Annotated in this window: 42 protein-coding genes and 1 riboswitch (1 of these 43 running past the window's edge); of the genes, 25 read left to right on the top strand and 17 right to left on the bottom strand. The window is 44.6% G+C overall.

All coding sequences use genetic code 11. From position 1 onward, the window contains the following. Positions 1-38 precede the first annotated feature (38 nt). From nrdG to DWW23_RS16230, 7 genes are all read left to right on the top strand, one after another. A complete protein-coding gene (gene nrdG / locus DWW23_RS16200; protein WP_122354322.1) occupies positions 39-542 on the top strand; it encodes an anaerobic ribonucleoside-triphosphate reductase activating protein in 504 nt (167 codons plus the stop codon). A gap of 698 nt (positions 543-1240) precedes the next feature. After that, positions 1241-1531: riboswitch (cobalamin riboswitch) on the top strand. Between the two features lie 76 nt (positions 1532-1607). After that, a complete protein-coding gene (locus tag DWW23_RS16205; RefSeq protein ID WP_158583203.1) occupies positions 1608-3836 on the top strand; it encodes a TonB-dependent receptor in 2229 nt (742 codons plus the stop codon). Between the two features lie 36 nt (positions 3837-3872). Further along, positions 3873-4526: an HmuY family protein gene (locus DWW23_RS16210; RefSeq protein ID WP_158583204.1), complete on the top strand. Its 654-nt coding sequence runs from the start codon at positions 3873-3875 to the stop codon at positions 4524-4526. A 91-nt stretch (positions 4527-4617) separates the two neighbouring features. Then, positions 4618-8880: a cobaltochelatase subunit CobN gene (locus DWW23_RS16215; RefSeq protein ID WP_122354325.1), complete on the top strand. Its 4263-nt coding sequence runs from the start codon at positions 4618-4620 to the stop codon at positions 8878-8880. 3 nt (positions 8881-8883) lie between these two features. Further along, entirely contained in the window at positions 8884-9567 is a 684-nt protein-coding gene (locus DWW23_RS16220) for a hypothetical protein (protein ID WP_187576565.1), read from the top strand. Then, on the top strand, positions 9564-10163 hold the full coding sequence (locus DWW23_RS16225; RefSeq protein WP_122354326.1) for a MotA/TolQ/ExbB proton channel family protein: 600 nt from the start codon (positions 9564-9566) through the stop codon (positions 10161-10163). Before DWW23_RS16220 ends, DWW23_RS16225 begins: the two co-directional genes overlap by 4 nt. Next, positions 10147-10476 carry a DUF2149 domain-containing protein gene (locus DWW23_RS16230; protein WP_122354327.1) on the top strand — a complete coding sequence of 110 codons (330 nt, stop codon included), beginning with the start codon at positions 10147-10149 and terminating at the stop codon, positions 10474-10476. Before DWW23_RS16225 ends, DWW23_RS16230 begins: the two co-directional genes overlap by 17 nt. A gap of 6 nt (positions 10477-10482) precedes the next feature. Here DWW23_RS16230 and DWW23_RS16235 read toward each other — a convergent pair whose 3' ends face one another. Continuing rightward, positions 10483-11397, bottom strand: a complete 915-nt coding sequence (locus DWW23_RS16235; protein ID WP_183668312.1) for an AraC family transcriptional regulator — start codon at positions 11395-11397, stop codon at positions 10483-10485. A 62-nt stretch (positions 11398-11459) separates the two neighbouring features. Between DWW23_RS16235 and dinD the strand changes: the two genes are divergently transcribed. The 4 genes from dinD to DWW23_RS16255 all read left to right on the top strand — a co-directional run bounded on the left by dinD (position 11460) and on the right by DWW23_RS16255 (position 18089). Next, positions 11460-12158 carry a DNA damage-inducible protein D gene (gene dinD, locus DWW23_RS16240; protein ID WP_370449286.1) on the top strand — a complete coding sequence of 233 codons (699 nt, stop codon included), beginning with the start codon at positions 11460-11462 and terminating at the stop codon, positions 12156-12158. 215 nt (positions 12159-12373) lie between these two features. Continuing rightward, on the top strand, positions 12374-13489 hold the full coding sequence (locus DWW23_RS16245) for an efflux RND transporter periplasmic adaptor subunit (protein WP_122354329.1): 1116 nt from the start codon (positions 12374-12376) through the stop codon (positions 13487-13489). Positions 13490-13504: 15 nt separating this feature from the next. Then, complete coding sequence (locus DWW23_RS16250) at positions 13505-16732, top strand: efflux RND transporter permease subunit (RefSeq protein WP_122354330.1); 3228 nt, start codon at positions 13505-13507, stop codon at positions 16730-16732. Then, positions 16722-18089, top strand: a complete 1368-nt coding sequence (locus DWW23_RS16255) for a TolC family protein (protein ID WP_122354331.1) — start codon at positions 16722-16724, stop codon at positions 18087-18089. Before DWW23_RS16250 ends, DWW23_RS16255 begins: the two co-directional genes overlap by 11 nt. 81 nt (positions 18090-18170) lie before the next feature. Here the strand turns inward: DWW23_RS16255 and rocF are convergent, their stop codons facing one another. The 5 genes from rocF to DWW23_RS16280 form a co-directional block, all read right to left on the bottom strand. Then, the gene (rocF, locus tag DWW23_RS16260; protein WP_122354332.1) at positions 18171-19067 is read right to left on the bottom strand and encodes an arginase; all 897 of its coding nucleotides are present in this window, start codon (positions 19065-19067) and stop codon (positions 18171-18173) included. Between the two features lie 258 nt (positions 19068-19325). After that, a complete protein-coding gene (rocD, locus tag DWW23_RS16265) occupies positions 19326-20534 on the bottom strand; it encodes an ornithine--oxo-acid transaminase (protein WP_122354333.1) in 1209 nt (402 codons plus the stop codon). A 224-nt stretch (positions 20535-20758) separates the two neighbouring features. Continuing rightward, entirely contained in the window at positions 20759-23581 is a 2823-nt protein-coding gene (locus DWW23_RS16270; protein ID WP_122354334.1) for a hypothetical protein, read from the bottom strand. 22 nt (positions 23582-23603) lie between these two features. Beyond that, entirely contained in the window at positions 23604-26561 is a 2958-nt protein-coding gene (locus DWW23_RS16275; protein ID WP_147382622.1) for a hypothetical protein, read from the bottom strand. 352 nt (positions 26562-26913) lie between these two features. Beyond that, complete coding sequence (locus DWW23_RS16280; protein WP_122354336.1) at positions 26914-28149, bottom strand: MFS transporter; 1236 nt, start codon at positions 28147-28149, stop codon at positions 26914-26916. A gap of 224 nt (positions 28150-28373) precedes the next feature. Here DWW23_RS16280 and DWW23_RS16285 point away from each other — a divergent pair, with 224 nt between their 5' ends. Beyond that, complete coding sequence (locus DWW23_RS16285) at positions 28374-32333, top strand: two-component regulator propeller domain-containing protein (RefSeq protein ID WP_122354337.1); 3960 nt, start codon at positions 28374-28376, stop codon at positions 32331-32333. A 70-nt stretch (positions 32334-32403) separates the two neighbouring features. Here DWW23_RS16285 and DWW23_RS16290 read toward each other — a convergent pair whose 3' ends face one another. The 7 genes from DWW23_RS16290 to DWW23_RS16320 form a co-directional block, all read right to left on the bottom strand. After that, on the bottom strand, positions 32404-33564 hold the full coding sequence (locus tag DWW23_RS16290) for a 1-acyl-sn-glycerol-3-phosphate acyltransferase (protein ID WP_122354338.1): 1161 nt from the start codon (positions 33562-33564) through the stop codon (positions 32404-32406). An 11-nt stretch (positions 33565-33575) separates the two neighbouring features. Continuing rightward, positions 33576-34583, bottom strand: coding sequence for a D-alanine--D-alanine ligase (locus DWW23_RS16295; protein ID WP_122354339.1), 1008 nt, complete (start codon positions 34581-34583; stop codon positions 33576-33578). Positions 34584-34585: 2 nt separating this feature from the next. Continuing rightward, positions 34586-35659 carry an RluA family pseudouridine synthase gene (locus DWW23_RS16300; RefSeq protein ID WP_122354340.1) on the bottom strand — a complete coding sequence of 358 codons (1074 nt, stop codon included), beginning with the start codon at positions 35657-35659 and terminating at the stop codon, positions 34586-34588. A gap of 2 nt (positions 35660-35661) precedes the next feature. Further along, positions 35662-36282, bottom strand: a complete 621-nt coding sequence (locus tag DWW23_RS16305) for a PASTA domain-containing protein (RefSeq protein WP_122354341.1) — start codon at positions 36280-36282, stop codon at positions 35662-35664. 117 nt (positions 36283-36399) lie between these two features. After that, positions 36400-36552, bottom strand: coding sequence for a 50S ribosomal protein L34 (rpmH, locus tag DWW23_RS16310; RefSeq protein WP_005633099.1), 153 nt, complete (start codon positions 36550-36552; stop codon positions 36400-36402). A gap of 149 nt (positions 36553-36701) precedes the next feature. Then, the gene (locus tag DWW23_RS16315; RefSeq protein ID WP_122354342.1) at positions 36702-37664 is read right to left on the bottom strand and encodes a tetratricopeptide repeat protein; all 963 of its coding nucleotides are present in this window, start codon (positions 37662-37664) and stop codon (positions 36702-36704) included. 80 nt (positions 37665-37744) lie between these two features. Next, positions 37745-39166: a sulfatase gene (locus tag DWW23_RS16320; RefSeq protein WP_370449284.1), complete on the bottom strand. Its 1422-nt coding sequence runs from the start codon at positions 39164-39166 to the stop codon at positions 37745-37747. 1016 nt (positions 39167-40182) lie between these two features. Between DWW23_RS16320 and DWW23_RS16325 the strand changes: the two genes are divergently transcribed. The 9 genes from DWW23_RS16325 to DWW23_RS16365 all read left to right on the top strand — a co-directional run bounded on the left by DWW23_RS16325 (position 40183) and on the right by DWW23_RS16365 (position 49650). Next, on the top strand, positions 40183-40455 hold the full coding sequence (locus tag DWW23_RS16325; protein ID WP_122354344.1) for an OadG family protein: 273 nt from the start codon (positions 40183-40185) through the stop codon (positions 40453-40455). Positions 40456-40477: 22 nt separating this feature from the next. Beyond that, the gene (locus DWW23_RS16330; protein ID WP_122354345.1) at positions 40478-42376 is read left to right on the top strand and encodes a biotin/lipoyl-containing protein; all 1899 of its coding nucleotides are present in this window, start codon (positions 40478-40480) and stop codon (positions 42374-42376) included. Further along, positions 42376-43611 carry a sodium ion-translocating decarboxylase subunit beta gene (locus tag DWW23_RS16335; protein ID WP_122354346.1) on the top strand — a complete coding sequence of 412 codons (1236 nt, stop codon included), beginning with the start codon at positions 42376-42378 and terminating at the stop codon, positions 43609-43611. The genes DWW23_RS16330 and DWW23_RS16335 overlap by 1 nt, the downstream gene beginning before the upstream one ends. Positions 43612-43953: 342 nt before the next feature. Further along, positions 43954-45852 (top strand): DUF349 domain-containing protein, encoded by a 1899-nt coding sequence (locus tag DWW23_RS16340; RefSeq protein WP_122354347.1) that lies wholly within the window; start codon positions 43954-43956, stop codon positions 45850-45852. Positions 45853-45903: 51 nt separating this feature from the next. Next, positions 45904-47112, top strand: a complete 1209-nt coding sequence (locus DWW23_RS16345) for a hypothetical protein (protein ID WP_122354348.1) — start codon at positions 45904-45906, stop codon at positions 47110-47112. 171 nt (positions 47113-47283) lie between these two features. Continuing rightward, complete coding sequence (locus tag DWW23_RS16350; protein ID WP_122354349.1) at positions 47284-47559, top strand: hypothetical protein; 276 nt, start codon at positions 47284-47286, stop codon at positions 47557-47559. A 189-nt stretch (positions 47560-47748) separates the two neighbouring features. Beyond that, complete coding sequence (locus DWW23_RS16355; protein ID WP_255419613.1) at positions 47749-48786, top strand: DUF4221 family protein; 1038 nt, start codon at positions 47749-47751, stop codon at positions 48784-48786. Between the two features lie 7 nt (positions 48787-48793). Next, positions 48794-49363 carry a hypothetical protein gene (locus DWW23_RS16360; RefSeq protein WP_147382623.1) on the top strand — a complete coding sequence of 190 codons (570 nt, stop codon included), beginning with the start codon at positions 48794-48796 and terminating at the stop codon, positions 49361-49363. Positions 49364-49374: 11 nt separating this feature from the next. After that, positions 49375-49650 carry a DUF1573 domain-containing protein gene (locus tag DWW23_RS16365; RefSeq protein ID WP_158583205.1) on the top strand — a complete coding sequence of 92 codons (276 nt, stop codon included), beginning with the start codon at positions 49375-49377 and terminating at the stop codon, positions 49648-49650. Positions 49651-49660: 10 nt separating this feature from the next. On the opposite strand, the gene DWW23_RS16370 is transcribed toward DWW23_RS16365, so the two are convergent. The 4 genes from DWW23_RS16370 to DWW23_RS16385 all read right to left on the bottom strand — a co-directional run bounded on the left by DWW23_RS16370 (position 49661) and on the right by DWW23_RS16385 (position 52647). Next, positions 49661-50149, bottom strand: coding sequence for a cupin domain-containing protein (locus tag DWW23_RS16370; RefSeq protein WP_122354353.1), 489 nt, complete (start codon positions 50147-50149; stop codon positions 49661-49663). Positions 50150-50161: 12 nt separating this feature from the next. Next, on the bottom strand, positions 50162-50854 hold the full coding sequence (locus DWW23_RS16375; RefSeq protein WP_122354354.1) for an outer membrane beta-barrel protein: 693 nt from the start codon (positions 50852-50854) through the stop codon (positions 50162-50164). Positions 50855-50932: 78 nt separating this feature from the next. Next, complete coding sequence (locus DWW23_RS16380; RefSeq protein WP_122354355.1) at positions 50933-51628, bottom strand: LytTR family DNA-binding domain-containing protein; 696 nt, start codon at positions 51626-51628, stop codon at positions 50933-50935. Beyond that, positions 51625-52647 (bottom strand): sensor histidine kinase, encoded by a 1023-nt coding sequence (locus DWW23_RS16385; RefSeq protein ID WP_122354356.1) that lies wholly within the window; start codon positions 52645-52647, stop codon positions 51625-51627. Before DWW23_RS16385 ends, DWW23_RS16380 begins: the two co-directional genes overlap by 4 nt. A gap of 401 nt (positions 52648-53048) precedes the next feature. On the opposite strand from DWW23_RS16385, the gene DWW23_RS16390 reads away from it, so the two are divergent. From DWW23_RS16390 to deoC, 4 genes are all read left to right on the top strand, one after another. Then, entirely contained in the window at positions 53049-53849 is an 801-nt protein-coding gene (locus tag DWW23_RS16390) for an IclR family transcriptional regulator (protein WP_122354357.1), read from the top strand. A 26-nt stretch (positions 53850-53875) separates the two neighbouring features. After that, positions 53876-56239 (top strand): hypothetical protein, encoded by a 2364-nt coding sequence (locus DWW23_RS16395; protein ID WP_122354358.1) that lies wholly within the window; start codon positions 53876-53878, stop codon positions 56237-56239. 276 nt (positions 56240-56515) lie between these two features. Further along, entirely contained in the window at positions 56516-57286 is a 771-nt protein-coding gene (locus DWW23_RS16400) for an SDR family oxidoreductase (protein WP_122354359.1), read from the top strand. Between the two features lie 4 nt (positions 57287-57290). Then, positions 57291-57671: the 5' portion of a deoxyribose-phosphate aldolase gene (gene deoC, locus DWW23_RS16405; protein ID WP_122354360.1), read on the top strand. Its footprint extends 321 nt past the window's final position; only the first 381 of its 702 coding nucleotides appear in the window; it begins with the start codon at positions 57291-57293; the stop codon falls past the right edge of the window.

Consider the following 57671-nt stretch of genomic DNA (forward strand, 5'->3'; position numbering starts at 1 on the left):
GACCGAAACAATATTTTCTTGTAAATAATAAAAATACGATGTTATCGATTATTGACATAATAGAGGATACAACTGTAGACGGTCCGGGATTCCGGACTGCTATCTACGCTGCCGGATGCCCGAACCAATGCCCGGGCTGCCACAATCCGGAATCATGGGATATAAAGAAAGGCAAGCCAACCCCGACGGAAGAGATTTTGGAAAAAGTCCTGGCAGACGACTTCGCCGACGTTACTTTCAGCGGTGGCGATCCGATGTTTCAACCGGAAGGCTTTACCAAGCTGGCACGTGCCATCAAAGAAAAGAGCCGGAAAAATATCTGGTGCTATACGGGTTATCAATTTGAGAGATTATTACAAAACCCCAAACAGGCCGAACTGCTTCAATATATCGACGTATTGGTAGACGGAAAATTCAAACAATCTCTGCACGACGAAAGTCTTTTGTTCCGTGGCAGCAGCAACCAGAGATTGATCGATGTAAAGAAATCGCTGAAAGAGAAAAAAGTAGTTTTCTATAATTACAATCCATTTATCATTTAGCGATAGGTTATTCTATTTACAGAAAACAGATTATAACAAAATGATTCAAAATCCATCTTTCTAATATTAATATGTTTTATATTTAATAAAATGAATAACAGCAGTGCTTTCCTAAATAACACTTCCAAGAGATTTTAAGTTACAATAATTAACATATATCTCCGCAAATCATTTCCTAAAACTTATTTTAAAGAAATTGCCACTTCGTTTAAAACGAATTTTTTTTGTTTTAAATGAAGTGACGATCCATTTAAGACGAAAAAAGCGTTAAAATAAGTTATACAAAAGAGGAGTCGATACCTTTTCAGGCTTGATTTAGATGTTTTTTAGCAGTTTATCACTTCCAGAACACCTAAAAAGCAGGCAAGAGATGAAATAGCACAAACAACAGGAATATCTATTTCAAGAAACAAACAGACACAATAATCCAGTAAATATTATCTACGCGATATCATATTCCGCAATACCCCATTCTCTTTGACAAACTAAAACCTTCTGAGAATCCTATAAAACTCATCCATCCCATCACCTTTCCGGCACAATCGTTCCATACATCTACTAAAATAACATTTTGACATTCTTGGATCAAATCATCCTGCATGCAAACAATATTCTAGAACGGTTATCCTGTACTTCAAAACAATACCAAAAAGATTTTTTAATAAATAAATAGCATTTATATTCAAAAATACTTTACTACTTTTGCATCGGATTAAGGTGAATCACGAAGCATTCTGCTGGTGATGAGAGGGAATCCGGTGCAAATCCGGAACAATGCCCGTTGCTGTAATCCCGTTCCGGCACTTGCCGGAAATGCTTGCAACTCCATGCCACTGACGATTCAGTTGACAGTGGAAAGTTGACAATTGACAGTTTTTCTGTCCGCATTTTATCTGTCAACTATCACATGTCAACTATCAACTATACCGTCGGGAAGGCCTTGCAAAGCCGGGAAAGTCAGAAAACCTGCCTGATCAATTATATTTATGCTCTCGGGATAAAGGGCAGAAGATTAACAAGGCAGAATTTCTATACAAAATTCTTCCATTTTATATGCTTACTTATATGAGACTGAAAGGTATTGCTATGTCTTTACTTTCGGTGTGCGTGTTTACACCTGCAACCAGCTTTGCAGAGAGTCAGACTGTCAATACACCGGAAAAAGAACAGGTACAAACCGGAATTTGTGTATTAACCGGTAGAATTATCGATTCCGAAACAGGAGAAGGTATACCTATGGCTACGATTAATGTTCCGGGAACATTAATCGGTACTGCCTGCGACGCAGGCGGCCGTTTCCGCATAGAATTGATCGAAGGTAAAAGTTACAACCTGCTGGTCCGTTCGACCGGCTACATGGAACAAACCATCAAGTTCAATGCCAACGGAGCGCAAAAAGAAATGGATATCCAGATGAATGCCGGGATATTCGATCTGAATGAGGTGGTTGTAACCGGAACACGGACAGAGAAACTCATCAAAAACTCCCCGGTACTGACTAAACTAATCCCGGCATCTCAACTACAGCGAAATGACTTTGAAAATATTATGGATGCACTGGAGTTTTCCATTCCGGGATTGCAATTCAACAGCGATCCGCGAGGGGACAATATCCGTATCCAGGGATTGGAAAACAAATATATCCTGATTTTGGTCGATGGTGAACGCCTATCTACCACCCCAGGTGGTCCGATCGACTTTGAACGCTTGAGTACTTCCAATATCAAACAGATAGAAGTTGTCAAAGGAGCTGCTTCGGCCTTGTATGGATCAAGTGCAATCGGCATGATTATCAACATCATAACAAAGACTCCCGAACGTCCGGCCGAAGGATGGGCCAAAGTACGCTATTCACGCTACAATGAACTATTGATGGATGCCGCTTTCGGAACAAAATATAAAAATTTCACTTCGCAAACATTATTCAACCGTAACTCGACAGACGGTTACGACCTGACACCCGAGACACCGTCAAACTATACCCAGAACCCATCCGCCAATATGACCATATCCGAGAAACTGGGTTGGGAACATAACGACACCAAACTGAATGCAGCAGCCGATTTCTTCCTTAACGAAGAGAAGAATCCGAAGCTAAGCAACGAAGTGACACATTATAAGAGTTTCAACAAAACATTTCGCGCCGGACTCGAACAAAAACTGGGAGAAAAGAACATGTTGAAAGCCATCTATTATGGCGACTTTTACATCCGGCGAACGGTCTTTGAAAAACTGGATTCGGTTGGAAAGAACGCTAGTTCGAATGTACAAACCCTACGTCTGACTGACATTTATAACCCGCTCGATAATCTGCAAGGAATAGCCGGAGTTGAATTCAACTGGAACAAGGATTATAATATCATGCAATACGGAGAAAAGATGAAAACCCGAAAAGTAAACGATATCAACGGATTCGTACAGCTGGACTGGAAAATCATTCCCCAACTCGATATTATCGGTGGTTTCCGTTATACACATCACTCTGTATTCGGAAATGCTTACACCCCCAAAGTCAACGTCATGTATTCACCCGGTAATCTTCGTCTACGCGCCGGATATAGCAAAGGTTTTAAAGCGCCCGATGCAACTGAACTATTTTCCGACTTTCAGATGGGTTCCGTTTCCCACAATATCGGTAATCCGGACCTGAAAGCCGAACATTCAAATTATTACTCTTTCTCTGCAGAATATACTTTCAACAAACTGAATATCAGTGGGGAAATCTATCAGAACGATATCAAAGACAAAATACAGTCGTATAACGTTATCGTAGAATTACCCAACGGAGGTGAAGAAGCCCAGTTACGATACAGAAATGTGGATAACGCCCGCATCCGTGGTGCGGAAATCTCTGTCACTTATAAACCGTTCCGATGGGTGAATCTGCAAGGTACTTACGACTTTACGGATGCACAGGATAAGGCAACGGGCTTGCAGCTGACCGGGAACACTAAGCACTCACTGAGTTGTAACGCGATGTTCCTGTTCGATGTATTCAAACGGGAAGCCTCGGTATCCGTTGCCGGACGATGGACATCAAAGAAAATCAACTTCCGCGAAAAGACCGTGACCGATCCTGAAACAGGAGAAACGATCCAGCAAATGGTAGACAGTCCGCAAGACGCATACAGTCTGTGGAAACTGACCGTACAGTATAGTATCTGGAAACATAAATATATGAATTTGCTGTTAACAGCCGGTGTACAGAATATCTTCAACTACACCGATCCGGTCAACTATACGACATACGATCCTGGACGTCGCGCATTCGGTTCCGTCATCTTTAAATTCTGATAGCGATTTATGAACATTATAATTATTAATCATTTTATGAAAACTAACAAATTAAATTTTGCAGTATTTGGTCTGAAACAGATCATGGTACTCGTTGCATTGTGTTTACTTTCTACTGGTTTTGTGGCTTGTGGCGATGATGATAAAGATGAACCGGAAATCCCGGCAGAAGCTAAATCATTCTCTTTTATTAACAATAGCACAGCAGCTAACGACTGGGTTTACTTTTCTTTTGCGAAAGGTGACAGTGTAGTGATTGACAAAGCAAATGCAGCTAAAGACCAAACTTGGGACATCGCTTTCCAGCGCTACTACATACGCACAAACAGTGGAACTTCCGGTCAAGGCCAAGGTGGTGCTTTAGACTCTAAAGAAACTGTATTCGATAAAGTAACAGTTGTTCCTACAAGTGGATTTATTGTTGATTCAGAAGCAGATATAATGACAGCAGTAATGGGTAAATTTGAAAAAGGTTCTGTCAATACAGCTTTTCAGGTTTTAAACCAGCCTGTTTGGGCATGGTTCAACGCTCCTGTACCTGGTGATATGCAATGGCACTATAACAAAAATGTGTTTATTATTAAGACTGCCGATGGCAAGAATTATGCTAAAATAATCATGCAAAAATACAAAAGCGATGACAATAAATCCGGACATATCACTTTTGACTACGTATATCCGTTTAAATAACAATTAGTTAATCAATGCGAAGGAAGGGAGATACATCAGACACACATTCACTCTTTCCAGTCTCCCTTCCCTTTGCTTATTTTTTTATAATATGTCTGTTATTCAATTCCTCCGTCAACACAAATCCGCGGGATGGAAAGCCGGGCTGGCACTTTTGCTGGTACTCGGCTTGTATGCTTTTTATAGCCTGCTGTTATCCCCCACTAAAATTGCATTGGTAAACTTTCCGTCTTACCAGGTTTCCAACATTGCAATGGCAAGCGACAGCCGCTTGATAAAAGTGAAAGAGGTCAAGGCTGAAGATGCGTCGTCGCTCAAAGGCTACGATGCGATCCTGCTGTTCGGTCCGGGTTTGCGACTGACGGAAGAACAGACGGAAAATATCGATGCTGCCGGGAAAAAAGGAACCGCTGTATATACCTTTGTCTTTTCATCCGGCTCCATCAGCAATCACAATGTCGACAGCCTGCAACAGGAACAACTCGATATTTATTATAATAACCGGAGCCGTATGAACTACCGGAATATGTTGCATTATATCCGTAGCACCTTCGACAGCCGGAAACTATTCCAAACAAAAGCCGACGAACCGATACTGATCCCATCCGACATTTTCTTCCACCTGGAAGACGGCGTATTCTACCGGACTGCCGACGAACTGACCAACCACCTGCGTGAAAAGAAAATATACAAGGAAGATGCCCCTCGCATTGCCTTTGTTTCAGGTATGACCTCCCCCTTGGAAGGCAACCGAAGCTATATCGACAGTCTGATCACCCGCCTGACAGATGCCGGTTTCAATGTGTACCCGATCGCATCAGCCGCCAAACGGCAGCAATTGATGGAAAGTGTTCATCCGGATGCCGTCATTTATCTGCCGATGGGACGATTGGGAGGTGATAAAACCGTTCAATGGCTGACAGAAAACAATATTCCGCTTTTCTGTCCGCTCTCTATCATGTTAAGCCGCGATGAATGGCTGAGCGATGATAAGAACAAAGGGGTAACCGGCGGTTACCTGACAGCCCGTATCGTACTCCCGGAAATAGACGGAGGTATCGATCCGCTGGTAATCTCCACGCAGAACCAGCACGAGAACGGCTATTTTATGTTCGATGCAGAAAGTGAGCGCCTGGACAATTTCACCCAAAACGTAAAGAACTATCTGCAACTGCGCAAGAAACCGAACAAAGATAAACGGGTGGCTATCTGCTACTTCAAAGCGGCTGGCCAGGCATCGCTCGTCGCTGCCGGACTGGAAGTGGCCCCTTCCCTTTATGAACTGCTGAAACGACTGAAACAGGAAGGATATACGGTAAACGGACTGCCCGATACTTTTGAAGGTTTCAGCCAACTATTGAAGAAACAGGGGGCTGTACTCGGAGCCTATGCCAAAGGGGCACAGGATGATTTCATGAAAAATGGTAATCCGCTATGGGTAAGCAAAAGCACTTATGAAAAATGGGCCGCCCATACGCTCGTCCCGGAAAAATACAAGGAAGTAGTCGACAAATACGGGGAAGCCCCGGGAGACTATCTGAGTGCAACGCATGACGGAGAAGAATCACTGGCCATTGCCCGCCTGCAATTCGGAAATGTAGTCCTGTTCCCTCAACCGCATGCCGCTGAAGGTAACGATGAGTTCCATATCGTACACGGAGCCAGCGTTGCCCCGCCACATGCCTATCTCGCCCCTTATCTATGGGTTCAGAATGAATTCAAGACCGATGCCCTCATCCATTTCGGCACGCACGGCAGCCTGGAATTCACCCCGGGTAAACAAGCCGGATTATCCAACAGGGATTGGCCGGATTGCCTGATAGGCAGCCTCCCCCATTTCTATTATTACAGTATTGCCAATGTGGGCGAAGCGATCATCGCCAAACGCCGCACGCATGCCGCCATGTTATCCCACTTAACACCTCCTTTCATGGAAAGCCGCACACGGGATCGTTTCTCCGGCTTGTTCAAAGATATCGATGATTGGTACCAGGCCCCTGAAAACAAACAACCGGAAATAGGATTACGGATAAAAGCTGCCGTTCTGAAACTCGGACTGCAAAGGGACCTGCAACTTGATAGCATAGCAGGTAAACCTTATACAGCGGAAGAGATCGAGCGAATTGAAAACTTCGCAGAAGAGATCTCCAACGAAAAAATGACCGGACGCCTTTATACGCTCGGACAGCCATACGGCAAGGAAGATATCGAATCGACAGTCATCGCCATGTCGGCCGATCCGCTCGCATACAGCCTTGCACGTTTAGACGCATTGAATAATAAAATCACCCGGAAACAATTGGAGAACAATACTTATATCTCCCGTCATTATCTGGCTCCGGTCAAGGCCAGATTAAAACAACTGCTTGCCTCCCGCGAACAAAACCCGGACCGGCTGATGTTGGAGTTTGCGGGTCTGAGCCGTGCCGACCTGATGAAAGCACGCGCCACGGATATGGCAGTCAATCCCCGTCAGCTATCCATGAGCGAAATGATGGCAATGGCGGCAGGAGAAGATAACGGTAGTTCTGGAAAAGATAATTCCGATGATAACGGAGGGATGAAAATGCCTGCCGGAATGCCGAAAGTAGGTAAAATGCCGGATTGGGTAAAGAAACGGATCGAAGCACGCAAGAAAGCAAAAAAAGAGGGAAAACAGGCAGTCTTGCCGGAAGTACCCCAAGAGGAAAAAGACTTTTCTTTTGCCGTATTGGAAATTGAACGTACATTGAAAAATGTAATCAACTACAAACAATTGCTCGAAGCGTCTCCCGAATCGGAACTACAGAGCATACTGCATGCACTGGACGGCGGATATATTGCTCCCAGTCCCGGCGGCGATGTAATTCTTTCCCCCAATACGCTGCCAACCGGACGGAATATGTTTTCCATCAATGCCGAAGCGACGCCGAGCACACGTGCCTGGGATAATGGCAAGCTATTGGCAGAAACGACACTGAAAACTTATTTCAAGAAACATGAGGACTGGCCGCGTAAGGTCAGCTATACTTTCTGGGCCGGTGAATTTATAGAAACCGAGGGCGCGACTTTCGCCCAAGCCCTTTACATGCTCGGAGTCGAGCCGGTACGTGACGGCATGGGCCGTGTCACCGACATCCGGTTGATCCCATCCGAAGAGTTAAAGCGCCCGCGTATCGACATCGTTGTACAGACATCCGGACAACTCCGCGACCTCGCCGCCTCCCGCCTGGCCATGTTGAGCAAAGCGGTTGGTATGGCCGCCGGATCGGAAGGCGACTCATACGGAAATTATGTGGCGGAAGGTGCCGTCGAATCGGAAAAACTGCTGGTAGAAAAAGGAATATCACCCAGAGAAGCACGAGAACTCTCCACCATGCGTATCTTCGGGGCCGTGAACGGCGGCTACGGTACCGGCATCACCGGTCTGGTAGAAAAAGGGGATGCCTGGGAAGAAGAATCACAGATTGCAGACACATATCTGAATAATATGGGAGCTATCTACGGTGACCCGGATAAATGGGGAGCAGTAGTAAAAGACCTGTTCGAAGTCGCCCTGCAACATACCGATATCGTAATGCAGCCCCGCCAAAGTAATACATGGGGAGCACTTAGCCTCGATCACATGTATGAATTTATGGGTGGTTTAAACCTATCCGTCCGAAATGTCACCGGAAAAGATCCGGAAGCTTACCTGTCCGACTATCGTAACCGCCATAACGTGCGCATGCAAAACCTGCGGGAAGCGATCGGAGTAGAAAGCCGTACCACCCTGCTCAATCCGGAATATATCAAGGAAAAGATGAAGGGGGGAGAAACGACTGCCGAGAATTTTTCAAAAACATTCCGTAATACGTACGGGTGGAATGTAATGAAACCTTCTACCATCGACCATGAACTTTGGGACGACCTGTATAAAATGTACATACTCGACGAACAACAATTGGGCATTCATAAGTTCTTTAAGAACGCAAGCCCGGCCGCTCTGCAGGAGATGACTGCCGTCATGCTGGAAACAGCCCGTAAAGGCTACTGGAAGGCTACGGACGAACAGTTACAGCAGATAGCCGAGTTGCATACGAGCCTGGTGAAAGAGTTCAAACCGGCCTGCACCGGATTCGTTTGCGACAATGACAAGTTAAAAGAATTTATCGCATCCCGGATTCCTGACCAACAGGCACGCGAGTACCGGCAGAATATCACAGAAATAAAAGAAGCACTGGTGGAAACGGGACAGCAGGTGGTATTGAAAAAGGATCAGTTGAATCAGGTTCCGCAAAAAGAAAGCCAGACGTTGGATGGAATATTGATCGGTGTTTCTGTCGTTACACTGTTCTTCCTGCTGGTATTTGTCCTGAAACGGAGAAAAAAATAAAGAATGGAGTATGTAGTAGGCATATTACTCGGATTCATCGCTCTCAATTTTCTGTTGAAGATCGGGTTTTATGAATCTTTCTACGGTATACTGGCGGCTGGTGTGGCATGCAGTCTCTTTATCCTGGCAATCTGGCCCTGGGCTACGGAACAGTCGAAAACGCAGATTGCGGATTTCCTTGCTTCGCCGGCACGTATGCAGGATGCTGCCGTCATGATCACAATTGAATCGACGGTCATGATCGCTTTTTGCTTCGATTGTTTTGCTGGTTTCCGGCGGCATGATACTTTCTTCAAACGCAACCTGACACGGATACTGAAATACTATCCGGGATTACTGATCACGTTGGTACTGGCCTATACACTTACGCAAACGATCTTTGCTTTCCCTGGGATAAGTTTCCACAGAATGGCATGGAGCTTTGCGGCAATCAGCGGCATCGGAGTGGTTGGTGCCGGATGGTTCCTCAAAAAGTACCTGGTGGATCGCAGTCTCCGCCTGGAACTGTTGTTCGTCACGAACCTGTTCATTATTCTGACGGGGATCATTGCCACGGAGAACGGGAAAACGAGTTATGAGAGTGTCTCCAACGTCAACATATATGCTACCCTCGTCACACTGGGTATATTTGTTGCAGGGGCACTGATCGGATTTATATGGAAAATGATTAAAAAAACACGGATATGACATCTATTTCAAATGCTTTATTCTGGATATCCAACGGACTACTGATACCGGTAGTCGTACTGTTATTACTTTTCTTCCTGCGAGCCATCCTGATGGCGGGCGGTTTCTTCGGGGAGTTCTGGCAAAAGACGCGCCTGCAGCAACAGATAAACGATATGCTCGAGGAAATGACACCTGCCAATGCAGATGAACTTTACAAGAAACTGCCTGAAAATAAAAACATTCTTTTATTACGCTGCATGCAGAAGCTATACAGCCACAAAGAGAATACTGCTTATTGCGAACGATTGCTGGCTAATTATGAAGTGGAAGCAGAAAAGGAATTGGGACGCTCGCGCAATTTTATTAAACTGGGACCGATGCTGGGTCTGATGGGGACATTGATCCCGATGGGGCCGGCACTGGTAGGTCTTTCAACGGGTGATATTGCTTCAATGGCGTATAATATGCAGGTAGCATTCGCTACGACGGTAGTGGGTATGGTAATCGCCGCAATAGGGGTCGTCACTTTGCAAGTCAAGCAACGTTGGTATGCACGCGACATCAATGATCTGGAATATATCTATAAAAACCTGCACCATGGGACAGCGAAATAAGTTGCTTCATTCAGACGGGGATTCCGATCCGATGGGAGTGGTTGCCAATCTGTTTGATGTGGCAATGGTTTTCGCTGTCGCATTGATGGTGGCACTTGTAACTCGCTTCAATATGACCGAGCTTTTCTCTAAGGAAGACTTTTCTCTGGTAAAAAATCCCGGGAAGGAAAATATGGAGATCATCACAAAAAAAGGAGAAACAATCCAGCGGTATACACCTTCCGAAAACCAGGAATCGGAAGGGAAGAAAGGACGTAAAGTCGGGATTGCCTACGAGTTGGAAAACGGGGAGATCATCTACGTCCCGGAGTAAGAATAGTTATTTCTCCTCGGTATACTGCCGTTTAAAAGCAACCGGTGAAACTCCTCTGTGCTTTTTAAAGAATTTCCCAAAGGATGATTGATCGGAAAAATTCAGCATGTCGGCGATCTGTTGAATGGATAAATCCGGATTCCGCAAAAGAATCTCGGCTTCGCGCATCAACGCTTCACTAATCCATTGGTTGACAGTTCTTCCACTGAAACTTTTCATTATACGCGACAGGTACTCGGGGGTAATGCACAATTCGCCCGCATAGAAAGAAACGGAATGTTCTGTCCGGCAATGTTTGTTCAGTAACTGGATAAACAGGAAAAGCAATACATCTTTTGCCGGTGGATTCGGATTCACTTTATGACGGTTTGCCTGATAGACAATGTTGTTCATCTCCAATAAAAAGCCGCGTAGTTCGTTCAGGATAATATCGCGTTGCCACGCATGTTCCGTACGGTCAATATTCCGCTCGATACGGCAGAGGCAATTCTCCAGCAAAAGCCCTTCCTCTTCGTCCAGATGTTGGATAGGACGAGTATGCAGGGAAGCGATATAAGCAGCAGGCATACGTCGGCTGTTCAACATAATCTCGGAAAACAGATTGCGTTCGATGATCAGATGGTAGCCCCTGAAATCGGAAGAAAAACGAAAATTCTTTACCGAGTGCATATCCATTATATTCAACAACAGATTATCAGATAAATGATAGGTAAAATCATCTATAGTAATCTCTATGTCTCCTTGCCGAACCAGAAAGATGGAAAAGGCATCCAGGCGAATAGAAACATCTTCTTTGAATCCTGGATTCCTGTGATTGTTACCATCCATTCTCACAATAACCAATTTATCCTGATAGGACTTCAGATTCATTTTAAAACGAAGCAAGTCCGCAATACTTAGCCGCAAAAAGGATTCTTCCATATCTATTTTCATAAGGCAGCAAAGATAGAAAATATATCCGAAAGCGACTCCGGGTTGGTTTTATACAACCATTTTGCAGGCGTGCGCAAAATGGTCCGACCGAAACTATAAAAGATCATTTTGCTGACGTCAGCAAAATGATCGAGCTTGCCAAAGGTGCTGAAAGAGAGGTAGATAACATCCTCCTAACACGTTATGCATGCTACTTAATTGCACAAAATGGTGATCCCCGTAAGCCAGAAATAGCTTTTGCACAAAACTACTTCGCCGTACAAACAAGACGAGCAGAGCTTGTAGAACAACGTTTTTTAGATTACGAACGCGTAACTGCACGCACTAAACTAGCCGAAACAGAAAAGCTACTTTCCGGCGTTTTATATGAGCGAGGCATAGACAGCAAAGGCTTTGCCACCATACGTTCTAAAGGTGATAAAGCACTATTTCGTATCGATACCAAACTACTCAAACGCAAATTAGGAGTACCCGACAGCCGCCCTTTGGCTGATTTTCTACCGACAATCAGTATAAAAGCCAAGGATTTTGCCGCAGAAATGACCTCTGTCAATGTGCAGCAAAACGATTTATACGGACAAACCTCCATCGAAAACGAGCATGTGGATAACAACCTGGCCGTAAGAGACATGTTGGTCAGCAGAGGCATATTTCCCGAACAATTTCCTGCTGGAGAAGATATAAAAAAGGTAGAGAAACGACTGAAAAAAGATGCTAAAAAGCTGAACGATCCCAAGAAGAAAAAGTAGTAGGCCACTTACTTGTCCCTGTTCAATTTTGGAACAAATATATTCATTTTTCAACCACAGCTATTATCTCAAAAAGTCGGATATTTGCACCGGTTATTAGTTAAGGCAGTATATATCAATGAGTAGCAAACTTACATCACTCTGACATTACCGTGTTAATGTTTTGATTTTGGAACAATCCTACTGCCGGGGTTATAATTGAATAATAGCAGAATATGAAGAAAAATTTTATGGCCCGATGCCTCAATGGCGTCGGGGTAGGGCTTCTTTGCCTTATCGCAAGCTCATGTAAAGAGCAACCGGCAACAATGGTTAACAGTGAGTACAAAGTGCTGAAAGTGTCGACAACCGACAAAACCCTGAGCAGTCTTTATTCCGCCACGATACGCGGACGACAGGATATCGACATCTATCCTCAGGTCTCAGGATTTATCACACAGTTATGTGTGGAAGAAGGACAAGCTGTCAGAAAAGGACAGTTGTTGTTCATCATTGACCAGGTTCCTTATCAGGCAGCTCTGCAAACAGCAATTGCCAATGTGGAAACTGCACAAGCTACGCTGAACACAGCAAAGCTGACGTTCGACAGTAAAAAAGAACTGCATGCACAAAATGTAGTATCGGCTTTCGACCTGCAAACTGCTGAAAACTCATGGTTAAGTGCCAAAGCACAGTTATCGCAGATGAAAGCACAGGAACTGAGTGCCCGCAACAACCTTTCATACACAGAGGTAAAAAGTCCGTCCAACGGAGTTATCGGAACACTACCCTACCGTGTCGGAGCGTTGGTCAGCGCCAATTCGCCTAAACCGCTGACGACTGTCTCTGATAATTCGAATATGTATGTTTACTTTTCCCTGACGGAAAATCAACTGTTGACTCTCACCCGCCAATACGGTTCCAAACAGAAAGCTTTGGAGATGATGCCGGAAGTCGAATTGCAACTGAATGATAAATCCGTTTATCCGGCAAAAGGGAAAGTCAAAACGATCAGTGGAGTTATCGATCGCAACACAGGTACTGTAAGCCTGCGTGCCGTATTCCCGAACGAAGAAGAGATCCTTTACAGCGGCAGTTCCGGAAACATTATCCTGTCGACAGAGAAATCGGGCAGTATCGTGATCCCGCAAACAGCCACATTCGAAATACAGGATAAAGTATACGTTTATAAAGTCATAGATGGCAAAGCTACATCGGCTCAGGTCAATATCACCCGTGTAAACGGAGGCCAGGAATATATCGTGAACGAAGGTCTGAAAGCCGGTGACGTGATAGTTGCCGAAGGTGTAGGTTTGCTGCGCGAAGGAACTCCGATCCAGGTTAAACAATAATAGGAAGAACGGAATATGAAATTAAGAACCTTTATAGAACGCCCGGTACTATCAGCCGTTATCTCTATCGTGATAGTATTTATGGGTATCATCGGGTTGACCAGTCTGCCCGTCGAACAATATCCCGATATTGCCCCGCCTACCGTTATGGTGAGTACAACTTACTTCGGTGCCAGTGCGGAAACCCTTCAAAAGAGTGTGATCGCCCCGCTGGAAGAGGCCATCAACGGTGTAGAAGACATGACCTACATGACATCTACGGCTACCAATGCAGGAACCGTATCCATTATGGTCTACTTCAAACAAGGTACCGATCCGGATATGGCAACCGTAAACGTACAGAACCGTGTGTCCAAAGCCACCGGTCAGTTACCCGCAGAAGTAACTCAAGTGGGAGTCACTACTACCAAGCGTCAGACCAGTATGTTGCAGATCTTCTCGATTTACAGTCCTGACGATTCATACGACGAAGGCTTTCTTGCCAACTACCTGAGCATTAACCTGAAGCCGGAAATCCTCCGTATCTCAGGTGTCGGCGAACTGATGGTAATGGGAGGAGATTACAGTATGCGTGTCTGGATGAAACCGGATGTGATGGCTCAATATAACCTGATTCCTTCGGATGTGACTGCCGTACTGGCCGAACAGAATATAGAATCGGCAACCGGTGCATTCGGTGAGAACTCTACGGAGACCTACCAATATACGATGAAGTACAAAGGCCGCCTGATACAGCCGGAAGAATTCGGGGATATCGTGATCCGTTCGACCGAAGACGGTGAAGTACTGAAACTGAAAGATATAGCAGAAATAGAGCTGGGACGTGAAAACTACTCTTACATCGGTGAACTGACCGGTCATGTCGGCGTTTCCTGTATGGTATTCCAGACAGCCGGTTCCAACGCGACCGAGGTAAACCAGCAAATCGACGCTTTCCTTGACGAAGCACGTAAAGACCTGCCGAAAGGAGTTGAGATCACACAGATGATGAGCTCGAACGACTTCCTGTTCGCCTCCATCCATGAGGTGGTAAAGACATTGATCGAAGCGATCTTACTGGTTATCCTGGTGGTATACATTTTCCTGCAGGATATCCGTTCGACCCTGATCCCGCTGGTAGGTATTATCGTGTCGCTGATCGGTACATTCGCATTCATGTCGATTGCCGGATTCAGTATCAACCTGATTACTTTGTTTGCACTCGTTCTCGTGATCGGTACGGTGGTCGATGATGCCATCGTCGTCGTCGAGGCGGTACAGGCCCGGTTCGACGTCGGGTATAAATCTTCGTACATGGCAAGTATGGATGCCATGAACGGGATCAGTGCCGCCATTATCTCTTCTTCACTGGTGTTTATGGCCGTGTTTATTCCGGTATCGTTCATGAGCGGAACTTCAGGTACATTCTATACACAGTTCGGTCTGACAATGGCAGTTGCCGTAGGTATCTCAGCGATCAATGCATTGACTCTGAGTCCGGCATTATGCGCACTGATACTGAAACCGTATATCAATGAAGACGGTACGCAAAAGAATAACTTTGCCTCCCGCTTCCGTAAAGCGTTCAATACTGCTTTCGATGCTCTAATTGCCAAATACAAGAAGGGTGTACTCTTCTTTATCAAACGCAAATGGCTGATGTGGTCGATGCTGGCTTGCTCGGTTGTCCTGTTGTTCTTCCTGATGAAAACGACGAAGACCAGTCTGGTGCCGGATGAAGACCAGGGTGTATTGTTCGTCAACGTAACAACGGCCGCCGGTAACTCACTGGCTACGACCAACGATGTGATGACCAATATCGAGAATCGTATCAAAGACCTGCCGCAGATCAAGGATTATAATAAAGTATCCGGTTACGGACTGATCTCCGGACAAGGAAACTCATTCGGTATGTTCATCATCAAACTGAAACCGTGGGATGAACGTACAGATAAGGAAGACCACGTACAATCGGTTATCAACCAGGTGTACGGACGGACTGCCGATATCAAGGATGCAAACATCTTCGCCATGTCGCCAGGTATGATCCCCGGTTACGGTATGGGGAATGCGCTGGAAATGTATATGCAGGATAAAAAGGGAGGCGATCTGACTGATTTCTTCAATACGACACAACAATACCTGGGGGCCTTGCGCGAACGTCCGGAAATTGCAGCCGCCTATTCAACCTTCTCTATCAACTACCCGCAGTGGGAAGTGACGGTAGATGCAGCTAAATGTAAGCGTGCCGGTATCACACCGGATGCCGTACTAAGCACCTTGTCAGGTTATTACGGAGGACAATATGTATCTAACTTCAACCGTTTCTCGAAAGTATATAAGGTGATGATACAGGCTTCCCCCGATTATCGTCTGGATGAATCTTCACTGGATAATACTTTTGTACGTATGGCAAACGGCGAAATGGCTCCGTTAAGCCAGTTCGTGAACCTGACAAAGGTATACGGTGCCGAATCGCTGAGCCGTTTCAATATGTACAACTCGATCGGGGTTAATGCAATGCCAGCACCAGGATATAGTTCCGGTGATGCCATCAATGCCGTAAAAGAAGTAGCGGCAACCAGTCTGCCGAAAGGGTATGGTTACGACTTTGCCGGTATCACCCGCGAAGAGAACCAGGAAAGCAATACGACAGCCGTGATCTTCGTCATCTGTATCCTGATGATCTACCTGATCCTGAGTGCGCTTTACGAAAGCTTCCTGATCCCGTTTGCCGTGATCCTTTCCGTTCCGTTCGGTCTGATGGGTAGCTTCCTGTTCGCCAAGATCATGGGGCTGGAGAATAACATTTATCTGCAAACCGGTTTGATCATGTTGATCGGTCTGTTGGCCAAAACAGCCATCCTGCTAACTGAATATGCTGCCGAACGGCGTGCCGCCGGTATGAGCCTGACATCTGCCGCACTGTCTGCTGCCAAAGTACGTCTGCGTCCGATCCTGATGACGGCGTTGACCATGATCTTCGGTCTGCTTCCGTTGGTAGTAGCGACAGGTGTCGGTGCAAACGGTAACAGCTCATTGGGTACAGGTGCCGTAGGCGGTATGTTGATCGGAACACTGGCACTGCTGTTCGTCGTGCCTTCCCTGTTCATCGTATTCCAGTATCTGCAGGAAAAAGTACGCCCGATACAGTTCGAGCCGACTCACGACTGGCAGATCCAGGAAGAAGTGGTAGAAGTAACCGCCGAGCGGAAAGACTATCTCGAAAGTAAAAAGAAAGGAAATCAAGCAGATGAAAAATAATATCATTCTATTATCCGTCGCCACCCTCTCGTTACTGAGTGGGTGCGGCATCTATACATCCTACAAACCGGAGACCTCCGTTCCCGACAACCTGTTCAGGGACGAGGCGATAGCTACGGATACGACCAGCATCGGCAGTCTCGACTGGCGGGAACTCTTCACAGACCCTCAATTGCAGACGTTGATCGAAAAAGGACTGGAGAATAACACCGACATGCGCACCGCCCATTTGCGGGTACAGGAAGCCGAAGCAGCCCTGATGACTTCGCGTCTGGCTTACCTTCCGGCACTGAACCTGAATCCGCAGGGTACGATCAGTAGCTTCGACGGTTCGAAAGCCGCCAAAAGCTATCAGTTGGCGGTAGCTGCCAGTTGGGAAATCGATATATTCGGGAAACTCACCAATGCAAAAAGAAGTGCACAGGCAGCTCTCGAACAGACTAAATCATACAAACAGGCCGTCCGGACACAGCTAATAGCCACTGTAGCCAATTCCTATTACACTTTATTATTGCTCGACAAACAACTTGTCATCAGTGAACGGACGGCCTCTCTTTGGAAAGAGAACGTACAGGCGATGCGTGCATTGAAAAAAGCAGGTCTGGCAGATGAAGCCGCCGTTTCCCAGTCGGAAGCGAACAGCCTGAGTGTGGAAGCCTCCCTCCTGACCCTACGCCAGCAGATCAACGAGATGGAAAACAGCCTCTCCAACCTGCTCGGAGAAGTGCCTCACCGGATGGAACGGGGAGAACTGGATCGACAGGAATTTCCCCAGACACTATCTGTCGGCGTTCCGCTCTCCCTGTTAAGCAACCGTCCGGATGTACGGCAGGCAGAATATTCGTTGGCACAGGCATTCTATGCAACGAATGGAGCACGCAGTGCTTTCTATCCGAACATCACCCTCAGCGGTGTTGCCGGATGGACCAACAACGGAACGGGGATCATCACTAACCCGGGCGGCTGGCTGTTGCAGGCGATAGGCTCGCTGACACAACCGTTATTCAACAAAGGTGCCAACATCGCCCAATTAAAAATAGCCAAGGCACAACAGGAAGAGGCCTCTCTGGCTTTCCAGCAGAGCCTATTGAATGCCGGAAGCGAAGTAAACAACGCCTTAACACAATGGCAGACGGCACGCGGACGCATCCAACTGGCTGGCCAGCAGATTACGGCTTTACAAAAGGCCGTAAAAAGTACCCGGTTACTGATGCAACACGGAAACACCACTTACCTGGAGGTACTGACTGCCCAGCAAGGCCTGTTGCAGGCGGAACTCTCGCAGGTAGCCGACCGTTTCGATGAGATACAAGGTGTTATTAACCTCTATCACGCATTAGGCGGAGGACAAGAATAAGTATTACAGATAGACACAGAAAAGAAAGGGGGATGTCGTGATGATATCCCCCTTCTTGTTTCCTGGATCTCGGATGCCACTCTAAATCCTTGCTGTTATATAATCGATAATATCCAGGCAGAGATTGGTTGTCAGGTCATTCGTATCTAACTCGGGGTTGAGTTCCACCAGGTCCATCGACTTCACCAGATTCGTTGAAAGGATATGATCGACAAAGTCTTTAAACTCATCCGGCAAAAGTCCTTCACTCACCCGTGTTCCTGTTCCCGGAGCAAACCGCGGATCGATACTGTCCACATCGATACTGAAATGAACATTACGTATTTTTCTTTCCTTCAGCTTCCGCTTAATATCTTCGGCCACAAAACCGATTCCCTTCAGATGGATCGTATCCATAGTGTAAACACTCAGACGCTCCCGTTCGATCAGTGCCTGTTCACCTTCGTCCAGGCTGCGGGTTCCTACCAGAAAGACATTTTGTGGATTCACCTTATTTCCAGGGGCATAGATATTGACAAGTTCTTCACTTCCCATCCCCATCAGGGCACTCAACGGCATTCCGTGGATATTCCCGCTGGGAGATGTTTCATTTGTGTTGATATCGCCATGCGCATCCAGCCAGATGATCCCGAAATCGTCGAAAGATTTCCCTACACCGGAAGCACTTCCCAGCCCAAGTGAATGATCGCCACCGATAACAAGCGGGAACGCCCCGCCACGCAAGGTATCATACACCAGCTCCGCCAGATTATTATTCACCTCGACGATAGCGTCCAGATACTTCATGCTCCTGCCCCGGGCAAATTTATCCGTTTCCGAAACGGGAGGGACATACAGATTCCCAAGGTCGAAGGCACGATGCCCGTTCTTCCGTATCACCTTCATCAATCCCCGTTCGCGCAGATGATTCGGGGCACGCTCTACGCCTTCCCGGTCGCAACCCAGATTCAAAGGAACTCCTATTACGTTTATTTTCATGCTATACTATTTTAATTATGAACCTATAAGAGACAGTCTCTCTTGTTACTGTCCCGGCATGTCACCGCATAGACAAAGGTCAGTCACTTACAACGCAATATATAGCAGTCCTATGTGCCATGTATTGCCCTTACTGTGGCAAGGCCTTGCCATGCTATTGGCAAAACTTTGCCACAGTGATGGCAAAAGTCTGTCACTGGCATGGCAGACAGGCCGGACTATATGTGCCATATGCTTCACTACCGGAACCTACGATCCCTAGAACAGTTCAAAAGTTTCCTTTATTATACCGATTGCTTCCATCATCTGTTCATGGGTAATGACCAGCGGTGGTGTGAAACGAATGATATGATCATGTGTCGGTTTGGCTATCAAACCGTTTTCTTTCAGTGCCAAACAGATATCCCAGGCCACCTTTCCTCCGCAAGGTTCGGTAACAACGGCATTCAGCAATCCTTTTCCGCGTACCTGCCTGATCATCGGATTATCTATCTTCTGCATTTCGCTGCGGAACAATTCACCCATCTCATAAGCATTCTCCGAGAGATGTTCATCGCGTACCACTTCAAGGGCAGCTATTCCGACAGCGGCAGCCAACGGGTTTCCTCCATACGTGGAACCATGTTCGCCCGGAGCGATCGTCAACATAATCTCGTCGCTCGCCAATACGGCGGAAACAGGAGTGACACCACCGGAGAGGGCTTTCCCCAGGATCAGTATATCGGGATGAATATTCTCATAATCGCAGGCAAGCAGTTTACCGGTACGTCCGATACCAGTCTGTATCTCGTCGGCAATGAACAGCACATGATGGGCATGGCATAAGTCATAACAAGTGCGGAGATACCCTTCGTCGGGAACAACCACGCCTGCTTCCCCCTGGATAGGTTCCAACAGGAAGCCGACCACGTCGGGGTCTTTCAGGGCTTCTTCCAATGCTCCTACATTATTATATTGTACTTTGATGAAACCGGGTGTATAAGGCCCGAAGTCGGCATACGAACCGGGATCGGTGCTCATGGAAATGATCGTGATGGTACGTCCGTGGAAGTTCTCGCTGCATACGATAATCTTCGCCTTTTCCGGTGCAATGCCTTTGATACGATACCCCCAGCGACGCGCCAGTTTCAAGGCTGTTTCTACCGCTTCGGCACCGGTATTCATAGGCAGTAATTTATCATAGCCGAAGAACTTACAGGCAAACTCCATATACTCGCCCAATACGTCCGAATGGAAAGCGCGCGATACCAGTGTCAGCTTCTGCGCCTGATCCGTCAGTGCTTTAATGATTTTAGGATGGCAATGCCCCTGGCTCAGGGCGGAATAACCGGACAGGAAATCAAAATAACGTTTGCCTTCCACGTCCCACACAAATACGCCTGCTCCTTTTTCGAGAACGACAGGCAGGGGATGATAGTTGTGTGCACCAAACTTCCCCTCACGGGTGATGTAATCTTCCGGTCTCATACTATTTCAAATTTAATTGTTTTGTCAGACTGTAAGTGTTTCATACAGCCATTGTCCCAAAGGTAGTGATTTGAGTGACAGTATGTCACGGAAAGGGATATGTTAAGAAACACACTACGGATGATATAGTTGCCCCGCAGGTACCTGGAGAGATACTGAATATTGTAGGGCTACAAAGGATTTGCCACGATTGAAGTGACAGTTTTGTAGCCCTACGAAGTTTTTTACCTGAAACTGTAATACAAATTATTATAAGGCAGTGGCACGATGGGGCTTTGGAAACTCCATGCCCTGGTATTATCGAAGTCGAAAGGACTTTCGGTATTCGTGTAAGTCGACTTACGGGCCAGGTCGTCGGCGAAACAGTATCCGATCCGCGATCCGTGGGAACCTTTATTGTCTACCAGGAAGAAAAGCCCCTGGTTTGCTACAGCAGCACCGCTTTTGAAAGGATCCTGGTTCATAGTCCCGATAGAAATGATACGACGCGGTTTGACATCGTCCAAACCGTCGAGAGCCGTGTCTGCCACACCATAACCGGAGGCTGCACCGGCAGAGAAACAGTTGTGAAGTCGGAGATGGTCGCCCTGGAAGGCAATGATACCATAGCCGTTTTTCCCGGCGTTGATGTCTCCGAAGTTACAGCATTGAGATATTTCGATGCAGTTATCCATGCGGTCGGTCAGGATACCGACGGTCGTGACGGCTGTTGAACAGACGACGATGGCTGCCGTAGCCGCCCCGCCTGTAAAGATTGCGCCTGCCACCGCCAGGACGCAGTTAACGGCAGCAATCGCGATTTCACGATTCTGTTCCATTTTGGCAACCTGTTCGCTGATATCCGCCAGGCGGCTGTGCACGGCATCGCCGTAAAGGTCGTCACCTTCGCCTTCCAAACTCCGGGAGAAGGCTTTCGAGTTTTCGTAAACCAGTCCGGGGAGTACCTCCGAACCTGCCAAAGGTCCTCTGGTAGTAGGCAGGGCAGCGGCGACTTTGGCGTGCATGCCGGCTATCATTTCTTCGTTACGCACATCGAGTTTCCGGTTATACAGATCGTCCCACATACTGATGTCCTGCATCAGGGGTGGGGTGGCGATGGCGCTGATCAGATCCAGGGTATTAGAAGCGATCTTCACGACCTTTTTGCCGCCTTTGAAGAGGGCTTTCAGACTGGATACATTCTTAGGCGGAGTTCGTAGAGCCTTCATCAGCTTGAAAGTTCCCTTTCCGGTGGAAACAACGATGGAAGCAAAGTCGCGTTTGGTGAACGACTTGGTTTCGCCGGAATGGGCAATGATCCCTGCCACGTACACGGCACCTCTCACGGAGGCATAATTGGTACAGAAGTTGATCATGCCGGTCGTACCACCCAGTGTCAGGATACCTGCCGCCATCCCGTGGGAAGCGGTTACGGGACCGAGATTCGAACTATTGGTCACAATGTAATAGGCGGCACGGGCCAGTAATCCACCGGCAAATTTATTGGCATCAACCGCGCCGTTGTTGTAACTGTTGTTGATAACGACCGTAGGCGTATATCCAGCCAGGCCACCGGCAAAATCGCCTGTTGCCTCGACAGAGCCTTCGTTATAGCAATCGGTCATCATCGCTTGGGCTTCTCCGGCGATACCGCCGGAGTTGTCGGTTCCGAGAATGGCTCCGTAATTGTGGGCGGAGGTGATGATAAGGTCGTTGTAACTGCCGTCGCTTTTACTGATTACGGTGCTACCTACGATACCGCCTGTTCCTTCATAACCGCTTATGCGGCCTTCGTTCTGCACGACAGCAAGGGTGGAAGTGCCCAACCCTCCGGCAATGCCTCCGGTTCCGAGAGCCGACCGATGGGTGGCGCTGACGTTACCTTTATTCAGGCAGTTGGTGATGTTGGCGGTTTCGATACCGCCGATCAGTCCGCCTGTACAACGACTACCGGCTGCAACGACCGGCGACTGGTTCACGCAACTGTCCATAATGGCGGTGGCATTGATGGTTCCTCCACCTACCAGTCCACCAACAAACGAGCCGTCGGAACGGTTGCCTACCGGCAGATTTTCGTTCACACAGCGGTGCATGACCAATACAGCTTGCGCATCGACTCCACCGACTAGGCCACCGACGAAACTGATACCGTATATTTCGCTGGCGGAAGAAGATGTTTTCCGTACGCGGCAATTATCCAGATAGGTCGGAGTTTCCACTTCTCCCGAGGTTCCCAGCACGGCACCGACCAGGCTGCCTGTCGAGTTTGCACCGATCGAGACAGGGTCTACCATCGTGACATTGCGGAAAGTAGCGCCGCAGGCATAGCCGAACAACCCCGAAGCATGTACCTCGCTCCCGACCTTCTGTTCTTTCGAGTCGAGGGTACGAATGGCACAATAGGAAATAGTATGTCCTCCCCCGTCATAACAGCCTTTGAACGGAAAAGCCTGTTGGTGGGCGATGGGACGGAAACCTTTATTGTAGGAGCCGACCATATTGATATCGGCTGTTTGCAGGAAGTATTTGCCTTCGAACGAGTTATTGCCGTCTTCGATTAGCTTACGCATGACATCGAAGCCTGTCGACGAAGCGATGCGGTAAGGATCATCAGCCGTTCCGGTACCGAAATAACCTGCCAGCTTATCGAAAGTGGAAGGCGAAACGGCATTGGAGCGAATGGAAACATCGAGAGCACAGCCTACATTAGCTTCGCTGAAGATATCCTCACTCGTCTTATGAATAATGGAAGCCAGAATATAGCGGCCAACACGGAGCTGAGAATCGAGATAGAAGACTGACTTGCCATTCTCGACCGAATGAATGGCCTTAACAGCCAATGGAGTATCCCTGTTGTAGATAAGGCGAAAACTTATCTCACCCGTGGGGATTTTACTGCTGAGGTCGGCAACCAGTTCAATACGCCGCTCCTGCCCGTAGTCGTCCCCTCCGGGTACAGGTGTTTGATTTTCGTCATCCTTACAGCCTGTCAGCATCAAGAAAGATGTTGCCAGAAGGAACAGGAGAAAGCGGCTGAAACAAAATGTATGATTTTTCTGTATTCTCATAATATCTATGTATAAAATGTATTTATTGGGATAATGGATTAGGATAACCGGAAGCTATCTTATTATTCTTCAACGTAGGAGCGCCTTGCCCGTCAGTACCGAACGTCCAGATGTCGGTAGAATAGCCGGAATAAGTGCCTTTCTGACGCATCTGAGTGGCGTTTTTCGATACAGATCCGCTCTTTTTCATATCGCCGTTGGAGGCGGTGTCGAGGTAATAGCAGTTCTGGCAATCCACGTTTTTGTCGTCTTCGCCGCCGATAATACCCCAGCCTGTGGTGCCTACGTTATAGCAGTTCTTGATCAGGAGATCCTTCTTGCTTTTGTTTTCTTTCTGTCCGACGATACCGGCCAGAAGCGTCTTGCCCGATACCCAGGGCACTTCTCCCATATTGAAGCTGTTTTCCACAGTCGTTCCATCAAAGGCACGGCCGAGGATACCGCCCACTGCACTGTTTGCATCGACCTTACCGACATTGAAGCATTGATCGATATAGACGTTTTCTTCTTGTTGACCGAAGATGCCTCCTGCAGCGGAAACATTCCTGCCGGATATATCGGCATAGTTGGCACAACGAGAAATCCGGATCTCATATCCCAGTTCTTCACGTAATCCGCCGATACCACCGAAACCGTCTACATTGCTGGTTGCCGTAGAGGTTAGGTTGACAAAGTTCTTACAATCCTCAATCAGGACACTCTTGTTTTTATTGTTTTCCAACCGTCCGACAATACCGCCGACAGCTCCGCCGGCTGCAGTAATACTGCCGGTCAACTGGGTAATCCCGCTGAGTTTGATCTGCCCGACGTTATCCGTATTGGTTTCTGCACGCATAAAACCGATCGCTCCGCCTACGCAAGTACCGCTTGTACTTGAAGAAGTAATCACAATCTTACACGTATTAGTGCCGTTGATCACTCCGGTTACTCCAGTTGCATTTCGCAACCTCATATAACCACTTATACCACCGACATACGAACGAGCATATATATTTGCATGAACGGCAGGTTGTTTGTTTATGATGTATGACTTGGAACCGACTTCCATTTCAAGGCTTCCGATTACACCGCCTACATAATATTCACCTGTGATTTTCATAGAACCTCCTTCATGGCTGACACGGCTGTTCTCACCAAAGTTAAGCTGACTGTTGCTGTATCCGACCAGACCTCCGAGATAATAATTCGTACTTGTCACCGATCCGTCATTGATCATATGTATTTCGCATTGGCTATCCATTTTATCCACATCACCGATAATACCTCCCACCGCTCTCACGCCTACGATAGTAGCTTCATTAGTCCAGGTACCTTTACATGCAAGAGCCGTTCCCCAACCCACAATTCCGCCACAGTGGTAGCCTGTCGCATTAATGGATCCACGGTTGGTGAAAATAGCATCTGTATTCATATTTTCCAGACGACCGGCTACCCCACCACTATAGTCATGAGCTTTGATATGAGCGTAAGAGGTATAAGAGGCCGAAGCACGGGCTTCCAGAGATTTACTGTGTCCGACCAGTCCGCCGACATAGTCGTATCCGGTTAGGGTAGCGGTTGTCCCCGACTCACGCATGAATATATTCTCTCCTTCCAGAGTAAGGGAGCCGCCACCGGCAAAACCACCCACATAATTATGACCTATAATACTGATTGAGAACGGAGTTACCAACGGTTGAGTCAGAAAGACTTCCCAAGGAAAGGCATACGAATTGTAACTCATCGTTGCGCCGACCCGGCAACCGGCAAAGGTGCCCCCAGCCATTCCGGTGATCCCTCCTGTATAGTCATAACCTTCAATAGAACCACCTACGTAGCAATTGGTAAACGAACCTCCGGCTCCGGTAATGCCTCCTACATTCTTGCCCTTAGGAGCTGTAACCAGTCCGGTAAGGATACAGTTCTTAATCTCGGAAGAGGTGGTAAACCCAATCAATCCGCCTATATTGGATGCTGATTTATCGGATTTTACTTTTACAGCAAGACTGGAAACACAGTTTGTAACCGTGACATCGCCCGAACCTACCAGTCCACCAATATTGGAAACTCCATCTATAAAGCCGGTCAAACTTATATTTTCAAGCTGTGCTCCTTCTTCCGAATAGCAGGCAACCGCTCCTATATAGTCTTTTCCATTCAAAGCAACAGAGGTAAACTCGATATCATGCACATGGGCTCGCGATCCTAATTTATAGAAGAGCCCTGCATAATCTTCCGTAGAACTGCTGGATAGCAAGTCGATTGCATTCCCATTACCGTCTATCATGCCGTTAAAGGAGGTGGAACTTCCGTTGATATTATGTCTTCCGGCAGGTTGCCACCCCTTATCGGTGGTTATTTCAGGCATTTGGAAATTGATATTCGCTGTAAGTTCGAAACATTTGTCTGCTAAATCATTGCCGACACTCAACTCGCTACATATAATATCATAAAAGTCTTTTCCGCAGGCAATAGCAATAGGGTCTGCCGTACTCCCCACCCCTATACGATCGGCTTCCAGATTAAAACTCGAGCGGAAAACGATATTGTCCGGGTCTTCGACCGACAAGCGGGCACCTAGGTAAACGGTATCCTGTATGCCTGCCTCCGCAGTCACCTCTGTCGATTTCACTGCCAGATCCTTCTTCGGGAAAGTTATATAGTTCAAGTGGTACATTTGGTGGGGAAGTTCGCTCAGTATCGGGTCTTCCGCTTCGATGATCAAGGAGTCAGCCGTAGCGGAGAGGAAGGTGTTGACAGGATAAGTAATCCGGTCGTCTACTCCTTTTATATGAATACGGCAGTTAATTTTAGAGAACAGTATTTCGAGCCGTCCCAGGCGCGGAAGTTTCACAGTAAGCTGGCGTATTCCAAATTCCTGTCCGGGTATGCTATTCTCCGGGGGAATAATTATCTCTTCTTTGTCGTCGCTGCAAGCCAGGAAGATTGCCTGAAAAAGGAATAACACCAAAGCTGCAAAAATTGGTTTGAAAGTGTTCATAAGCATTCACATTATTAAGTTTAACTGATATATTCATAATCGCATCTTAACAGACAAGCAGTTTTACTCCGGCTGCTATACCCGGTCGTCGAGACTGACTTCTTCAAGTACTGAACGAAATAATTAAATTCTGATAAGTAAAGGTATGTAAAGAGATGTGACAATACTTAAAACAGCGATAGACAATTGAATAGACAATTACTTAAAACAAAGGGGAAAAGCGGATAAACAAAGGATGCAAAAAGAGCCTGCCGGAGGAAGAATAGCTTATTAAAATAAAAAAGGGACACCGTCGTGTCCCCTTTTTTTCATGTTTGGCGTGATATATATAGTCTTGAGAATTAAATGCGTATTATTTATCTGATGTTTTAAGGCTTACCGGCTTGAACAGGAACATGAACAAAAGCAACAGTACCAGTGTACAAGCCGATGAAATAGCGAACAATACCGGCCAGTCACATTTATCGCCATCACGGAACATACCGATCAACCATCCATTCCATAATGTTCCGATCAGAAAACCGATTCCCCATACCAGGAAGAAAAGCAAACCTTGTGCCTGTGCCTTCATATCCTTTGGCGCTACATTATCCGTATAGACCTGTCCGCCTACATAGAATAGACCGAATATCAGACCGTGAACGATAATACCGATATAATAGAACCACTGCTGCCCTGTTTCCGCCCCGAAGAAAAAAGCTCCGTAACGGACCAGCATGGCTGCCATACCGAAGATCAGCGTATTCTTGATACCCGATTTGATCAGGATCGTCGTGGTAACGATCAGAAAGAGCATTTCGGCCAACTGTCCGAAGTTCATCGTCACCGTGATATTCCGCACCTGTTCGTCCGCCAGAATCATGGAACCATATACATGATAAAGTGTAAAGGGAATGATCGACAGAAAGGTCAGGATCATAAACACCCGGTAGTTCTTATCTTTCATCAATGAGAAAGCGGAGAATCCCGTAATATCCATTACCGATATCTTTGAACTCTTTGCCACCGACGGAGGAGTATGCGGAAGCGTCAGGTTGGCAAAAGCGGCAATAAAACAAACACCAGCACCACAGTACATCGGTAAGTTCGTGTCATCGAACGCTTCCATTCCTAATAAATGAATAGCTACCAGGCTGAATATTCCTGAAGCAACCCACCCTACCGAACCGAACATACGGATACGCGGGAACTGTTCAGAAGGAGCGTGGCTCATCGCGATCGTACTTGTCAGACTCTGTGTCGGCATGTGACAAAGCATCGCCATTACGACAAAGAACATAAGAGGAGGAAAATCTTGCTGCTGAGCAGCCAGCAGCAAGAAAACTCCCGTTAATATATTCAAAACTGCCAATATCTTTTCTGCGGCAAAATACCGGTCGGCAATCGCTCCGATAAACGAAGAGGCCATTGCTCCGATAGCCATTGCACTTAATACTAAGGAAACCTGATACACCTCCAACTTAAGTGTGTGTGAGAGATAAGCTGCCAGCGGCACCCACCAGACTGCGCTTAACATATACTGTAAAAACATCATCAGACAGAGCTGAATCTTCGTTCCTATTCCTGTATTAGAATGTTGTGTATTCATGATAGTAATCAAAAAGGTTTCTTATAGCATTTTCAAATCGTTGATCAAAAGTACTCCCTTATGCAAAATATATCTGTTCGTTCCGGTTGCATTAATTCCCGTATTTATCTCATTCTGTGGCATTCTCACCGGGTCTGATACAATTTTAAAAATCCATGACACGATAAATGAAAACTGGTAATACAATTTTATATATCTTGCAGTGTCAAACAACAAACTTATTTATGAGACATCCGAAGTTGATCTTATCTATACTTTTCCTATTCTGTTCTCTCTGCCTTTTTGCCGAAGAAAGTAACTATCTATTCCGTCATTACCAGGTGGAAAACGGATTAAGCGACAACATGGTGACTTGTTGCGTGCAGGATAAAAGCGGCTATATATGGATCGGTACGCGCGACGGACTGAACCGGTTCGACGGATATACATTTAAAGTATTCCGCAACGACCCTGACGATGCGGAATCGCTCGGCAATAACTGGATCACGCATCTCGGTTGCGACTATGACGGCAACTTATGGGTAGGTACACTTTCCGGATTATATCAATATAATGAAACAAAAGAATCATTCCTGCATGTTCCTTTCACTAAAAACAAAGGGATTGAACTCTTTCAGTTCGACAAAAACAACCAGTTATGGTTGCTGATGGACGGAACATTGATACAGTATAATGTTTCTGACGGGCAATTCCGGATTTTCGCCGGTAATAACGGACAAATTTATACCTCTTTCTGTATCATGGCAGATAATTCCATCTGGCTGGGTGATTCGGAAGGTTTTATTTCACAACTGAACCCGGAGGACGGAAATCTCGAATCGCATGACCTGTTCACCCATTCGCCGGAAACCACTTCCCGGAAATTATCCATGCTATACGCCTCGCCTTCTTCTCCGACCATCTATGTCGCGTTTGAACACGACGATGTAAAAATATTCAATGTACTTTCAAAAACCTACGAAGATCTGAATATCCAGGAGAAAAACCAGTTAACGATCCTGATCAACTGCTTCCTCGAAAAAGACAAGAAAGAACTTTGGATCGGGACCGATTCAGGACTGTTCATCTATGACCTGGAGGCCGGGACCTGCAAACGCATCCGGCAAGACCCGCTGGACCCGTATGCACTATCCAGTCATTTCGTCTCCGCCCTGTTTGAAGACCGCGAAGAAGGTGTCTGGATCTGTTTCCACCAGAACGGAGTGAACTACTACTCCCCTTTCCGTCCCTTCAATGTATATTATCCCTGGAACGAAACTCATTCGTTGAAAGGGGAAGTGATACGCGATATCTGTACGGATATTTACGGAAATATATGGGTAGGTACGGAAGATGCCGGGATCAATTGCCTGGAAAAGAAAACGGGCACATTCACCAATTACCAGCCAATACCCGGTGTAAAAAGTCTTTCCCATACCAATATCCGCGGATTGGCGGCTTCGGGAGATAATCTGTGGATCGGACATGTGATACACGGCATCGACCTGATGGATATACGAACACGAAAAGTCATCAAGCACTATGACTTGTTGAAAGATGCACAAACAGTAAAGAATAGTACAGTGCGGTGTATCAAGGTTTTACGGGAAGGAGAAGTTTTGGTAGGGACAGAAGACGGCATCTTCCGCTACGACTATCTGAACGACCGCTTTGTTTATGCCCCCCAGTTTCCTCCATTCGCTGTCAACTGCCTGTATGAAGACCGTTCCGGAAAAATATGGCTCGGTATGTTCAACCGCAGCTATTATTTCAATACAACAAGTAACACAGGCATGTATCTCCAATATGACAAGCTTAATACCCAACGCCATAATTCAGTCAACGATGCCTGCGAAGATAAAGCCGGGAACATGTGGTTCGCAACGGTGGAAGGTATTATCAAATATGATTTTCAGACCGGAGAATCGCTTCATTACACGGTTAAGAACGGCATGCCCAGCAACGTGGCTTTCCGTATTTTACCGGATGACAATAACTGTCTATGGATCAGCACGGCAAACGGTTTGGTTTGCCTCAACACACAGACAGAAGAGATCATGACCTATACCGAGGCACACGGCTTAGTCACCCGCCAGTTCAACTACAATTCGGCTTTTAAGGATGAAGACGGTACACTCTATTTCGGTTCCATAAAAGGTTTTATCCATTTCAAGCCGACCGATATACGTCCGGCTGCCGAAAAGATGGACGTCCGTATCAGTTCGCTGGAAATACAGAACGGGATGGGCGGACGAAAAATCATTAACAGTTCTTCGGTTTCCGAAGTCCGGGATATCACACTAAATCACGACCAATCATCTTTCAACATCAACTTTTCCGCCCTCAACTTCATCGCCCCCGGTTCCATCCAATATGCTTACCGGATGGTGAATCTCGACAGAGACTGGATCGCACTGGGTGAACGTAACATCGTCTACTTCACCGACCTGCATCCCGGTGAATATACTTTTGAAGTAAGAGCTGCCAACCTATCCAATAGCTGGGGACACGAAATCACCCGCCTGCATATCAATGTACTCCCTCCCTGGTGGGTTTCCAATACGGCTTATGTTATTTATGCCATTCTGATCATGATGATCATCGTGTATCTGATCTTTTACTGGAGAAGAAAAGAAAGAAGGAAGATGGCGTACAAAATGCAAATATTCGAAAACAACAAGGAGAAAGAGCTTTATCAGGCAAAGATCGACTTCTTCATTAATATCGCACATGAAATACGCACCCCGCTAACCCTGATCAAAAACCCATTGGAGCGTTTATTGAAATCGGACAAGATCGGAGAAAAAGAGAATAACTCACTGCTGCTGATGGATAAGAATGTCTCCCGCCTGTTATCCCTGGTAAACCAGTTATTAGATTTCAGGAAAACAGAAATAGAAGGATACCGTCTTAATTTTGTCCGCACGGAAGTCGTTTCTCTCTTATCCGAAACGGCCAAACGTTTTCAGGATATGGCGACCGAAAACAACCTGTTGCTGAACCTGGATCTATCCGTACAGGAATTATATGTTTTTGTCGACCGAGAGGCACTCACCAAGATCATGAGTAACCTGTTTTCGAATGCCGTCAAATATGCAGCTAAAAGTATCGTGGTACGCCTGCACCTGTCTACCGACTACGAAACATTCATGATCGATTTTATCAATGACGGAGTACCGGTACCAACGGAAATGAGGGATAAAATATTCGAGCCTTTCTACCGTATCAAAGGGAATGAGGATAAACCGGGAACCGGACTCGGGCTTCCGCTGGCACGTTCATTGGCGGAAATGCATCATGGAACGCTGGCACTGATCGACTTTTCAAACAACCAGACAATGTTCCGTATAACCTTACCTGTCAAGCAAACCGGAGCAGTGAAAACAACGGAAGAAGAACCTCAGCAACAAACCTCCGTACCCAAAATATCCTATATCAGGGAAGAAGGCCGTCCAACTGTCCTGATCGTCGAAGATAACAAAGAAATGAGTGCCTTTATTGCTGACGAAGTAAATGAAAACTATAATGTCCTGCTGGCAGCCAACGGCTCGGAAGCACTGGATTTACTCAAAGAGCAAAGCGTACAACTGATTATAAGCGACGTTATGATGCCCGTCATGGATGGCTTCACCTTATTACAACATGTAAAGAGCGACATCGAATTCAGCCATATCCCTGTCATCCTGCTAACGGCAAAGAATACCATGCAATCACGCCTGGAAGGACTGGAACTCGGAGCCGATGCCTATATAGACAAACCATTCTCTACCAGCTTGCTGATGGTTCAAATATCGAACCTGATATCGAACCGGGATAATATCCGGAAGTTCTACTTCAACTCTCCGATCGCCAATATGAAATCGATGGCCTACACAAAGGCCGATGAGAATTTCCTTGAAAAACTGAACGAGATCATCAACGAAAATATCGGAAATTCCGATCTGGACGTGAACATGATCGCCGACCTGATGCACCTGAGCCGTCCGACACTATACCGTAAGATACGTGCCATCTCTGACCTCACCCCGAACGACCTGATCAAGATCAGCCGTCTGAAGAAAGCCGCAGAACTTCTGCTGCAAGGAAATATGAAGATTTATGAGATTTCGGAAGCGGTAGGTTTCAGTTCTCAATCTTATTTCTGGTCAGCCTTTATCAAACAATTCGGCATGAGTCCGTCTAAATATGCCAAAGAGAACAGATAAATAGCCTGCACAAAAAAGGGTAGTCTCTCATACTGTTGAGACTACCCTTTTCGTTTAAGAAACTAATATCTTACTCCTGATTTGCCAGGTGGTTCTTCAAAGGATTGGTATACATTTCCAACATCTTGGTACGCAGGAAAGCCTCGTCTTTGTTAGGTAAGACAATCTTATCCAACTGCCCCTGCAAATATTCTTCAAAATGTTTCTTATCTCTCGGACCGTAATTGCCGCTGAAACGTTTCGTTCCTGTCAACATATCATAAGCAACATAATTACACGGATAGAAACGGTAATGTTTATAGATTTCCTTATCGATAATAGAAGCGATGGCAGCCACCAACTCGTTCTTTTCCATATCCTTGTCCAATGCAGCTAACTGGTCGTTGATCGGCTGGGTCAGCGTGAAATGAACACGCCCCTTGTTATTCAGGATACCTGTTTCCATACTTAGCAGGTCATCGCGCTGACTCTTCACAAATTCAGGATCATCGCGTTTCATCTGGAACTCTTTCGCTTTCAGGAAATCGCACGGATCATATTCGTATGAGATAGCAACCGGGAAGATATTCAGTTCCATCAAATTGGATACGATATCCTTATCACCGCTCATATTCAACATCTTCAGCACACTACCCTGTGTACGGTCATTCGAATCTTTAGCACGTCCTTCACGCTGTGCGATCCAGATAGATTCTTTTGTTTCATTGATCGTATGACGAATATAAGCAGACAATGTACGGCTCACATCCAACATCTGACGCACAGAAACCCCACGTTTTACGATGAAACTGTTGTTCAGACGAACCAATGTCTCGATCCACGGACGGATCATCAGGTTATCACCTATCGCAACCTGTGTCATACCGTAACCCACATCATACAACATGACATTCAGGAAGGAAGCATCCAATACAATGTCGCGGTGGTTGGAAATAAATGTACAAGGTTGTTTGTCTTTCGGAAGGCGGCTACGTCCGGAGATCGTCAGCGAGAAAGTCGTCTTGTTTGCCACCATCATCACTGCCTCGTAAGCCAGTTTCGATTTAAAATCTTCTTTTGTCTTAAACGAGCGCATCGTTTCAGAAAATTCATTCCAGTTCAAATCCGGCTTGATATACCGAAAAGCCCGCTCGAAATCCTCGTTGGCAACCAGTGCTTCTATCGCATCCTTTACCTCATCGTTGTTCAGCGGACGAATGTCGTCAAAATTATAGGAAACTTCTGTATCCATATCTTCTAATTTTATTTACCTGCCTTTTGTAGTTCGTTCTCAATAATGTCAGTCATGACATCTTTGATATCCAATCCGGCAGCCCGAACCTGCTGCGGGATAAAGCTGGTAGCTGTCATACCTGGTGTTGTATTTACCTCGAGCATTTTCGGTTCACCGTCTGCTTCAATAATAAAATCAACCCGGATAAGTCCTTTGGCGCCCAGTATATCATATATTTTCGATGCTTCGCGTTGTACCTTCTCCGTCAGTTCGGGAGAGATACGGGCCGGAGTAATCTCATCAGACTCTCCGTTGTACTTCGCATCGAAATCAAAAAACTCATTCTTCGTAACTACTTCGGTAAGCGGAAAGATCACCTCTTTCCGGGCGATACCCGAACCGCCACCTACCTTATAACAACCGCAAGTCACTTCTGTTCCGGAAATAAAGCTTTCCAGCAGGACCTCGTCACCTTCGGCAAAAGCCTTGGCAATAGCCGGTTGCAACTGCGAAGCTTCTTTCACTTTGGTCACACCGAAACTGCTTCCCCCGTCGTTGGGCTTCACAAAAATCGGCAATCCCAAACGGCTGACAGCTTCTTCTTCCGTCACCGTCTGCCCTTTAAACAAACGGATAGAATCAGATATGCTGATACCGAAACTGCGCAAATAATTATTACAAACAAATTTATTAAAAGTAAGAGCGCTCACCAACTGACCACATGAAGAATAAGGCATACCTATCATATCGAAATAGCCTTGTAATCGTCCGTCTTCACCCGGAGTACCGTGAATAGTGATATAAGCAAAGTCAAAATGCTTTACCTCACCTGCTTCACAGAAACTAAAATCATTTTTGTCTATTGGTGTATATTCCCCTCCAGGAAGTTTTACCGCCCATTCGCCTTTCTTTACGATGGCAATATATAAATTATATTTGTCTTTATCAATAAAAGAGTAGATTCCTTCTGCACTTTTTAATGAAACAACAATTTCAGAGGAGTCACCTCCGGCTACAATAGCAATGTTCTTTTTCATTTTTATATCTCTTTAGTAGTTGCATACACCCGCCATTTATCTATCAACTGTGTCATGTCGGCTGGTATTTCGGAATCAAAAAACATTTCCTCGCCGGTCGTTGGATGGACAAAACCCAGCGTTTTGGCATGTAATGCCTGCCGGGGACAAATGGCAAAACAGTTCTGTACAAACTGTTTATATCTTGTAAAAGTCGTTCCTTTCAGAACATCGTTTCCACCATACCGTTCATCGTTAAAAAGCGTATGGCCTATATATTTCATGTGTACACGGATCTGATGCGTACGTCCGGTCTCCAGACGGCATTTCACCAAAGTGACATAGCCCAGACGCTCCAGTACGGAGTAATGGGTAACAGCCGTTTTGCCCTGGTCACCCTCCGGGAAAACCGTCATCTGCATCCGGTCACGCGGATCGCGTCCGATATTACCTTCGATACGCCCTTCATCCTCCTTCACGATTCCCCAAACCAAAGCACGATACTCGCGTTTGGTCGTTTTATTGAAAAACTGAAGGCTCAGATGGGCTTTCGCTTCCGGCTTTTTAGCTACGACCAGCAGCCCGGAAGTATCTTTGTCGATACGGTGGACCAAGCCCAATGCCGGATCATTCGGATCGTAGGTAGGATCATCTTTCAGATACCATGCCAGTGCATTCACCAGTGTTCCGGTATAATTACCGTGACCCGGATGCACGACCAGACCTGCCGGTTTATCCACAACCAGCAAATCATCGTCTTCATAAATGATCTTTATAGGAATATTTTCAGGAATAATAGCCAAGTCACGACGGGGGCGGGACATCATGATCGTCACCACATCCTCCGGCTTCACCCGGTAATTACTTTTTACAGGTTTTCCGTTCGCCATGATACAACCGGCATCGGCAGCCAACTGTATCCGGTTACGGGTCGCACCCATCATCCGGTCTACCAGGAATTTATCTACCCGCAACAAGGACTGTCCGCGATCGGCAACGAAGCGGAAATGTTCATACAGCCGGGGAGTACCATCCTCGTTCTGTTCTAACAGGTCATCAACCTGTTCATCATCCATTTCGTCGAAAAATTCATCCATAGTTAAAACCAGTTTTCTTCTTCACTATCCAATGATTCAACGGGCATATTAGACAAAGAGTCGGTAGGAAGCTCTGCATCCCCACTGCTCACTTTCAGCACCAAAGGCGCCGTGAGCGGGACATGCTCCCCTTTCGCCAGAGTCCGTCCGCGTAAATCGACAGAGACAGCCAGATCTTTGAAATCACCCGGGACATACTCAATCTCTACTTTTTCAAATCCACGGGCTTTTAATAGCGCATACGCCTGGCGGAACGACAAGTCTTCCACTTCCGGAATCGTCGCCATCTGCGAGGTCAATGCATTCACCGTTATAAATACGATACGTCCCTCTTTCACCTTCGAACCTGCCGACGGCACCAGTTCGACAATTGCCCCCGGATCTACATCCTTGGAGAACACTGAGTCGATCACATTATAACGTAAGTTATTATTTTTGAAGAATTCAGCCGCTTCTTCTATCTTCAGCCCTTTTACATCCGGTACGACAACCGCTTCATTATGCCGCGTATACTTATCGAGCCATACCAACGTACCATAGATCAGTGCACAGGCAACGACCACTGCCAGCAAGAGATTCAGGACGTACGGATTCTTTATCAGTTTAACAAAAAAGTTATTCATTTCTGTTTGTTTTTGTAGGCGGGATCAAAAATAGAAAACAAAGCCGTTAAAACAAAGAAAGTAAAGGCTTTTTAGCAAAAACCTCTACTTTCTTATACTAATTTCTTCTAACGGAGATTATCCGTTATATTCGTCAGATACAGTTAATTTAGCTCTTCCTTTAGCACGACGAGATGCTAATACTCTGCGGCCATTAGCAGTAGCCATTCTAGAACGGAAGCCATGCTTGTTCTTTCTTTTTCTGTTGGAAGGTTGGAATGTTCTTTTCATCTTTCTATATATTTATTTATTATTATCTTACATATCAATTCGGGCTGCAAAGATAGAGGCTTTTTTTTAATAAACAAAGAGTTGAAAGTTTTTTCTTTTAATTCCAGCCCGGATTCTGTGTCAAATATTCACCTACTGTTTATCTAACATTAAAATGGCATATATGTTTTATTCTCAAAATTAGCATGCTGCCCTTCAAATTTCTTCGCTTCCTCACCTTCCGGATTCAGTTCGATGGACTTTTTCAGGTCTTCAAAAGCACCTTCTTTATCACCTTTCAGGTTCTTCGCCCGTCCCCGTTCGGCATATGCCTTAGCAAAGTCGGGACGGATCTCGATCGCCTCGTCAAAGAAAGCAATGGCTTCGTCCAGCAATTCTTTTGTGATCAGGAGCGTTCCTTTCAGGATACAGGCATCTTCATTGAACGGATTCAAGTCCAAAGCCTGTTGATAATCGTCAGCGGCAGCGTCCAGATTCCCTAACGATTCATGTATTTTTCCTCTTACCAAATAAGTTGTTTCCTCTTCGGGAGTCAAAGAGATGGCCTTTTCGATATCGGGCAAAGCCTCTTTTCCCTGCTTCAAAGCGAGTAAAACTTCCGCACGAAGTAAATATGCATCTGTAAAATCATCTTTCAAAGCGATCGCTTTCGTCAGGTCGGCGATAGCTCCGAGCTGGTCGCCGGTCGTTCTCTTGGCTTTAGCCATCAGGAACCAGGCAAGATGATTGGATTCTTCCAGTTCGATCACCCGCAGGCAGTCTGCGATCACTTCTGCATCTTTATCCTGCATAAAGAGCACACTCACTCTTGTCAGTAAGGTCTGCACATGATCCGGTTCGATTTCTATCATCCGGTTCAATGTTTCCAATGCCTTTTCCGTCTGGTTAGCCATCGAGTAAGCCGACACCAGGTAATTCATTGTTTCAAAATCCTCCTGAATATTCAGGGCTTCCGTAAAACATTTGATGGCATAAGCGACTTGTCCGATCTTTTGGGCACGGATACCGTCATATTTTAATATGTCAAAATTTTTCTGATCGTTTTTTGCTTTCCCTTCTGCACTATCCTCATTTTTTGAAGAAGAGAATAAAGATGTAAAGAAATTTCCCATGGCTATATATTTATGTTCGAGAGGGCAAATATACAATTATTTTAGCATCTAACACCAACTAAGAACAAACCCGTTTCCTTTCATAAACTTGCCTTTATTTTTTTAATGATAACTGAAAATCCATCCATCAACGATTGGAAACGCGACTGGCCCGCAATATTATGATTTTCATCTTTGTCATCCTGATGATCAAACAGCATACGTGAGGTCTTCTCCTTTTTCACCCATTCAGTATAGCTATAGCGGTTATTCACCAGGTTATCACCGCCTTGCCATTGAATAAAAACCTCATCCTGTATCTTAACCTTCCGGTCCTTCAGAACAGGCACGAAGCTCTTTCCCTGCAACTGTCCCTCCGGTTGAGGAAGTCCGCAAAGATCGCAAAGCGTAGGATACAAATCGACAAAACTGACCATAGATTCGGTCTTTCCTGTCTCCATTCCGGGAACTTTGACTATCAGTGGGACATGAGTAGCCCGATCAAACAGGGTATGTTTTCCCCAGAATGTATGTTCACCCAGAGCCCAGCCATGATCGCCTAACAGAACAACGATTGTATTTTTATCCAGTTCCAGTTTTTTCAACTCTTCCAATATCATTCCTATCTGGGCATCTATATAACTGACACAAGCGTAATATCCATGTTTTGCCTCCCTTTGAAAAACCTCCTCCTGCAGGTCATTCACACGGGCATAAGAAAACAGTTCTCCCGACTGCGTCACCTCTTTCGGAAGATTGTCAGGCCGATAAGGATTATCCGCTAAGGGGATCCGGTCGCGCTCATACATATCCCAATATTTCTTCGGAGCATTGAAAGGCAGGTGAGGACGCCAGAATCCACAGGCCAGGAAAAACGGTTTGTTCATCTTTTTCAGACGCCGCAAATCTTCCATTGTCCTGACAGCTCCTTTTCCATCGTCATAAGCCGTATCAGGCACATCCGCTGATTCACAGAACGGACCGCGCATTGTTTTCGGGTTGATAAAATTACCTGATTCTTTATTCATCCACAATTCCCACTTATTATACTCCGCCCAGTCCGAGCCATATCCATCGGGATTAACCCTCCAGGGATATTCACTCCAACTATCGTCATGATCTTCTATATTATGAAATATTTTGCCGTTGGAGACCGTATAATAACCATGATCGGTAAACCATTTGGAAATAGGGACCGCCGAAGGGCAGTCACGTGAAGCCCACGCATCAAACCCGATGAATCTATCCGGATAATAAGGCAATACTCCTGTCAACAGACTGGCACGCGAAGCACCACTCACCGGAACATTACAATAGGCATTCTGAAACAATAAAGACGATTCCGCCAAACGATCGATATGGGGAGTTTTAATTGCTTTTACGCCATAACATCCTAATTCCGGACGAAGATCATCCGCCATAATAAACAGGACATTCGGACGCTCTTTGGATTGAGCGTATAAAGAACCTACAGTACAACACAGGGCTGCGGGTACGATCATTTGTTTGATGCAGAAATTCATAATATATATAGAGCTAAGTTCATCTTACAAAAATACCGGATTATTTAAGTTCTGCAATGAAAATATAGTAATTAAACAATATTCTGATCCTCAGATTATAATCTATTGTAACTTTGCTGTAGTCAACAGATCGGCACACCTGTCTTTTACCCATGTAAATATCATTTTACTAATATAAAACCAAATTCACAAGCATATTGACTGAAAAGCAGGGATATGAATAACACATACATTCAGCATCATTCACTTTACAGAAAAATGATTTTTATATTTATTAACATACCTTCCAGCTAAAAATGCCTTTTCACTCCCCTATAGACGGGATAAAATTCGTTTTAAACGAGATTAAATTTTATTGAAAACGAATTCTATTTTTATTACAGAAAAATTTTGCTGCGACTAAAATTAATTTGTGTTAATTTAAAGAGAAATATATTGCTTCAAGAATGACAAAAAAGCCTATCCGCATGTTTTAAAACACTTCCACACATCTGGAACTATCCTGAAACCAGACAGACATTAAATATCATAAACTACATAAAACACATCCAACAACAACAAAAGAAAAGCCATTACATTCACAAACACGACTAAATAACATCAATTCGATCGAAATAACAGCATTTCAAACACGACTATCTTCTCTACAACTGCATAAAAAACAAACAGTCTATTCCTCCCCCGAATAATCTTCCTACAAGACACATAATATAGCATTTTGTCAGTTTGATACCTTTGTAAAAACATCAGACATCTGTCATGCCCCGGTATCGAACACGAATACAAGATAAGCGAAATGACAAAACCTGCTTTTTATCACAAAAAAACACAATAACCTAACAATACAAAACTTATCTAACGCAAAACATTTCATTCTTTTACTATTTTTTATATTACAAAAAAAGACATACTAACGATATTTTATTATATTTGCATGCAATTTATAACTTGGCGGAGATTGTTTTAGTTACTTCTCTCAGAGATATTAGATACTTTTATTGCACACAAATATAAATATGGAAAACATAGAAACTGGACTATTATTAATGGTCGTAGGAATGACCACAGTATTTGCTATTCTTTTGATCGTTATTTATTTAGGTAAAGGATTAATCACACTGGTTAACAAATACGCACCTGAAGAAGTCATCGTAAAAAAGCAAACGGTAACACAAGCCGCCGCAGCACAGGCAGGAAATGTATCAGGCAAGACCACAGCAGCAATCGTAGCAGCAGTCAGCATGGTTACAGGCGGACAGGGCAAGGTTACAAAGATCGAGAAAATATAATACTAGCTATACACAAAATATCATGAAAAGAGAAATCAAATTCAGTTTGGTTTTCAGAGACATGTGGCAATCTGCCGGTAAATATGTCCCTAGAGTAGACCAACTAACAAGAGTTGCCCCCGCTATCGTTGAGATGGGCTGTTTCGCCCGCGTTGAAACCAACGGAGGAGGTTTTGAGCAAGTTAATTTACTATTCGGAGAAAATCCTAATAAAGCCGTACGCGAATGGACGAAGCCATTCCATGAAGCAGGTATTCAAACACATATGTTAGACCGTGCCCTGAACGGACTTCGTATGAGCCCGGTGCCCGCTGACGTGCGCCAGCTTTTCTACAAGGTAAAAAAAGCACAGGGAACCGATATTACCCGTACGTTCTGCGGACTGAACGATGTACGCAACATCGCTCCTTCCATCCAGTATGCCAAAGAGGCCGGAATGATCTCCCAGTGCTCACTCTGTATCACCCACTCTCCCATCCATACGGTTGAATATTACACCAAGATGGCCCTGGAACTGATCGAGCTGGGAGCAGACGAGATCTGTATCAAAGATATGGCCGGTATCGGTCGTCCTTATTCGCTGGGACAGATCGTTGCCAATATCAAAGCCAAACATCCTGAAATACCTATCCAGTATCATAGCCACGCAGGCCCCGGATTCAATGTTGCTTCCATTCTGGAAGTTTGTAATGCCGGCTGCGACTATATCGACGTAGGTATGGAACCGCTTTCATGGGGTACAGGACATGCCGACCTGCTGACCGTACAGGCGATGCTGAAAGATGCCGGTTACAAAGTACCGGAGATCAATATGGAAGCCTATATGAAAGTGCGCAGTATGATCCAGGAATTTATGGACGATTTCTTAGGTTTGTATATCAGCCCGAAGAACCGCTTGATGAACTCCCTGCTGATCGGTCCGGGACTTCCCGGCGGTATGATGGGTAGCCTGATGGCCGACCTGGAAAAGAATCTGGAATCGATCAATAAGAGCAATATCAAGAACAACAAGCCGTTGATGTCGCAAGACCAGCTGCTTATCAAGCTGTTCGACGAAGTGGCTTATGTATGGCCGCGTGTAGGTTATCCTCCATTGGTAACGCCGTTCAGCCAGTACGTGAAGAACCTGGCGTTAATGAACGTGATGCAGATGGAAAAAGGGAAAGCCCGCTGGAGCATGATCGCCGACGATATCTGGGATATGATTCTCGGAAAAGCAGGCAGACTGCCTGGTCCGCTTGCACCGGAGATTATCGAGAAAGCAAAAGCCGAAGGACGCGAGTTCTTCACCGGTAATCCGCAGGATAACTACCCGGACGCACTCGACAAATACCGCAAGATGATGAACGAAAAGCAATGGGAAACAGGTGAAGACGACGAAGAACTGTTCGAATACGCCATGCACCCGGCTCAGTATGAGGCTTACCGTTCAGGAAAAGCGAAAGTAGAATTCCTGGCGGATGTTGCCCTGAAGAAAAAAGCCCAGCAGGAAAAGGAACATCCGACCGCACCGGTTGCCTCTGCTCCCGCCCTGCCTACGACGCCACAGGTATTGACGGTAGACGTCGACGGACAGCCTTACCGTGTAACCGTAGCTTTCGGAGATTCTGCCAATGCTGCACCGGTGGCTGCCCCTACAAAAGCTGCACAACCTGCCGCATCTGCAGCTCCCGCACCGGCGGCAGGCGCAGGCAACGAGGTTCTTTCGCCGCTGGAAGGTAAATTCTTCCTGGTGAAGAATGCTTCTGAAACTCCGCTCAAAGTGGGTGACGTGGTAAAAGAAGGCGATGTTCTTTGCTACGTGGAAGCAATGAAAACATACAATGCCGTACGTTCCGAATTCAGCGGAACGATCACTTCCATCAATTATGCCGGTGGTGATGCGGTTTCGGAAGATGACGTATTAATGACGATACAGTAATGAACGAGATATTTCAAAATCTGTATGAAATGACTGCGTTCAGCAACATTATTGCTGAACCGCAGTTCCTGATCATGTATGCAATCGCATTCATATTGCTTTATCTGGGTATCAAGAAACAATATGAACCTTTGCTGCTTGTCCCTATTGCGTTCGGAGTGTTGCTCGCCAACTTCCCGGGAGGTGATATGGGTGTGATCCAGGCTGATGAAAACGGATTGATCAACGTACACGGGGTAATGAAGAATATCTGGGAAATGCCTTTGCACGACATTGCGCATGAACTGGGAATCATGAACTTCATTTACTATATGCTAATCAAGACGGGGTTCCTTCCGCCAATTATCTTTATGGGCGTAGGAGCTTTGACCGACTTCGGCCCGATGCTTCGTAACCTTCGCCTGTCTATCTTCGGTGCGGCTGCCCAGCTGGGTATTTTCACCGTATTATTGGTTGCCATCCTGATGGGATTCACACCGAAAGAGGCCGGATCACTCGGTATCATCGGTGGTGCAGACGGACCGACTGCAATTTTTACGACCATCAAACTGGCTCCGCATTTGTTAGGACCGATCGCTATTGCTGCTTATTCATATATGGCATTGGTTCCGGTGATCATACCGATGGTTGTGAAGGCGCTTTGTTCTAAAAAGGAACTTTGCATCAATATGAAAGAACAGGAAAAGAAATTCCCGTCAACAGTAGAGATCAAGAATATGCGTGTTCTTAAAATCATATTCCCGATCATCGTAACGACTGTTGTAGCTTTATTTGTTCCCAGTTCTGTACCTTTGATCGGTATGTTGATGTTCGGTAACCTGGTGAAAGAGATCGGAACAAACACCTTCCGCCTGTTCGATGCCGCCTCAAACAGTATCATGAACGCGGCAACGATCTTCCTCGGATTATCGGTCGGTGCAACCATGACGGCGGAGGCATTCCTGAATCTGACAACAATCGGTATCGTAGTCGGCGGATTCCTGGCATTTGCCTTGTCTATCGCCGGAGGTATTTTCTTCGTGAAGCTGTTCAACTTATTCACCAAGAAAAAAATCAACCCGCTTATCGGTGCAACCGGATTAAGTGCCGTTCCGATGGCTTCGCGTGTAGCCAACGAAATAGCCCTGAAATACGATCCGAAAAACCATGTGCTTCAATATTGTATGGCCAGTAACATCTCCGGTGTGATCGGTTCGGCTGTTGCGGCAGGTGTATTGATATCGTTCTTAGGTTAAAACTGATAACATACGACAGTATGTCAAAACGAATATTTACCGGACGCAGATAACGCTGAATTCGCAGAGTAACGCAGACATTATTAATTATCAATAAAATAAATCTGTGTATATCTGCGAATTCAGCGTTATCTGGGTCCGGTTTATTTGTTTGGGCACATTTTCACCTCTCTCTTCCGACATTTTACAAAGATTAAAGTAACTCATTTCGGTCTTTTTGAGCATTTATTAACCTTTTCTAATAAATAAATTGCCCTCAAATGCTGTAATCCAAAAATAAATACTTTAATTTGTGACTTGATATAGGAATGCTTTTTATCCTTTTCTTAAATGTGATTGAATATGAAGGACACTCATGAAACTAATCTGCCGGCTGAAGAAACTGGCAAATTGGAAGAAACTAAAGCACCGGAAGTGACTCCGGAAAACAACATTGCGGCTGAAGTTGAAACGACCGGAACAGTGGAAGAAACGACTGAAACGGCGACAGATGCTACTGTAACGGTAGAGGAAGCAACAGCGAATGCGATCGGTAAATTGTCTAAAGAAGAGATTCTTGAAAAATTGACCGAACTGGTAAATGCTGCTGCCGAAACTGCACGCAACGAGGTGGAATCGTTGAAACAGGCATTTTACAAAATCCACAGAGCCGAAGTTGAAGAATCGAAGAAAACATTCCTCGAAGACGGAGGAGAAGAAAAGGATTTCGTTGCACCTGAAGATGAAGCCGAAAACAAACTGAAAGAATTGCTGACTGTTTACAAAGAAAAAAGAGCGGCAATCCTGGCAGAAGAGGATCGTGTGAAGGCAGCGAACTATGCTCTGAAACTCCAACTGATCGATCAGTTAAAAATCTTGACAGAAAGCCAGGACGATTTCAATAAACTATACAACGACTTTAAGGACATCCAGCAGAGATGGAAAGAAATTAAACTCGTACCACAGGAACATGCAAACGAACTGTGGAAAAACTATCAGACGTACAGCGAAAGATTCTACGATATAATCAAGATCAACAACCAGTTCCGCGATTATGACTTCAAGAAGAATCTGGAACTGAAAACTGCCTTGTGCGAAACAGTCGAAAAGTTGCAGACAGAACCGGATGTCGTATCCGCGTTCCACCAGCTTCAGAAACTGCACCAGCAATGGCGTGAGATCGGTCCGGTAGCAAAAGAACTGCGCGAAGAGCTATGGGCTCGTTTCAAAGCGGCTTCTACCGTGATCAACAAACGTCACCAGGAGCACTTCGAATCACTGAAATCGAAAGAGCAGGAGAATCTGATCGCTAAAACAGCTATCTGCGAAGAAATAGAAGGTATCGACTTCGAAGCTTTGAAGACATTCAAAGACTGGGAAGAAAAGAACAAAGAGGTAATCGCTTTACAGGAAAAATGGAAAACAATCGGTTTCGCACCGAAAAAATCCAATGTGAAGATATTCGAACGCTTCCGTGCAGCCTGTGATGTTTATTTCAATAAGAAAAGTACTTTCTACAAAGGTATCAAAGAAGAGATGGAAAAGAATCTCGAATTGAAAAAGGCCTTGTGTGAAAAAGCCGAAGCCCTGAAAGACAGTACAGAATGGAAGAGTACGACTGAAAAGATGATCGCTCTGCAGAAGGAATGGAAAACGATCGGTTCGGTAGCCCGCAAGCATTCGGACATCGTTTGGAAACGTTTCATTTCTGCTTGTGATTATTTCTTCGAACAAAAGAATAAGAACGTGTCTTCCCAGAAAAGCGTAGAACAGACAAACCTGGCTGCCAAGAAAGCGTTGATCGAAAAGATCAATAAGTTGGATGAAACACTGGCCACAGACGACGCTTTAGCTGAACTGAAAGGTTTGATGGCAGAATGGAATGCGATCGGTCACGTTCCTTTCAAGGAAAAAGATAAAATCTATAAAGAATATCACGAAGCGGTAGACAATCAGTTCGACCGTTTGAAAGTAGACCAGACTGACCGTAAAATGCAGTCGTACCGCAGCAATCTGAACGATATGACAAGCGGAGAACACGGAAAGGGCAAACTGTACGGCGAACGTGAAAAACTGATGAGAATGTATGACCGCATGAAAAATGAATTGCAGACATACGAAAACAACATCGGCTTCCTCAGCATATCCTCTAAAGGCGGTGGTGGTCTTGTAAAAGAGATGGAGCGCAAGATCGAAAAACTGAAAGATGAGATGGCGCTCATAATCAAAAAGATCGATGCGATAGATGAAAATCTTGAATAAATAAAAACGAAGCCGTCTCACTAACAGACGGCTTCGCTGTTTATATAACTTATGATATCTCAGATACATTTTTTTAATCCGGGGCATGAAACGGCTGTATTAGTGGGTTCCGAAAACTATACGCCTCCAGCCAATGTACAAAGGATGATAAGGGAATTATCATACCTTCCGGTTTGGTATGCAAACAGTAACGATTATGTCTACGTGGAAGAGATCGCTTCTCCCCGTTTTTTCTCTTTAAAACCGAAAGAGTTCAGGCCATTTGCCACTCTTGTCACCGGCAAAGAACTGAAGAGTTTGGAAACATCGTTCACAGAATTGGAAGCTGCTCCCTGGGGATTATCCCCACATAGCCTACATCTATTCCGGAAGCTAAAAAACAACTTCAATCTGAATTTATCCGTACCGGCCTGGAAAGAAGATTATTTCCGGTTGACCGGACGGCAAACGGCAGCTGAGTGCCTGGAACTGATACGCCAGCAATTACCTGACCTTCCGATCCCGGTCGCTCCCAAATTTTGCAAGAAGATCAGGGAAATTGAGAAATATCTGATCCTGCAGAATGCTCCATTTATCGTAAAAACTCCCTATTCTTCATCCGGACGCGGTTTGCTCTGGATTCCGGAACGCAAACTGACGACCAAAGACCGTAACTGGATAGAAGGGGCCATTGCCAAACAAGGGATTGTCAGCATTGAATGCGGTCTGAATAAGGTACAGGATTTAGCGATGGAGTTTTATTCTGACGGGAATGGAAATGTCACCTACGAAGGATTGTCTATTTTCGGAACGGGAGAAAAAGGGGCCTACTCGGGAAATGTATTAGGCAGCCAGGAGTATCTAAGCACACCGATCAAACGCTGGGTTGGAGAAGATGTTTATCTTCAGATACAAAATACGGTTACCGATGCTCTGAAGCGCATATATGGCAATCTCTATCGCGGATATCTGGGTGTAGATATGATCGTCTATAAAACAAAGGACGGTACGCATGCCATCCATCCCTGTATCGAAATCAACATGCGTTACACAATGGGGCTGGTCGCTTTACGCCTCAGCCAGAAATACCTGGCACCTGCCGCTATCGGCGATTTCAACATTACCTATGAGAGTAAAGACGGAGAAGCCTACGAACGTCATCGTTTTATGAAAGATACTTATCCGCTTATTATCGAAAACGGCAAGATCAGGGAAGGATATTTATCTTTATGCCCGGTCACAAAAGAGACAAGGTACAGGGCTTATATGTTAGTCATGTAACTTTGGTTTTTATCTAAGCCAAATAAGAGTATCTTATGGAAAGATTTCAAGTAATAGCATAAATATTGACTATGCGCTTAATATATATAATATTTTACATATTTAACGTAAGCAATATGCATTAATACAAAAACCATACATATATTAGGGAGGGTTTAAATAAAATATATCATGAAAAGATTTGTATTGAGTATTTTTGTTCTTTCATTAAGTGCAACAGTCTTTTTGGGAGACTATTCATCAGCCAAAAACGCGGATAAAGATGCAGATCCTAATGTTTTGGCACTAAGAACCTCCCTTAAAAGTTCACAATGTTATGGACATGATGACGGAAAGGAATATCATTGCACCAAGACAGATGCCCCTGATGTATGTGTGCTTTGTGATGACGACCTTGTAATTACTCCCCCAGAGCCAGAGCAGCCGCCTATAGAGCCTGTTCTTTAAAAAATGACCTAAGAAGCAATAATTATTATCAATAAGACTCTAATACTTATTGCTTCTTTATAATAATATTATGTATTGTTATGAAAAAAAATCATTGTTATAATTATTTGTTTTATTATTCTATTTCAATCCTGTGCAAATAATGATAAACAAAAAGAATTATATACATTACAAGCAACAGATTATCGTATTAGTTTACAACTAGACTCTTGGACTACTCAAAATCTAGGGTTACCACAGCTTATATCAGACAGTACAGGAATAGAGTTTCTTGTATTCCAGCATGGTTCATTTCCTCAACTATTATTCTACAATAAGGCAAATGGGAAACTTGTAAAAAGAATCACAATGCCATTGGAAGGGCCAGAATCTATACATCGATTTATTGGTTTTAGATTTAAAAATATAAATGAAATCTATCTTACCGAAACTGACGCTGAAGCAATAAATATTATTAACTCAGATGGCAAATTATTAAAACGCCTTATAGGAAAAACAACAGATAATAAGACTATCCAGTTTAAATTCGATGTCTTCCAAATTGTAGGAGACTCTATCTACTTTGGGCTATATGTCAACCATAAAAACCCCTCGCACATAAGACTACAAGAAAGCCCAATGTGCGCAATACTCAATACACAAACTAATTTATTCCAAACACTTCCTTTTACATATTATCATTTGGTACAGGAAGAAAATAAAGATTTTATATCCATTCCTTTCAAATTAAACTTCAATGGAGAAGAATTTATCTATTCATTCATAAATATGGAAGATATTTACGTTACAGATATACAACACAAAAAAGTTCGTAAAATAAAAGTAAAAAGTAAATATCTACCTTCTCTTGAATTTGAAGTACCTAAAAGATCTAACGTCGAGACAGATTTATATTGGAAAAAAATAAAAAAAGGCAGTTATGGTCCTTTTTTATATGATCCATACAGAAACTTATATTATCGTATAGCTTTTCCTCCTATGGAATTTGAAAAAGACATAAATGCCAGCGAACTCATGAAATTTGGGCTTCACTATTTTTCTATTATGATATTAAATAAAGACTTTCAAATCCTTGATGAAATTCTCATGCCCAAAGACACATATAACCCCTTTACCATGTTTATTGATAAAGATGGTCTATATATTAGCGAAAGTCATTTCTTAAATCCCAATTTTAATGAGGATATTATACCTCTACGCAGATTCAAAATCATCAAAAAGAAATAATATGCATATGAAACATATACTATTTTTGTTCTTATTATCATCTTTATTGTCATGCATGCAAGAAAGAGAGATTGACCCTGTTACAAAAATCGTTAACGAATGGAAAGGTAAAGTAATTAAATTTCCTCAACATTTAGTATATACAATTCAAGGCATGGATACTATACCTTTTGATACATCTCAAGCTCAATACAAAATTCTTATTTACACAGATTCTATAGGGTGCACAAGTTGTAAACTTAAAATCAATCAATGGAAAGAATTTATTGCTCATTTAGACTCCACAATGTCAGAAGATGTATGCTTTCTATTCTTCTTTCATTCACAAAGTGTCAAAACAATCAGGGCAGAGTTATATACTTCAAACTTTAAATATCCTGTTTGTATCGACATTAATGATAGCATAAATAAACTAAACAATTTCCCCAATAAATTTGATTATCAAACATTTTTACTAAACAATCAAAATAAAATTCTAGCGATTGGAAACCCGATAAATAATTCTGCGATTAAAGAGCTATATTTAAACATATTACACAAAAAAATATCTATCCAAAAATATCAACGACAGCTTTAGTTTCTACTAATTTGATTGATTTAGGTGATACTAAATTATCTAATGCTGCAAAAGCCTCTTTCAACATAAAAAATACTGGACAAAACCCTTTGGTTATTACCGGAATTGATACATCTTGCGGATGTGTAAGTGTTCAATATGAAAAAGAAATAGTCAATAAAGGAGGAGAAATTATTATTACCATAATGTACGAACCAAAAAAATCAGGAAAATTCCATGAATCAATTCTAGTTAGAGGTAATATTCCTAATCCTATAAAACTAGACATAAAAGGTAATTCTATTTAATTAAAAAAAATTATCTACATAACCGATTGATTAATTGGATTTCTTTTGGATATATTTTAAAAAGTTCGTCTTTCTGTGCCAGTTCAAAATCTTTATAATCAAAACCGGGGGCAACGGCACAACTGACCAACACAAAGCCTTCCGGATTTTTAAGACAGGCGGCAAACCATGTATCTGGTTCAATTGTAACCTGTAGTTGTCCTTCTTCCTGGTCTGATAATTCATGACAGACAAGTCCTGTTTCTTCAAAAGAAAAGATCAATAAAGGAGTTCCTTTATGAAAGAACCAGCTTTCCGGGGATTTTATACGGTGAAAAGCCGAAAAGTCCGAATCTTTGAGCAAATAATAGATCGTAGTCAACACCCGCTGGTCTGCCGGATATCCTGCAACGGGTTTCCAGTTGTCCGGTCGGTATTTTTCTTTAAAATAACCACCTTCCCGATGTGGGGACATCTTTAATCTTTCAATCCAGTAAGCAGCTTGTTTGTCAGGAATCATTTGTCTATTTTATTATTTATGGTGGCGAACAGTACGGATTGTTTTAACATCTCCCTTATTTCCACCTAATTTATAACCCAAAGATAGTCCAAAAGTAAATGTTCGGTCATGCACACCTTTCGATAAATGAGTAAAACTAGGTAAATAAGCGATATTAAAACCTAACTGCATATTTCCAATATCTTTCCGTATGCCTCCTACGCATTTCAAACCGAACAAAACAGGGTGAATGCCATCCAGATTTTCTTTAGTAGGCTCATAACCTTCTGGTCTGGATTGATCAAAATCAATATATGTTACTGTCACCGATTTTAAATTAAAATCAAGACGAGGACCAACTCCGATAAAAAAAGTATAACCATCATGGCTTGTCTTCTTAATATCGAATGTTGTACTTACGGTCAGATAATGCAGTTTATTTTTCATCGTGACATATCCATTTTCTCCTGTAATCGGATTATAAAATATTTTGTCCCGACTACCTCTTCGCATATATCCTATACTGCTGGATAAATTATACCATCCTTTATCCATATACTGCATTCCTAAAGCCATCTGGTAGGGATAAACCTTTCCTAATCCCTCCTTAGAATGCCGCATAGAAGTAATACTAAACCCATTCTCCAACGTAACCACTTGTGCTTTTCCCATTGCTGCAATAGACAACAGCACACATACCAACCATACACAACTCTTATTTTTCATAACTTGTATTTATTTTGTTATGATAGTTAAACGAGAGTCGAAACAGTTTCGTATGTTACCCCCTGGTATTTAGGACAACTATAGGGGATTTTTTATTATACGGGTAAAAACTTCTTCCCGACAATTACGGGCAACAGGAATTTCATGCCCTGCCACCTTCAACATATTTCCCTCAACCAGATTAACATGATGCACATTGACGATATACGAACGATGGGTCTGAATAAAGAGATCTCCCGGCAAAGAGTTTATGATATTTTTCATCGTAGAATGAACAAGTATTTTTTCTGTCAGAGTATAGATCGTTATGTAGTTTTCCAGTCCTTCTACAAAAAGGATATCCTTGAAATACACTTTCTTCATTTGTTTATCACTCTTTACAAAAAAGAAATCTTCCACTTCGGTAGGAACCTCTTTTTGCAAAAGAGCATGTACCTTATTGACTGCTTTCAGAAAGCGTTCAAAAGGGATCGGTTTCAGCAGATAGTCCGTCACATCCAGTTCATACCCCTTCAGCGCATATTGTTCATAGGCGGAAGTGATGATTACTTTCGGAGGGTTTGTCAGGGTGGCCAGCAAATCCAGACCGGAAAGATAAGGCATCTCGATATCCAGAAAAAGCAAATCAGGCTGTTCCGTCTTTAAAAGCGTATTCAACTGTATGGCATCTTCACATACGCCTGTCAGCGTCAGGAAATCCACTTTCTCCACATACGATTGCAATCCTTGGCAAGCAACGGGTTCATCATCTGTTATGATACATTTTATTTTCATACATTATCTGTTTCAATTGTCAATCGGGCAATAAAACAAAATGGTTTATCCTGTATTTCCAGGCTGTATTTATCCGGATATAACAGGACAAGCCGCCTTTGGAGATTTTCCAAACCGATACCTTTACGGACTGTTTTTTCTGGCGGGTTCAATGGTTTGGAGTTTTCGATACAAAATATGATCTTTTCGTCTTCCAGCGACATATTCAAATTAATCTTATACTCTCCGCCCACATATTTAAAAGCATTCTCTATCAAAGGTAAAAAAAGTAACGGATAAATTTCCTGATCTTTCAGCTTATCATCGATATGCACTTCCAACACCAGCCGTTTACTCATCCGTAGCCGCTGAAAATCCATATAAGTTTTCAGATAATCGATTTCCCGCCGGACCGGAACCTGTTGATTTCCGCCATACAATTGATACCGTAACAACTCCGACAGCATTTCCAATGTATGCCGGGGTATCGGATTCTTTTCATCGATCTGGAAATAGACCGTATTCAAAGCATTAAAAAGGAAATGAGGATGATACTGTGCCCGAAGAAATTTAAGTTCGATCTCCAACTGATCGACTTTTATCTTCTCCAGCTGTAAGGTTTGCTGATTATATTCTTTCTCCAGCTTATCGTTTCGAATCAGAATGTAGTACAAGAAAAAATACAATATACAAACGACATTTGCGATCACATAATCGGCAAGCTTATCGCCCATATATAAAATACCTATAGAATCACCGGCATACAAAATCAGATTCACACTTAAAAACAAATACACAACCAACAAAGTATATTCCAGTGTTACGGAAAAACTTTTAGCCCTAACCTTCTCCATATAATAGCGGCCTTTGAAATCAAATCCATAACTCACTAATACGGAAACTAATAATGCTATTACATGAAGTGATTTAGACTCTGCCCAAAATGGATTATGATTCGGCAAATCAGTAACCAACCGAATGGTATTGAACATGACGACACCCAGAATCAACGGATACATCCAGCGAAGAAACAATTTCATATCAGTATGCTTTATTTCTACAAATTTATTCTTTTACTCCGATGTAGCACTACCGGCTACAAAAAAACACCTATCTCTTTTGCTTTTTGTATCAAAAGTAGACGGGTGGAGATACGTGAGAAAATTATTGTGACAAAGGGTAAGAATTATTTGACGAATGGTTATTCTTTCTCAAATTCTTCCAACTCCTGAAGTCCTTTTTTGTTGCTGTGCATTTATTAACTCGTTATCGTATTGTTTACTACATCAGTCGTATACAAAGATGAATAATTACAATGACGAGGAAAAATAATATTATTTATTAACAAAATTAGTATTGTTCGTTACAGAGAAAAACCTACTTTTGTTTCAAATAAGAAACAAAGTTCCACATAAGAAACCAATAAACAATCCAAACAACCATGATCACGCAGGTAGAAACAGAGGAGAAGAATACAACAAAATACAATATCCCGATGCTTGAAAAAAGCTTCGAGCTACTGGAGTTTCTGGTCAATTACCCCAGTGGCCTAACCATGCAGGAAATTGTAAATTTGCTGGATACGCCTAAAACAACCATATACCGGTTATTAAATTCGATGCAGGGCATGGGATATCTGACAAAAGATGCAGATACACAACGCTACTCCCTATCCAAGCGATTCCTGAAACTGGGACTGGCTGCTTTGGGCGAATCGAATATAGTAGAACAATCGCTGGCTCCGATGCGCGCCTTGCGAGATACGATCAAGGAAAGTGTTATGTTGGGTGTCTTCATGGAGAACCGGGTCGTCCTGCTCGAACAGGTTTTAGGCTCACATAATTTCACTTTCCTACTACGCCCCGGCACCAGCTTTTTTCTGCATGCCTCGGCACCGGGTAAACTTTTCCTGGCTTACCTTTCGGACGAGGAGCGTGAAAAAGCGATGCAAACTATTCAATATACAGTCTTCAACAAGCGTACGATCGCCAACGAAGAACAGATGCGAAAAGAAATAAATCATATAAGAAAAGTTGGCTATGCCGTCGACCTGGAAGAAGAAATGGCAGGCGTTCATTGCATTGCAACCCCCATATTCAACCAATTCGGCAGTATCGCAGCAACCATCTGGACTTCCGGTCCATCCGGCCGGTTGGAAAAAGAGAAATTCCCGGAAACATCGAAAGAACTGATCCGGACAGCTAACATCATCTCCGCAAACCTGGGGTATATTCCTAAATAAATCATCATTTTCTAAATACGGACACCATGAGAAACTACAGCAAATTCATCATCTTTCTGGCGACAGTCTGCATAGGGAGTATGCAACTTTCCGCCGAACAAATGGACCCGAAGAAAATTACACTCACCGCAAAGGCCAAAGAACAACTGGCGGGAAAACAAATATTGTATATAGAAAGGGAACAGTATGCCCCGGACCATCACAATACCGCCACTCTTTTCCAGAAAGGGGAAATCAATGAAAGCAGTTTCTTCCCGGGAGGTGCCATGCGTATTTTTGATGTAAACACAGGGAATACGACCACACTGATCGAACTGAAAGATGGAGTTGTACGTGATCCGGAATTATCTTTCGACGGGAAAAAGATCATTTTCTCCATGCGGAAAAACAAGGACGATTTCTATCATATTTACGAAATAAACACGGATGGCAGCGGATTAAAACAACTGACCTTCGCCGAAGGGGTGTCGGATATAGATCCTTTATACTTGCCCGACGGAGGGATTCTGTTTAGCTCCACCCGCCAGCCGAAATACTGTATGTGCAACCGCCATATCATGTGTAATCTATACCGGATGGAGGCAGACGGGGCAAACATTACCCAGATCGGGGTCAGTACTTTGTTTGAAGGCCATTCTACCCTGCTAAGCGATGGCAGGATCCTGTATGACCGCTGGGAATATGTAGACCGCAACTTCGGAGATGCGCAAGGTTTATGGACCGTCAATCCCGACGGCACCAAACATTCCATCTATTACGGAAATAATACCCAATCGCCCGGAGGTGTGATCGACGGACGCCAGATACCGGGAACCGACCAGGTAATCTGTATCTTCGGCTCCTGCCATGACCGTCCCTGGGGTGCTCTTGCCATTATAGACCGGAAGAAGGGTGTGGACGGAGTGGAACCGGTCGTACAAATATGGCCGGAAGAAAGCCGGAAACTCGTCGACAAAGGAGACCTGGACTCTTTCAAATGGATTGAATATTTCTTTGAAGACCCTTATCCTTTAAATGAAAACTTCTTCCTGACTTCCCGTACCATCTGGGCTAAACCCGGAGGCTGGATGCATGTCGATTCCAAATCCGGTATTTACCTGGTTGGGAGAGACGGCACACAGGAGTTGATCGTTGAAGGGAACAGAAGCCTTTTTGACCCGATGATCATCGAACCGCGCCCTAAACCGCACACAATTCCTTCCAACAGAAATTATACGGACAAAAAGGGGACTTTCTATGTACAGAACGTTTACCACGGAACACATATGAAAGGGGTGGAACCGGGTACCGCCAAATATCTACGCGTCATCGAATCCCCGGAAAAAAGAACATGGACAAAGAGCGGCTGGGGCGGTCAGGGCGAACAGGCGCCGGCAGTCAACTGGCATAGCTTTGAGAATAAACGTATTCTGGGGGAAGTACCGGTCGAAGAAGACGGTTCGGTCAACTTCGAGGTCCCTTCAGGAACATTTGTATTTTTCCAGTTATTGGATAAAGATAAAAAGATGATCCAATCCATGCGAAGCGGCACAATGGTCATGTCGGGAGAGATAAACGGTTGTATCGGTTGCCATGAAGACCGCCTGAGCGTGCCCAGCGCGATGGGTCCTAAGCCGCTGGCTCTGAAAAAGGCACCGGTAAAACTAACCGGATGGATGGGAAAAGCGCCTAAAAAATTCTCGTTCATGGAAGAGGTCCAGCCTGTTTTGGATAAAAATTGCGTGCGTTGCCATGACTTCGATCCTAAAAACCGCGATAAACTCGTACTGGCAAAAGATAAGAACCCATTCTTCAATGCTGCCTATGTCAATTTATATGTAAAGAAGGAGATCACCCTCATCGGTGGCGGACCGGCCCCGATACAAGAACCTTATTCCTGGGGAGCGCATGCCAGCAAGCTGACAAAAGTTATCGACGGTAACCATCAGGGAGTCAAATTATCTCCCAAAGAAAAAGAGATTCTTTACACCTGGATGGACCTGAACGGCGTCTACTATCCGGTATACGAATCTGCTTTCGACTCGACACTAGCCGGACGAAGCCCGTTATATAACCAGGAGATCGAGGAATTAATAAAACTGACGGAGGTGAACATCTGGGACCTCAACAACCACGGGCGAAAATTGACCGCACAGATCTCTTTCGACCGTCCTGAAGTCAGCCCATGCCTGGATAAGATACGGAACGACAAACAGAAATATACCCGTGCCGTCGAAATTATCCGTACCGGACAGAAACGGTTGAAAGCGACTCCGCGCGGAGATATCGAAAAAGATCTTGTTCCTTGCGAACGGCATAAAGCGCAACTGCGAAAATATGCGGAACGACTGAAGATCGAGCAACAAAACTGTTCGATCATCGGACAAGACGGGAAGGTTTACGATAAGTAAAAAGCGACCGGTCTTATCTTTTTCATTCGAGATACTGTAATATTCATTCCTCTTTCGGGAGGAAAAGGGATATGCTGTCTTAATACGCAAGAATTTCCTGCTTGGGAAACTCCAGTTTCCTGCCTGGGGAACTGTAATTTCCTGCCGAGGGAACTGGCGTTTCCTGCGGTGGAAACCGGAGTTCCCTTATTAAAAAAATTTAGGAAACTGCAATAGTCTGACGAGCAACACAGTAACCTCTTTTCTGATTTTCCATTAATTAATCAACATATATCCATGAAAACACTTGATTTATTCAGCCTGAAAGGGAAAAAAGGCTTCATCACCGGAGCCGCACGAGGTATTGGCAAATGCCTTGCCGAAGCATTTACGGAAATGGGTGCTTCGATCGCCATTGTCGATATCGACATCGAGGAAGCAGAAAAGACAGCCGGAGAGCTGGCTGATCGCTATTCCGCACACACGACCGCTATCCGTTGCGACGTAACAGATGCAGAAGATGTCGAACGGATGATGGAGACATTTATCAAAGAGTACGGCACCATCGATTTTGCCATCAACAATGCCGGCATAGCAAACACCTATCCTGCCGAAGAGATCTCCTCCAAAGACTTCAAGAAAGTGGTCGACATCAATCTGAACGGAGTTTTCCTAACCGCACAGGCTGCTGCCCGCCAAATGATCAAAGAAAGAAAAGCGGGAAGTATTGTAAACACGGCTTCGATGTCTGCCCATATTATCAATACGCCGCAAACGATAGCCAACTACTGTGCCTCTAAAGGCGGTGTTCTCCTGCTGACCAAGGCGCTGGCTGTGGAATGGGCCCAATATAATATACGCGTCAACTGTGTCAGTCCGGGATATATGGCGACTGAACTGGTTGCCGAAATGAAGAATATGCACGAAGGATGGATATCGAAAATACCCGCCGGACGCCTCGGTGTCCCCGAAGACCTGGTCGGAGCCTACTTATACCTGTTAAGCGATGCCGCACGCTACACGACAGGAACTGATTTAATTGTCGACGGCGGTTACACCAGCTTATAATATCATGGACACTAACACACCTATTATATCCTCCCGGGAAATTGCACGCCTGATCGACATCAGTGCCGTTCGTGCAGATTCCACCCGCCAGGATGTGGAAGACATTATCGAAGCGGCCATAAAGCATAACTTCATCTGTGTCTTCCCCATGCCCGGCATGCTCCCTCTCGTTTTTGAGAAATTGAAAAACCATCCGCAGACCGGTATCGGCGGAGTCGTAGGCTTCCCCTCCGGTGCGGAGACAACAACCTGCAAACTATTCCAGGCGCAGGAACTGAAAAAAGCCGGTTGTAACGAGATCGATATGGTTCTGAACATCGGCAAGCTAAAATCAGGTATGCAGACCGAAGTGGAAGATGAGATCAGGCAGATCAAAGCAGAAGTA

The organism is Parabacteroides sp. AF14-59 (genome assembly GCF_003479515.1).
GTDB classification, from domain to species: Bacteria; Bacteroidota; Bacteroidia; order Bacteroidales; family Tannerellaceae; genus Parabacteroides; species Parabacteroides faecis.

Excerpts from the sequence above, each read along its gene's own strand:
- nrdG (WP_122354322.1), top strand. The coding sequence starts at position 39 with ATGTTATCGATTATTGACATAATAGAGGATACAACTGTAGACGGTCCG.
- DWW23_RS16205 (WP_158583203.1), top strand. The coding sequence starts at position 1,608 with ATGAGACTGAAAGGTATTGCTATGTCTTTACTTTCGGTGTGCGTGTTT.
- DWW23_RS16210 (WP_158583204.1), top strand. The coding sequence starts at position 3,873 with ATGAAAACTAACAAATTAAATTTTGCAGTATTTGGTCTGAAACAGATC.
- DWW23_RS16215 (WP_122354325.1), top strand. The coding sequence starts at position 4,618 with ATGTCTGTTATTCAATTCCTCCGTCAACACAAATCCGCGGGATGGAAA.
- DWW23_RS16220 (WP_187576565.1), top strand. The coding sequence starts at position 8,884 with ATGGAGTATGTAGTAGGCATATTACTCGGATTCATCGCTCTCAATTTT.
- DWW23_RS16225 (WP_122354326.1), top strand. The coding sequence starts at position 9,564 with ATGACATCTATTTCAAATGCTTTATTCTGGATATCCAACGGACTACTG.
- DWW23_RS16230 (WP_122354327.1), top strand. The coding sequence starts at position 10,147 with ATGGGACAGCGAAATAAGTTGCTTCATTCAGACGGGGATTCCGATCCG.
- DWW23_RS16235 (WP_183668312.1), bottom strand. The coding sequence starts at position 11,397 with ATGGAAGAATCCTTTTTGCGGCTAAGTATTGCGGACTTGCTTCGTTTT.
- DWW23_RS16245 (WP_122354329.1), top strand. The coding sequence starts at position 12,374 with ATGAAGAAAAATTTTATGGCCCGATGCCTCAATGGCGTCGGGGTAGGG.
- DWW23_RS16250 (WP_122354330.1), top strand. The coding sequence starts at position 13,505 with ATGAAATTAAGAACCTTTATAGAACGCCCGGTACTATCAGCCGTTATC.
- DWW23_RS16255 (WP_122354331.1), top strand. The coding sequence starts at position 16,722 with ATGAAAAATAATATCATTCTATTATCCGTCGCCACCCTCTCGTTACTG.
- rocF (WP_122354332.1), bottom strand. The coding sequence starts at position 19,067 with ATGAAAATAAACGTAATAGGAGTTCCTTTGAATCTGGGTTGCGACCGG.
- rocD (WP_122354333.1), bottom strand. The coding sequence starts at position 20,534 with ATGAGACCGGAAGATTACATCACCCGTGAGGGGAAGTTTGGTGCACAC.
- DWW23_RS16270 (WP_122354334.1), bottom strand. The coding sequence starts at position 23,581 with ATGAGAATACAGAAAAATCATACATTTTGTTTCAGCCGCTTTCTCCTG.
- DWW23_RS16275 (WP_147382622.1), bottom strand. The coding sequence starts at position 26,561 with ATGAACACTTTCAAACCAATTTTTGCAGCTTTGGTGTTATTCCTTTTT.
- DWW23_RS16280 (WP_122354336.1), bottom strand. The coding sequence starts at position 28,149 with ATGAATACACAACATTCTAATACAGGAATAGGAACGAAGATTCAGCTC.
- DWW23_RS16285 (WP_122354337.1), top strand. The coding sequence starts at position 28,374 with ATGAGACATCCGAAGTTGATCTTATCTATACTTTTCCTATTCTGTTCT.
- DWW23_RS16290 (WP_122354338.1), bottom strand. The coding sequence starts at position 33,564 with ATGGATACAGAAGTTTCCTATAATTTTGACGACATTCGTCCGCTGAAC.
- DWW23_RS16295 (WP_122354339.1), bottom strand. The coding sequence starts at position 34,583 with ATGAAAAAGAACATTGCTATTGTAGCCGGAGGTGACTCCTCTGAAATT.
- DWW23_RS16300 (WP_122354340.1), bottom strand. The coding sequence starts at position 35,659 with ATGGATGAATTTTTCGACGAAATGGATGATGAACAGGTTGATGACCTG.
- DWW23_RS16305 (WP_122354341.1), bottom strand. The coding sequence starts at position 36,282 with ATGAATAACTTTTTTGTTAAACTGATAAAGAATCCGTACGTCCTGAAT.
- rpmH (WP_005633099.1), bottom strand. The coding sequence starts at position 36,552 with ATGAAAAGAACATTCCAACCTTCCAACAGAAAAAGAAAGAACAAGCAT.
- DWW23_RS16315 (WP_122354342.1), bottom strand. The coding sequence starts at position 37,664 with ATGGGAAATTTCTTTACATCTTTATTCTCTTCTTCAAAAAATGAGGAT.
- DWW23_RS16320 (WP_370449284.1), bottom strand. The coding sequence starts at position 39,166 with ATGAATTTCTGCATCAAACAAATGATCGTACCCGCAGCCCTGTGTTGT.
- DWW23_RS16325 (WP_122354344.1), top strand. The coding sequence starts at position 40,183 with ATGGAAAACATAGAAACTGGACTATTATTAATGGTCGTAGGAATGACC.
- DWW23_RS16330 (WP_122354345.1), top strand. The coding sequence starts at position 40,478 with ATGAAAAGAGAAATCAAATTCAGTTTGGTTTTCAGAGACATGTGGCAA.
- DWW23_RS16335 (WP_122354346.1), top strand. The coding sequence starts at position 42,376 with ATGAACGAGATATTTCAAAATCTGTATGAAATGACTGCGTTCAGCAAC.
- DWW23_RS16340 (WP_122354347.1), top strand. The coding sequence starts at position 43,954 with ATGAAGGACACTCATGAAACTAATCTGCCGGCTGAAGAAACTGGCAAA.
- DWW23_RS16345 (WP_122354348.1), top strand. The coding sequence starts at position 45,904 with ATGATATCTCAGATACATTTTTTTAATCCGGGGCATGAAACGGCTGTA.
- DWW23_RS16350 (WP_122354349.1), top strand. The coding sequence starts at position 47,284 with ATGAAAAGATTTGTATTGAGTATTTTTGTTCTTTCATTAAGTGCAACA.
- DWW23_RS16360 (WP_147382623.1), top strand. The coding sequence starts at position 48,794 with ATGAAACATATACTATTTTTGTTCTTATTATCATCTTTATTGTCATGC.
- DWW23_RS16370 (WP_122354353.1), bottom strand. The coding sequence starts at position 50,149 with ATGATTCCTGACAAACAAGCTGCTTACTGGATTGAAAGATTAAAGATG.
- DWW23_RS16375 (WP_122354354.1), bottom strand. The coding sequence starts at position 50,854 with ATGAAAAATAAGAGTTGTGTATGGTTGGTATGTGTGCTGTTGTCTATT.
- DWW23_RS16380 (WP_122354355.1), bottom strand. The coding sequence starts at position 51,628 with ATGAAAATAAAATGTATCATAACAGATGATGAACCCGTTGCTTGCCAA.
- DWW23_RS16385 (WP_122354356.1), bottom strand. The coding sequence starts at position 52,647 with ATGAAATTGTTTCTTCGCTGGATGTATCCGTTGATTCTGGGTGTCGTC.
- DWW23_RS16390 (WP_122354357.1), top strand. The coding sequence starts at position 53,049 with ATGATCACGCAGGTAGAAACAGAGGAGAAGAATACAACAAAATACAAT.
- DWW23_RS16395 (WP_122354358.1), top strand. The coding sequence starts at position 53,876 with ATGAGAAACTACAGCAAATTCATCATCTTTCTGGCGACAGTCTGCATA.
- DWW23_RS16400 (WP_122354359.1), top strand. The coding sequence starts at position 56,516 with ATGAAAACACTTGATTTATTCAGCCTGAAAGGGAAAAAAGGCTTCATC.